This is a genomic window from Streptomyces sp. NPDC004667 (assembly GCF_040609475.1).
In the GTDB taxonomy this organism is placed as follows: domain Bacteria; phylum Actinomycetota; class Actinomycetes; order Streptomycetales; family Streptomycetaceae; genus Streptomyces.
Map to the genome: position 1 here is coordinate 229,725 of NZ_JBEXKC010000001.1, position 45,250 is coordinate 274,974.

At 73.6% G+C, this 45,250-nt stretch carries 36 protein-coding genes, 1 pseudogene and 1 riboswitch (1 of these 38 running past the window's edge); of the genes and pseudogenes, 12 read left to right on the forward strand and 25 right to left on the reverse strand.

Going from position 1 to position 45,250, the window contains the following annotated elements:
- On the reverse strand, nucleotides 1-364 hold the start of the coding sequence (locus tag ABZW32_RS00915) for a hypothetical protein (protein WP_356209426.1). Its footprint begins 473 nt before the window's first position; 364 of the gene's 837 nt are visible here — the first part of the coding sequence; the start codon lies at nucleotides 362-364; the stop codon falls past the left edge of the window.
- Nucleotides 365-895: 531 nt separating this feature from the next.
- Here ABZW32_RS00915 and sepH point away from each other — a divergent pair.
- On the forward strand, nucleotides 896-1,981 hold the full coding sequence (gene sepH / locus ABZW32_RS00920; RefSeq protein ID WP_356209429.1) for a septation protein SepH: 1,086 nt from the start codon (nucleotides 896-898) through the stop codon (nucleotides 1,979-1,981).
- A gap of 45 nt (nucleotides 1,982-2,026) precedes the next feature.
- Here sepH and ABZW32_RS00925 read toward each other — a convergent pair whose 3' ends face one another.
- Entirely contained in the window at nucleotides 2,027-2,860 is an 834-nt protein-coding gene (locus ABZW32_RS00925) for a sulfurtransferase (RefSeq protein ID WP_356209431.1), read from the reverse strand.
- 175 nt (nucleotides 2,861-3,035) lie between these two features.
- Between ABZW32_RS00925 and ABZW32_RS00930 the strand changes: the two genes are divergently transcribed.
- Nucleotides 3,036-3,833: a VOC family protein gene (locus ABZW32_RS00930; RefSeq protein WP_356209433.1), complete on the forward strand. Its 798-nt coding sequence runs from the start codon at nucleotides 3,036-3,038 to the stop codon at nucleotides 3,831-3,833.
- A gap of 9 nt (nucleotides 3,834-3,842) precedes the next feature.
- Here ABZW32_RS00930 and ABZW32_RS00935 read toward each other — a convergent pair whose 3' ends face one another.
- A complete protein-coding gene (locus ABZW32_RS00935; RefSeq protein ID WP_356209435.1) occupies nucleotides 3,843-4,628 on the reverse strand; it encodes an SGNH/GDSL hydrolase family protein in 786 nt (261 codons plus the stop codon).
- Entirely contained in the window at nucleotides 4,615-5,184 is a 570-nt protein-coding gene (locus ABZW32_RS00940) for a PadR family transcriptional regulator (RefSeq protein WP_356209437.1), read from the reverse strand. Before ABZW32_RS00940 ends, ABZW32_RS00935 begins: the two co-directional genes overlap by 14 nt.
- 114 nt (nucleotides 5,185-5,298) lie before the next feature.
- On the opposite strand from ABZW32_RS00940, the gene ABZW32_RS00945 reads away from it, so the two are divergent.
- From ABZW32_RS00945 to ABZW32_RS00955, 3 genes are all read left to right on the forward strand, one after another.
- Nucleotides 5,299-5,739, forward strand: a complete 441-nt coding sequence (locus ABZW32_RS00945) for a nuclear transport factor 2 family protein (protein ID WP_356209439.1) — start codon at nucleotides 5,299-5,301, stop codon at nucleotides 5,737-5,739.
- A gap of 120 nt (nucleotides 5,740-5,859) precedes the next feature.
- Nucleotides 5,860-6,276, forward strand: coding sequence for a hypothetical protein (locus ABZW32_RS00950; protein ID WP_356209442.1), 417 nt, complete (start codon nucleotides 5,860-5,862; stop codon nucleotides 6,274-6,276).
- Nucleotides 6,273-6,626, forward strand: a complete 354-nt coding sequence (locus ABZW32_RS00955; RefSeq protein WP_356209444.1) for a transcriptional regulator — start codon at nucleotides 6,273-6,275, stop codon at nucleotides 6,624-6,626. Before ABZW32_RS00950 ends, ABZW32_RS00955 begins: the two co-directional genes overlap by 4 nt.
- Nucleotides 6,627-6,673: 47 nt before the next feature.
- On the opposite strand, the pseudogene ABZW32_RS00960 reads toward ABZW32_RS00955, so the two are convergent.
- The 5 genes and pseudogenes from ABZW32_RS00960 to ABZW32_RS00980 form a co-directional block, all read right to left on the reverse strand.
- A pseudogene (locus tag ABZW32_RS00960) lies at nucleotides 6,674-7,275 on the reverse strand (helix-turn-helix transcriptional regulator).
- An 82-nt stretch (nucleotides 7,276-7,357) separates the two neighbouring features.
- On the reverse strand, nucleotides 7,358-8,008 hold the full coding sequence (locus tag ABZW32_RS00965; RefSeq protein WP_356209446.1) for a thymidine kinase: 651 nt from the start codon (nucleotides 8,006-8,008) through the stop codon (nucleotides 7,358-7,360).
- A 58-nt stretch (nucleotides 8,009-8,066) separates the two neighbouring features.
- Entirely contained in the window at nucleotides 8,067-9,272 is a 1,206-nt protein-coding gene (locus tag ABZW32_RS00970) for a nucleotide pyrophosphatase/phosphodiesterase family protein (RefSeq protein WP_356209448.1), read from the reverse strand.
- Nucleotides 9,272-9,871: a DUF5998 family protein gene (locus ABZW32_RS00975; RefSeq protein WP_030235262.1), complete on the reverse strand. Its 600-nt coding sequence runs from the start codon at nucleotides 9,869-9,871 to the stop codon at nucleotides 9,272-9,274. The genes ABZW32_RS00970 and ABZW32_RS00975 overlap by 1 nt, the downstream gene beginning before the upstream one ends.
- 47 nt (nucleotides 9,872-9,918) lie before the next feature.
- Nucleotides 9,919-12,759, reverse strand: coding sequence for a GNAT family N-acetyltransferase (locus ABZW32_RS00980; RefSeq protein WP_356209451.1), 2,841 nt, complete (start codon nucleotides 12,757-12,759; stop codon nucleotides 9,919-9,921).
- 209 nt (nucleotides 12,760-12,968) lie between these two features.
- Between ABZW32_RS00980 and ABZW32_RS00985 the strand changes: the two genes are divergently transcribed.
- A complete protein-coding gene (locus ABZW32_RS00985) occupies nucleotides 12,969-13,250 on the forward strand; it encodes an HPr family phosphocarrier protein (RefSeq protein WP_356209454.1) in 282 nt (93 codons plus the stop codon).
- Nucleotides 13,251-13,537: 287 nt separating this feature from the next.
- Here the strand turns inward: ABZW32_RS00985 and ABZW32_RS00990 are convergent, their stop codons facing one another.
- The 4 genes from ABZW32_RS00990 to ABZW32_RS01005 all read right to left on the reverse strand — a co-directional run bounded on the left by ABZW32_RS00990 (nucleotide 13,538) and on the right by ABZW32_RS01005 (nucleotide 18,332).
- Entirely contained in the window at nucleotides 13,538-14,203 is a 666-nt protein-coding gene (locus ABZW32_RS00990) for a GntR family transcriptional regulator (RefSeq protein WP_356209457.1), read from the reverse strand.
- 197 nt (nucleotides 14,204-14,400) lie between these two features.
- Nucleotides 14,401-15,201, reverse strand: a complete 801-nt coding sequence (locus ABZW32_RS00995; RefSeq protein ID WP_356209460.1) for a M23 family metallopeptidase — start codon at nucleotides 15,199-15,201, stop codon at nucleotides 14,401-14,403.
- Between the two features lie 12 nt (nucleotides 15,202-15,213).
- Nucleotides 15,214-15,372: riboswitch (cyclic di-AMP (ydaO/yuaA leader) on the reverse strand.
- A 228-nt stretch (nucleotides 15,373-15,600) separates the two neighbouring features.
- A complete protein-coding gene (locus ABZW32_RS01000) occupies nucleotides 15,601-16,992 on the reverse strand; it encodes a pitrilysin family protein (protein ID WP_356209463.1) in 1,392 nt (463 codons plus the stop codon).
- Nucleotides 16,989-18,332, reverse strand: coding sequence for a pitrilysin family protein (locus ABZW32_RS01005; RefSeq protein ID WP_356209465.1), 1,344 nt, complete (start codon nucleotides 18,330-18,332; stop codon nucleotides 16,989-16,991). The genes ABZW32_RS01000 and ABZW32_RS01005 overlap by 4 nt, the downstream gene beginning before the upstream one ends.
- 240 nt (nucleotides 18,333-18,572) lie before the next feature.
- On the opposite strand from ABZW32_RS01005, the gene ABZW32_RS01010 reads away from it, so the two are divergent.
- Nucleotides 18,573-21,029: a DNA topoisomerase IV subunit A gene (locus tag ABZW32_RS01010; RefSeq protein WP_356209468.1), complete on the forward strand. Its 2,457-nt coding sequence runs from the start codon at nucleotides 18,573-18,575 to the stop codon at nucleotides 21,027-21,029.
- A 102-nt stretch (nucleotides 21,030-21,131) separates the two neighbouring features.
- Entirely contained in the window at nucleotides 21,132-23,300 is a 2,169-nt protein-coding gene (locus tag ABZW32_RS01015; protein ID WP_356209471.1) for a restriction endonuclease, read from the forward strand.
- Nucleotides 23,301-23,319: 19 nt separating this feature from the next.
- On the opposite strand, the gene ABZW32_RS01020 is transcribed toward ABZW32_RS01015, so the two are convergent.
- From ABZW32_RS01020 to ABZW32_RS01030, 3 genes are all read right to left on the reverse strand, one after another.
- Entirely contained in the window at nucleotides 23,320-24,090 is a 771-nt protein-coding gene (locus tag ABZW32_RS01020) for a hypothetical protein (protein ID WP_356209474.1), read from the reverse strand.
- Nucleotides 24,091-24,162: 72 nt separating this feature from the next.
- Nucleotides 24,163-25,320: a GTP-binding protein gene (locus ABZW32_RS01025; protein WP_356209476.1), complete on the reverse strand. Its 1,158-nt coding sequence runs from the start codon at nucleotides 25,318-25,320 to the stop codon at nucleotides 24,163-24,165.
- 14 nt (nucleotides 25,321-25,334) lie between these two features.
- Nucleotides 25,335-26,501, reverse strand: a complete 1,167-nt coding sequence (locus ABZW32_RS01030) for a citrate synthase (protein ID WP_356209479.1) — start codon at nucleotides 26,499-26,501, stop codon at nucleotides 25,335-25,337.
- 55 nt (nucleotides 26,502-26,556) lie between these two features.
- Between ABZW32_RS01030 and ABZW32_RS01035 the strand changes: the two genes are divergently transcribed.
- The 3 genes from ABZW32_RS01035 to ABZW32_RS01045 all read left to right on the forward strand — a co-directional run bounded on the left by ABZW32_RS01035 (nucleotide 26,557) and on the right by ABZW32_RS01045 (nucleotide 30,375).
- Complete coding sequence (locus tag ABZW32_RS01035) at nucleotides 26,557-27,807, forward strand: citrate synthase (RefSeq protein ID WP_356209482.1); 1,251 nt, start codon at nucleotides 26,557-26,559, stop codon at nucleotides 27,805-27,807.
- 235 nt (nucleotides 27,808-28,042) lie between these two features.
- Nucleotides 28,043-29,659, forward strand: a complete 1,617-nt coding sequence (locus tag ABZW32_RS01040) for a sensor histidine kinase (protein ID WP_356209485.1) — start codon at nucleotides 28,043-28,045, stop codon at nucleotides 29,657-29,659.
- Nucleotides 29,656-30,375 (forward strand): response regulator, encoded by a 720-nt coding sequence (locus ABZW32_RS01045; RefSeq protein ID WP_356209488.1) that lies wholly within the window; start codon nucleotides 29,656-29,658, stop codon nucleotides 30,373-30,375. The genes ABZW32_RS01040 and ABZW32_RS01045 overlap by 4 nt, the downstream gene beginning before the upstream one ends.
- Nucleotides 30,376-30,379: 4 nt before the next feature.
- Here the strand turns inward: ABZW32_RS01045 and ABZW32_RS01050 are convergent, their stop codons facing one another.
- The 3 genes from ABZW32_RS01050 to ABZW32_RS01060 form a co-directional block, all read right to left on the reverse strand.
- Nucleotides 30,380-31,972: a cation acetate symporter gene (locus ABZW32_RS01050; RefSeq protein WP_356209491.1), complete on the reverse strand. Its 1,593-nt coding sequence runs from the start codon at nucleotides 31,970-31,972 to the stop codon at nucleotides 30,380-30,382.
- Nucleotides 31,969-32,454, reverse strand: a complete 486-nt coding sequence (locus tag ABZW32_RS01055; RefSeq protein ID WP_356209494.1) for a DUF485 domain-containing protein — start codon at nucleotides 32,452-32,454, stop codon at nucleotides 31,969-31,971. The genes ABZW32_RS01050 and ABZW32_RS01055 overlap by 4 nt, the downstream gene beginning before the upstream one ends.
- A 142-nt stretch (nucleotides 32,455-32,596) precedes the next feature.
- The gene (locus tag ABZW32_RS01060; RefSeq protein WP_356209497.1) at nucleotides 32,597-34,717 is read right to left on the reverse strand and encodes a DNA topoisomerase IV subunit B; all 2,121 of its coding nucleotides are present in this window, start codon (nucleotides 34,715-34,717) and stop codon (nucleotides 32,597-32,599) included.
- 448 nt (nucleotides 34,718-35,165) lie between these two features.
- Here ABZW32_RS01060 and ABZW32_RS01065 point away from each other — a divergent pair, with 448 nt between their 5' ends.
- The gene (locus tag ABZW32_RS01065) at nucleotides 35,166-35,402 is read left to right on the forward strand and encodes a hypothetical protein (RefSeq protein WP_267032258.1); all 237 of its coding nucleotides are present in this window, start codon (nucleotides 35,166-35,168) and stop codon (nucleotides 35,400-35,402) included.
- A gap of 198 nt (nucleotides 35,403-35,600) precedes the next feature.
- Here the strand turns inward: ABZW32_RS01065 and ABZW32_RS01070 are convergent, their stop codons facing one another.
- From ABZW32_RS01070 to ABZW32_RS01095, 6 genes are all read right to left on the reverse strand, one after another.
- Nucleotides 35,601-36,455: a serine protease gene (locus tag ABZW32_RS01070; RefSeq protein WP_356209500.1), complete on the reverse strand. Its 855-nt coding sequence runs from the start codon at nucleotides 36,453-36,455 to the stop codon at nucleotides 35,601-35,603.
- 229 nt (nucleotides 36,456-36,684) lie between these two features.
- Nucleotides 36,685-38,256 carry an RNA polymerase sigma factor gene (locus ABZW32_RS01075; protein WP_356209503.1) on the reverse strand — a complete coding sequence of 524 codons (1,572 nt, stop codon included), beginning with the start codon at nucleotides 38,254-38,256 and terminating at the stop codon, nucleotides 36,685-36,687.
- Between the two features lie 360 nt (nucleotides 38,257-38,616).
- Nucleotides 38,617-39,558, reverse strand: coding sequence for a FadR/GntR family transcriptional regulator (locus tag ABZW32_RS01080; protein WP_356209506.1), 942 nt, complete (start codon nucleotides 39,556-39,558; stop codon nucleotides 38,617-38,619).
- A gap of 147 nt (nucleotides 39,559-39,705) precedes the next feature.
- Nucleotides 39,706-41,856, reverse strand: coding sequence for an ATP-binding cassette domain-containing protein (locus ABZW32_RS01085; protein ID WP_356209509.1), 2,151 nt, complete (start codon nucleotides 41,854-41,856; stop codon nucleotides 39,706-39,708).
- Nucleotides 41,857-42,014: 158 nt separating this feature from the next.
- Entirely contained in the window at nucleotides 42,015-42,761 is a 747-nt protein-coding gene (locus tag ABZW32_RS01090; protein ID WP_356209512.1) for an NUDIX domain-containing protein, read from the reverse strand.
- A 111-nt stretch (nucleotides 42,762-42,872) separates the two neighbouring features.
- On the reverse strand, nucleotides 42,873-45,098 hold the full coding sequence (locus ABZW32_RS01095; RefSeq protein WP_356209515.1) for a glycogen debranching N-terminal domain-containing protein: 2,226 nt from the start codon (nucleotides 45,096-45,098) through the stop codon (nucleotides 42,873-42,875).
- Nucleotides 45,099-45,250 lie beyond the last annotated feature (152 nt).

Genomic DNA, 45,250 nt, shown 5'->3' on the forward strand with positions numbered 1-45,250 from the left:
TCCAGCCCCGTACGCGGGTGCCGTGCACGGTCGCCTCGCCGAACTCCTCCGTGAACGCGCCGGGGCCGGGCGCCCCCTCGGGTGCGGCCGGCCGCACCCGGTCGGCCCCGGCGCGGGCGCTCACCCGAAGTTGGTCGCCGGTGCGCCGGAAGACGTGCTGGATGACCGGGCCGCCCGCGGTGGCGACCACGCTCACCACGCCGGCTCCCAGGATGGTCCCGTAGACGCCCAGTTTCGAGGCGAGCAGGGCCGCCGCGACCGTCGCCAGGGAGGAGCCGGCGATCTGGGTGACGCTCAGATCGAGCTTCCGGCCTCCGGACCCCTCCGGTTCGCTTTCCCCTGCCGCCTTCTGACCCATCGCCATCCGGGTGTGTCCTGCCTCTCGCGCTTCTCCTCTTCCAGCAGTTACTGACACCCGGGCGAAAGGGATAGTTCCGCTTCTGGGGATTCTGTGAAGCAAGACACCCCAAAACGGACCCGCTTGCAGGTGGGCCCCCTCGCGGACCCGATTTCGGGCAGCCCAACTCCCGCCACCCCGGACAACTTCGGCGGCGCGGCGGTCCACCCAGGTGGCCCGAATGGAGTACTGTGGCGAGCCCTGGGGCCGTCCTTCCTTACGGATGTCCGGACTCGGGAGAGGGGGCCGACTGATGGAGAAACGGCACTCAAGACCGGTGATGCCGCGGTATCGCACGGGCTCCTGCTGCGCACAGTAACCACTCGGTCACTGTGCGTGCCCAACAGGTAACCGTGCCATAACGTCGATCAAGGGCGCATGCCCGACACGCCGGTTTAACTCGGCAAGGTTGTGGCAGGCTGCACCCGGGCAGGCCACACTCGACTAGCGGAAGCAGCGACGCACGTGACGTCGGCAGGCACCACCCGGGAGGTCCCCATGCCCGAACTGCGTGTCGTGGCCGTCTCCAATGACGGCACACGACTGGTGCTCAAGGCTGCGGACAGCACGGAGTACACGCTTCCGATCGACGAGCGGCTGCGGGCTGCCGTGCGCAATGACCGCGCGCGCCTGAACCAGATCGAGATCGAGGTGGAGAGCCACCTCCGCCCCCGCGACATCCAGGCCCGCATACGGGCCGGTGCCTCCGCGGAGGAGGTCGCGCAGCTCGCCGGCATCCCGGTCGACCGGGTCCGCCGCTTCGAGGGTCCCGTCCTGGCCGAGCGCGCCTTCATGGCGGAGCGGGCCCGCAAGACCCCCGTGCGCCGCCCCGGCGAGAACACCGGACCGCAGCTCGGCGAGGCCGTGCAGGAGCGGCTCACCCTGCGGGGGGCCGACAAGGACTCCGTCCAGTGGGACTCCTGGCGCCGCGACGACGGCACCTGGGAGGTGCTGCTGGTCTACCGGGTGGCCACCGAACCGCACTCCGCGAGCTGGACGTACGACCCGCCGCGCCGGCTGGTCGTGGCCGTGGACGACGAGGCGCGCTCCCTGATCGGCGAGGCGGACGACCTGCCCTCGACCCCGGAGCCGACCTTCCCCTTCGTGCCGAGGATCGCCCGGCTGCCGCGGGACCGGCCGCTGGACCGCACCCTGGACCGGCCCCTGGACCGCGCCCTCGACCGGCCCTTGGACCGCACCCTCGACCGGCAGCTCGAACGGGTCGAGGGGCGCGCCGCCCCCGTGCCCGTCCCGGAGCCCGAGGAGGAGCGGGACACGCTGACCAGCCTGCTGGAAGCGGTCCCGAGCTTCCGGGGTGACCTGGTGGTCCCGGACCGCACCGACCGGGCCGAGGTCCCCGCCGAGGAGGCCGAGAGCGAGGAGCCCCCGGCCGCCGCGTCGGCCGGGGCCGGCACGGCGTACGCCGACGTGCTCATGCCCCGTACGGTGGCGGGCCACCGCGACCGGCTGACCGGGACGACGGACCGGCAGGCCGAGGCCGACGGGGTCCGCCCCGGGCGCCGGGCGGCGGTGCCCAGCTGGGACGAGATCGTCTTCGGCACCCGGCGCAAGAAGCAGGAGTAGCCGCCGGGTCGGCGCCCCCTCCGGGGCACCGACCGGGCCTGCCCGTCAGGGGTTCGGGCCCGTGGCCACCGGCCGCGCCGGGTCGGAGGACCAGTGCGACCAGCTGCCCGCGTAGAGGCCCGACTCGATTCCCGCCACCTGCAGGGCCAGCACCTCGTGCGCTCCGGACACCCCGGAGCCGCAGTACACGCCCACCTCCGCGCCCCCGGTGGCGCCCAGCGCGGCGAACCGCGCGCGCAGCGCCTCGGCCGGCAGGAACAGGCCGTCCGGGCCGACGTTCTCCGTGGTCGGGGCCGACACGGCGCCCGGGATGTGGCCGCCGACCGGATCGATGGGCTCCACCTCGCCGCGGTACCGCTCCCCGGCGCGGGCGTCGAGCAGCAGTCCCGTGCGGGCGAGCGAGGCCGCCGCGTCGGCGTCCAGCAGCCCCAGAGCCCCCGGGTTTGGCTTGAAATCGCCCTCCACGGGAGTGGGCGTGTCGGCGGTCACCTCACCGGCCTCGGCCGTCCAGGCGGCCAGGCCCCCGTCCAGGACGCGCACGTCGGGGTGACCCGTCCAGCCCAGCAGCCACCAGGCACGTGCGGCGGCCCAGCCCTGCCCGCCGTCGTACACGACGACCGGCACGTCCGAGCGGACCCCGGCCCGGCGCATCACGGCGCCGAAGGCCTCCGGGTCCGGCAGCGGGTGACGGCCGCCCGACCCGGGCGGACCTGCCAGTTCGTGGTCGAGGTCGACGTACACCGCGCCGGGCAGGTGCCCGGCCTCGTACGCGGGGCGCTGGTCGGGGCCGCCCAGCTGCCAGCGGATGTCCAGGAGCACCGGCGGCCGGGAACCGGCCATCTCACTCATCAGTTCGGAGGCCGAGAGAATCGCAGTCATGGGGTCATCCTCCTCCCCCGCCCGGCCCCGCGTAACAAGCCGGACATCGACGGGCAGCAGGGATTCGGTCACTCTGCTCCGGGCCGTCGCCACCCGGCCCGGTCGGGGCGCGCCGGGTCTCGCGGAGTGGAAGCATCAGCGGGGAACAGGGACACGACGGCAGGAGACGGCTGACATGACGGCGGCAGCGGGGGTTTCGCAGCGCCCGCCCGGCACACCGTGCTGGGTGAGCCTGATGGTGCACGGACTCGGGAACACCGAGGACTTCTACGCGGACCTCTTCGGCTGGGAGTACGAGCCGGGCCCGAACCAGCTGGGCCCGTACGTACGGGCCCTCCTCGACGGACAGGAGGTGGCGGGCGTCGGGGAGATGCCGCCGGACCGGCATCTTCCGGTGGCGTGGACCACGTACTTCGCCACCGATGACGCGGACGCCACCGCCGAGGCGATCCGCTCCTGCGGCGGAACGGTCGCGGTCGGGCCGTTGGACGCCGGGGCGGCGGGCCGGATGGCGATCTGTTCCGACCCGCTGGGCGCGATCTTCGGCATCTGGCAGGCCGGGGCCCATCCGGGCACGCGTCGGCCGGGGGTGCCCGGCGCCCCGGTGTGGAACGAGCTGGTCACCCAGGACTCCTCGACGGTCGGCAAGTTCTACCAGCACGTCTTCGGCCACGAGGCGGAGGAACACCCCTCCTCGTCCGCCGACTTCGACCACCTGACCCTGCTCCTGGGCGGCCGTCCGGTCGCCGCGGTGCACGGGGTCGGCCGGTCGCTGCCGCACGACCGGGGGCCGCACTGGATGACGTACTTCGAGGTGGCCGACACCGACGCGACCGCCGCCCGGGTGACCGAGCTGGGCGGACGGATCGTCGCGCCGCCCCGCGACGGCGTCCGCGGCCGGGTGGCCACGGTCGCGGACCCGGAGGGCGCGGTCTTCGCCCTCGTCCACACGGATGCCCCGGCGGCCCGGTAGGCCCCGGGGTCAGGGCGCCGGGGCGTCGAGCGCGCGGAGGTCGGGGCGTTTGGCGGTGCGGCCGTCGCCGGAGGACGCGCCGCGCAGGCGGCGGCCGAGCCAGGGGCCGAGGAAACCGGCCATCCAGCCGACTTCGGCCGCCGCGCTCCGCACGACACCGCGGGCCGGGCGGGGCGGCAACGGCTGCCTCCAGGCGTCGCCGTAACCGGGCACGGCGAGGGCCTCGGCGAGGGCGGCGGCGATCCGGGCGTGGCCGAGGGGGCTGGCGTGGAGCCGGTCCGTGCTCCACATCCGGGGGTCGCCGGCGGCGTCGGCCCGACCGGTTTCGGCCACGGCGACCCCGTGCCGGGCGGCGGCGGCGCGGATGTGGGTGTTGATCGCGACCACGCGCGGAGCCAGCGGCCGGGCCATCGGCGCGATCCGCGCCACGTCGGGGAAGGTCACCGTGGCCACGCGGGCTCCGGCGGCCGTGAACGCGGCGAACATCTCCTCCAGGTGCCCGGCCGTCGCCGCCGCGTCGAACCGGGGCCTGAGCAGGTCGTTCACCCCGGCGACGACGGTCACCACGTCGGGGCGCAGGGCGAGGGCGGGCCCCAGCTGTTCGGCGTGGACCTGGGCGGCGAGCCGGCCGCGCACGCCCAGGTTGGCGTAGAGCAGGCCGGGGTGGGCGGTCGCGAGGTGACCGGCGAGCCGGTCGGCGAAGCCCCGCAGCCCGGTCGTGTCGTCCCCGTCCCCGAGCCCTTCGGTCTGGCTGTCGCCGAGGGCGACGTAGCGTACGGGTTCACCGTTCGGCACGGGCTCGCTGCCTCTCCTTGAGTACGGCCGCGATCCTCAGGCACCAGTCCCGGTGGCCCTGTTCGAAGGCCAGGCCGCGCAGGCAGGTCAGGTACGCGCCGATGCGCTCGCCCCGGAGCAGGTACTCCGCTTCGTCCGCAGTGCCGCGCATGGTGCGCAGCATCGCGCCGAGCAGCTCGATCTTGGCCGTCGCCGCGGCGGCCCGCTCTTCGAGCTGTTCGATCACCGGTCCGGTGCCGATGCGGTCGGCGCTCTGCACCTTGACCAGCAGGTCGTCGCGGATGAAGGAGGGCTTCGGCGGCGCGTCGGCGAACCGCTCCAGCTCGGCGCGGCCCGCGTCGGTGACCCGGAACAGCCGCTTGTTGGGCCGGCTCTCCTGGACCACCTGCCGGCCCTCCACCAGTCCGTCCTGCTCCAGCTTGGCCAGTTCGGCGTAGAGCTGCTGGGGCAGGGCGTGCCAGAAGTTCGCGACGCCCACGTCGAAGGCCTTCGCCAGCTGGTACCCGCTGTACTCGCCGTCGAGCAGCGCCGCCAGCACCGCGTGTTTCAGGGCCATCCCGCCGCCCCCTTCCCTTTGATCGTCCGTCCCGGCATCATACTCAAAAAACTGACTAGTCACATTCTTGAGTAGCTGCCGCATTCCCGAGTGTTCCGAGCACCTGGAGGGGTCATGGAGACCGCCGAACGCTTCCGCACCGCCGTGGAGAAGCGCGATCTCAGCGCGCTGGACGATCTGTTCACCGAGGACGTCCGGCTGTACAGCCCGGTGAAGTTCACCCCCTTCGAGGGCAGGCCGATGGTGCTGGGCCTGTTCGGCGTGCTGCTGCGCGTCTTCGGGGACCTCCGCTACCTGGGCCGGCTGGACGGCGCGGCCGAGACCAGCGCCGACGGCGAGGAGGCGCCGTCGGTGGTCCTGCCCTTCCGCGCCGTGGTGGACGGGAAGCAGATCCACGGCATCGACCTGCTGCAGTTCGACGGGGCGGGCCGGATCAAGGAGTTCACGGTGATGGTCCGTCCCCAGTCGGCCGTCCACGCCCTGGGGCGGGCGGTGCTCGCGGGACTGGTGGCCGACGGCCTGGCTCCCGACCCGGCTGCCACCGAAGGCGCCTGACGGACCGCCACGCCCGGAAGGCACTTCCCTGACGGCCCGGCATCCACTTGCTAATGTGGCAAGTAGATGCCGGGCCGGCATGTTCCAGGGAGGTCCGGAGACGAACGGAAGGACTCCGCCATGGGGGAACAGGCCGACGCCATCGCGTCGTTGCGGGGCATCGCGCGGATCGAGGGCCGCACGCGCGGGAAGAGCGGCTGGTACGCCACCTACCTGTGGGCCTTCGCCGGGTGGCAACTCCTCCTCGTTCCCGTGGTGTTGCTGTGGCACGGGCGGACGGGCACCCTCGTGGGCACGGTGGGCAACGCCGCGGTCGTCGTGGGTCTGTCCCTGTTCGCCACGCGGCAGCCCGTGGTCCCGCGCGGCCACGGCGGCCGCCACCTCAGGGTGGTCGGCGCCTGGGCGGTCGCCTACGTCACGAGCCTGCTGCTCGGTTACACCGTCTTCCGTGACGTCACCGCCTTCGCGGTCGTGGCCGCCCTGACGTGCGCGCTGCCCGCGGCCGCCGCGGCCCGGCGGGAGGCTCGCTCCGTATGACGCACGGGACCCCGGCGGACGCGGAGCGGGCTCCGCACCCGCGCCACGCGCTCGCCCCGCTGCTGGCCTCGGCCGTACGGCTGTCGGTCGTCGCCGCTCTCGCCCCGGTGCAGAAGGCCGAGTTCGGCTGGGTACGGGACCTGGTGGAGATCACCGACTCCGCGCTGTCGAAGCAGGTCTCGCGACTGGAGGAGGCGGGCTGGGTGACGGTGGAGAAGGGGCGGGTCGGCCGGCGCCCGCGCACCTGGCTGGCCCTGACCGAGGAGGGGCTGGCCCGCTACCGGCGCCACCTCGCCGCCCTCACGGCCATCGCGGGCACGGACCCCGGCCACGGCGCCACCCGGACCTGACCGCATCCACGCCGGGCGGCCGCCGGGCAGGACTGACCCGAGCGCCCTCAGGGGGTCGCTGCTGCCGTCCGACCGGCCGGCAGGGCCGGCCGCTCGGCGGTCGCCGAACCGGGCACGGCGGTGTAGGCGACGAGCAGCTGGTCCGGGTCGCCGGGAAGCGCCAGCGTCTCGTAGCCGAACTCCAGCTCCCCGCCGACGGCGTGCACCATCCGCCTCACTCCGCAGGTCTTCTCCTTGACCTGGTGGTCGGCCCACAGCCGCCGGAAGTCCCCGCTCCTCACGGAGAGTTCGCCCACCAGCGCCGACAGCGCCGGGTCGTGCGGGTGCCGGCCGCGTCCAGCCGCAGATGGGCCACCATCTCGGCGGCGACCGCGGCCCTCGCCGGGCGGATCAGGTCCCGAAGATGCGCCTGCTCGGTGTCGTCCAGCCGCAGCACCCGGCCGACCGCCTCCAGGACCGCGTCCGACACGTTCTGCCCGCGGCCCTGCTCCAGCCGCACGTAGTAGTCCACGCTCACCCCGGCGAGCTGCGCGACCTCCTCACGGCGCAGACCCGGCACCCGGCGCCGGCCGTGCGAGGTCAGGCCCACCTCTTCGGGCCGGATGCGGGCGCGCCGCGATTGCAGGAAGCCGCTGAGGTCGTTGTCCATGCCCGCGAGCCCAGGCCGTGCCGTGAGGCCCAGCCCGGTACCGGCGGACACCTTCCTGCCGCCGCGCACCGGGAGGGCGCGCTCAGGCGGGGTTGACCGGGAGGACGTCCGGGGAGAGGGCGCCCGCGCGGGCCGAGGCGGACGTCATGCGCTTGCGGTGGTGACGGCGGCACAGGACCTCGTAGCCGATCTCCTCCGCCGGGCGGTTCACGTCGCCGACCACCACCTGGGCACCCTCGACGACCATCTCCCCGCCCACCGTACGGGCGTTGTGGGTGGCACGCGCCCCGCACCAGCACAGGGCCTCGACCTGGAGCTGCTCCAGGCGGTCCGCCAGTTCGATCAGGCGCTGGGAGCCCGGGAACAGCTTCGTGCGGAAGTCCGTCGTGATGCCGAAGGCGAACACGTCCAGGCCGAGGTCGTCCACGATCCGGGCGAGCTGGTCGATCTGGTCGGGCGCCAGGAACTGCGCCTCGTCCACGATCACGTAGTCCGCCCTGCCGCCCTTGGACAGCTGGGCGACCAGATACGCGTACAGGTCCATGCCCTCCGGCGCCTCGACCGCCTCCGTCACCAGGCCCAGCCGGGAGGACAGCTTGCCCTCCCCCGCCCGGTCGTCCCGGGTGAAGATCACGCCCACCAGACCCCGCGCGTCGCGGTTGTGGGCGATCTGGAGCGCCAGAGTGCTCTTTCCGCAGTCCATCGTTCCGGAGAAGAACACCAGCTCGGGCATGGGAAGTACAGGACCTTTCGGGTCTGGGAGGGGGAGCGGAGGGGAGGGGAGGGACGGCTCAGGTGCGGACTTCGAGCAGCGGGACCAGCTGTTCGGCCGCGGTCATGGAGCCGTGCATGCCGGCGAGGGCCGACTCGTTGGGTTCCTTGCGGGACGCGGTGATCGCCACGTCGGCCTGGGCCGCGGCGATCACGTCGCCGATCCGTCCGAGCACCCGCTCGTCGCACTCCCCCGGCGCCCCGAACCAGCCCCGGTCCAGGGCCTCTTCGCGGCTCGCGACCCAGAAGCGGTCGCCGAGCACCTCGCGCCACACGGTCAGGACGTCGGCCTCGGCGCCCGGTACCGCGTAGACGTGCCGGGCCCGGCCCTCACCGCCGAGCAGGGCCACGCCCGCGCCCAGCTCCCAGTCCTCGTCGAAGTCGATCCGGGAGTCCTCGTCGAAGGGGACGTCGACCATGCCGTGGTCGGCGGTCACGTACAGGGCGGTGCGCGGCGGCAGCTGCTCCGCGAGCCGCTGCACGAGCCGGTCGACGTACATGAGCTGGCCGCGCCAGGCGTCCGAGTCCACGCCGTGGCGGTGGCCGGCCCCGTCGAGCTCGCTGTAGTACGTGTACACGAGCGAGCGTTCCCCGGCGGCGAGCTGGATCGCCGCGAGGTCCATCCGCTCCTCGCCGGTCATCCGGCCGTGGAAGGTGCCGCCGCTGAGGGCGATCTGGGTGAGCGGGGTGCTCTTGAAGTTCGGCGCGGACACCTGGGCGGTGTGCACCCCGGCCGCGTCGGCGAGCTGGAACACCGTCGGGTACGGCTGCCAGGGCTTGGGCTGCGTCCACGGCTGCCAGCGGAGCTGGTTCATCAGCTCGCCGGAGGCCGGGTTGCGCACGGCGTAGCCGGGCAGGCCGTGCCGGGCGGGGGGCAGGCCGGTGCCGACGGAGGCCAGCGAGGTGGCGGTGGTCGCCGGGAAGCCTGCGGTGATCGGACGGCCGGTGCCGCCGCGCGAGCTCGCGAGGAGGGAGGTGAGGTACGGGGCCTCGTCCGGGTGGGCCTTGATCTGCTCCCAGCCCATGCCGTCGACCAGGAACACGCAGTTCCGGTCGGCCGGGGCCAGCTCGGTGATCCCCGCGGCGAGGCCCGGCACGCCCTGGCCGGCCGCCAGGGTCGGCAGCAGGTCGGCGAGCGAGCCGGTCCCGTAGTGCGGGACCGGGGCGCCGGCGAGGTCGAGGATTTCCGGGTCGTCCTGCCAGTTCGGCGGCGCGGAGTACGACATCAGCGGGCGGGGGTGGCGGTCGCCGCCGTGGCTTCCGAGAGCGCCTGCGCGAAGACGAGCGTCTGGCGGACCGTCTCCGGTCCGTCGCCCGCCTCGCTGACCCGCAGGCTGAGGTCGTCGGCCGTGGAGTTGCCGGTGTAGCCGTGGTCGGAGTCGCAGTTCGGGTCGCCGCAGGCGGCGGGCTCCAGGTCGATGCGCGAGACCGCGCCCCAGCCGATGGTCAGCACGACCTCGCGCGGCAGCTGGCCCGGGGTGTAGGACTCCGGGTTCGCCACGACGCGGCTGAGGACCACGGAGGAGATGCTGGACAGCTTGACCGACTCGGTGGAGGTCGTCGCGTACGGGGACGGGGACCCGGCGTCGGCGGCCTGCTCGTCGGTGTGGCTGACGATGAAGCGGTTGCCGGTCAGGACCAGCACGGTGACGTGCCGGCGCACCTCGTTGGAGTCGAAGGTGGTCTCCTGGTGGACCAGGTACGACGAGATCGGCTCGCCGCCGACGGCGGCCTCCACCGCCTCGGCCACGAGGGCCGGGTAGTAGCCGCTGCGCTCGATCGCCGCGCGGAGCAGCCCCTGGGTCGTCGTACCGGATTTCGCCATGAGGTCCATCCTAAGGCCCGTACGGCGTCCCCCTACCTGCCCGGCGCTCAGTAGCTGGGCAGCGTGCGCGGGCCGAGGTCGGTCCGGGCGGGCGGGTGGGCCACGCGGACGGTGGCGCTGAGCACGGAGAGGCCTTCCGTGGCGACGACGACCGGCTCCAGGGCGACCGCGGTCACCTCGGGGTGGTCGTCGACGAGCCGGGACAGGCGCAGCAGCAGTTCCTCCAGGGCGGGGGTGTCCACGGGGTCGCTTCCGCGCCAGCCGAAGAGGAGGGGCGCGGTGCGGATGGAGCGGATCAGGGCGGCCACGTCGCGGTCGGTGGCGGGGACGAGGCCGTGCGCGGTGTCGCCGAGGAGCTCGGAGGCGACCCCGGCGAGCCCGAAGGACAGGACGGTGCCCGCCGCGGGGTCGACGACGGCGCGGACGACGGTGTCCACCCCGCGCGGGGCCATGGCCTGGACCACGGGGAGCAGCTCGCCGGGCTTGCCGAGGGCCTCGGTGAGCTCCTCGTAGGAGCGGTGCAGCTCGGCCTCGGTGGTCAGGTCGAGACGTACGCCGCCCAGGTCCGCGCGGTGGCGCAGGTGCGGGGCGGTGGTCTTGAGGGCGACCGGGTAGCCGAGGATCCGGGCCGCGCGGACGGCGGCGTCGGGGCTCGGGGCGGGCAGGACGGGTCTGACGGGGATCCCGTAGCGGCCGAGCAGGTCGCGGGCGTCGGCCTCGTCCAGGGTCAGGACGGTTCCCTCGGGGACGCCGTCCAGCAGGGTGGCGAGGCGGGCGGCGGCGCCGCTCTCGTCGATGTCCTCGTACTCGGGGACCTGTCCGGCCTCGGCGTTGGCCCGGCGCCACTCGGCGTACCGGACGGCCTCGGCGACGGCCTTCACGGCCCGCTCCGCCGCGGGGTAGGCCGGGATCCGGCGGGGGGCTTCCGCGGGGGCGGCGGAGGGCGCGGGCGCCTGCCCGCGCGCCGGGGCGGGGGCGGCCGGGGCGGGGGCGGTCGTCGGGTCCGGCTCGACGGGGCCCGGCGGCGCGGGCGGGGCGGGGGGCGCGGCCCGGACGGCGGACAGGGCCGCGACCAGCTCGACCAGTTCCACGTGCACCACCGCCACGGGCTTGCCGGGCACCTCGGCCGCGGCCTGCCGCAGCGCCTCCGCGAGATCGTCGGCGAGCTCGCGCTCGCTCACCCACGGGATGGCGTTGACGACGACGCTGTCGCAGTCGTCCGAGGCCAGGGCGGCGGACAGGGCGGCGCGGAAGTCGGCCGGGGAGGCGGCGGTGGTCAGGTCGAGCGGGGGCAGCGGGCGCAGCCCCTCGGTCAGGCAGGCGTCGTAGGTGAGCACGCCGAGGGACTCGGAGTTGCCGAGGATGGCCACGCGGGGGCCCGCCGGAAGGGGCTGTCCGGCCAGCAGCAGGCCGACGTCCACGAGCTCGGTGACGGTGTCGACGCGGATGACACCGGCCTGCCGGAGCAGGTCGGAGACGGTGGTGTCGGGGAGCCGGGTGCCGGGGACGAGGTGTCCGGCGGGGGTGTGCCTGCCGCCGCGGGCGACGACCACAGGCTTGACGGCGGCCGTGCGGCGGGCGAGGCGGGTGAACTTGCGCGGGTTCCCGAGGGTCTCCAGGTACATGAGGGCCACGTCGGTGGCCTCGTCGTCGTACCAGTACTGGAGGATGTCGTTGCCGGAGACGTCCGCCCGGTTCCCGGCGGAGACGAAGGACGAAAGGCCCTCGCCGCGCCGCAGCAGTCCGGACAGCAGGGCGATCCCGATGGCTCCGGACTGGGTGAACAGGCCGATCCGTCCGCGGGCGGTGGCGGGGGCCGGGGCCAGGGAGGCGTTGAGTTCCACGGCGGGGGCGGTGTTGATCACCCCGAAGGCGTTGGGTCCGATCAGGCGCATCCCGTAGGAGCGGACCTGGCGCACGAGTTCCCGCTGGCGGGCCAGTCCGCCCGGGCCGCTCTCGCCGTATCCGGCCGACAGCACCACCAGTCCCTGTACGCCGTGCTCCCCGCAGGCGGCCACCGCGTCCGGGACCCGCTCCGCGGGGACGGCGATCACGGCGAGGTCGACGGGGGCGTTGATGTCGGAGACGGTGCGGTAGGCCCGTACGCCGTCCAGCAGGTCCCCCTCCATGCCGGGGGCGCGGGCCTCGTTGACGGCGTAGAGGTGTCCGTGGAAGCCGCCGTCGCGCAGGTTGCGCAGGACGGCGGAGCCCACGCCGGATCCGGAGCGGCTGACGCCGAGCACCGCGACGGAGCCGGGGGCCAGCAGGCGCTGGACGGACCGGGCCTCGGCGCGCTGCTCGCGGGCCCGCTGGACGGCGAGGGACTCGGCGGTGGGTTCGAGGTCGAGGGTGAGGTGGACGGAGCCGTCCTCGAAGCTGCGCTTCTGCTGGTAGCCGACGTCCGTGAAGACCTTGATCATCTTGGTGTTGGCGGGCAGCACCTCGGCGGCGAACCGGCGGATGCCGCGTTCGCGGGCCACCGCGCCGATGTGCTCCAGCAGGACGGAGGCCACCCCGCGGCCCTGGTGGGCGTCCTGTACGAGGAAGGCCACCTCGGCCTCGTCGGCGGGCGCCGAGGCGGGACGGCCGTCGGGGCCGATGCGGTCGTAGCGGACGGTGCCGATGAACTCCCCGCCGATGGTCGCGGCGAGGCCCACGCGGTCGACGTAGTCGTGGTGCGTGAAGCGGTGCACGTCGCGGTCGGAGAGGCGGGGGTGGGGGGCGAAGAACCGGTAGTACTTCGACTCGTCCGAGATCTGGTCGTAGAAGCTGACCAGCCGGCCCGCGTCCTCGGTGGTGATGGGGCGGATCCGGGCGGTGCCGCCGTCGCGCAGCACGACGTCCGCTTCCCAGTGGGCCGGGTACGAGGGGTCCGACGCGGTGGTCATGGAGCCACCCTAAGGGGCGGTGCGCCCCGGTGGAGGGCGTGCCCGGCAGGTGGGACCGCGTGCGCGCGGCGGATCCGGCACACCGGGGCGAACCAGTGCAAGCTGGGGAGGGTCGAACGGCGGTGGATCCGGGTCGGAAGTCGGTCCGAGCAGTCCGGGTGTCGTGAGAGACTGGTCTAGACAACCGTAAGAACCTGAAGGGCATCACCATGGCAGAGCGCCGCGTCAACGTCGGCTGGGCCGAGGGCCTGCACGCTCGTCCCGCCTCGATCTTCGTCCGCGCGACGACCGCTTCCGGCGTCCCGGTGACCATCGCGAAGGCGGGCGGCGACCCCGTCAACGCCGCTTCCATGCTGGCCGTCCTGGGCCTGGGCGCCCAGGGCGGCGAGGAGATCGTGCTCGCTTCCGAGGCCGACGGCGCGGACGTCGCGCTGGACCGCCTCGCGAAGCTGGTCGCCGAGGGCCTCGAGGAGCTCCCGGAGACCGTCTGACCCTTCGGGTCCGGTGCCGGTGAAGCCGCGGTCCCCCCACCCCGGGGACCGCGGCTTCGCTGTTTTCCCGTCCCGGCCGGCCGCACGCACCCGATCGCCCGCACCCGATCTCCCGAATTCCGGCCGCATGAATTCGGCCGCGGCAATTCGGCAGGGCGCGGCGTCGACAGGGCCCGGCGGAGTAATTTCCGGACAGCTCGACGGCCCGGCAGAATTGCACACGACAGGAAAAGCGGGCACGCCGCATTTCACCGGCGCGGGCTTCCCTTTTGTATACGGGGCGCTTGTTAATGCCGGCCGCTCGCCGTGTGTACGGCAGGTTGCGAAGTCCTCACCCGCGGCCGGTGCGCCCCGGCCGCCCGTTCCGCGTGCAGCGCGGTGAGGGCCGCGGCCCGCTCCGCGTCCCCGCGCGCCACCGCGTCGACGATCGCGCCGTGCTCCGCCCAGGAGTCCACGGGCCGCGCCGGGGGCTCCACCACGTACATCCAGGCGATCTTGCGCCGGGTCTGGGTCAGCAGGGCGATCAGCCCGGGGCTGCCGGAGGCCTGGGCCAGGGTTTCGTGGAACCAGCCCCCCAGGGCCCGCAGGTCCTCCCCCGGCGCCTTGCGGGCCCGCTCCCGGCCCAGCCTGACCAGCCCGCGCAGGACCTTCAGGTGGGCCTCGGTGCGCCGGCGGGCCGCCCGTGAGGCCGCCAGCGGCTCCAGCAGCACCCGCAGCTCCAGGAGGTCGGCGGCCTCCTGGACGGTCGGCTCGGCCACGCAGGCGCCGGCGTGGCGCCGGGTGGTGACGAAGCCCTCGGACTCCAGGGTGCGCAGCGCCTCGCGGACGGGGACCCGGGAGACGCCGTAGCGGCGGGCGAGCACCTCCTCGGTCAGCCGGCCCCCCGGCCCGAAGAAACCGGAGACGATGTCGTCGCGGATCGCTGTGCATACCGCGTGCGCAGGAATACGCAAGGCCGGACCTCCGCTGGATTCACCGCCGGCATCGTCGCCGGAATCTTGACCGTGCTGCGACTCTATTGCAGCACACGATAATTTCCGATGACGGCCCGATATCCGAAACATTTCACTGCGGCGGGGGACGCGAAGAAGGCCCCGGCTCGGAGAGCCGGGGCCTTCTTCGTACTGCGGAGGTGCGCGGTGCGTGCGGGTCAGACGCCGACGCCGTGCTGGCGCAGGTACGCCAGCGGGTTGATGTCCGTGCCGTACGTGGCGCCGGTGCGGGCCTCGAAGTGCAGGTGCGGGCCGCTGGAGTTGCCGGTGGAGCCCGACAGGCCGATCTGCTGGCCGGCGGTGACGCTCTCGCCGACGGAGACGTTCAGCGAGAGCAGGTGCCCGTACTGGGTGTACGTACCGTCGTTGTGCTTGATGACGATGTTGTTGCCGTACGCGCCGCCCCAGCCCGCCTCGACGATGGTGCCCGCGCCGACGGCGTGGACCGAGGTGCCCTCGTCCGCGTGGAAGTCGATGCCGGTGTGGCTGCCGGAGGACCACATGCCGCCACCCGCGCCGTACTGGGTGCTGACGTAGGAGCCGTCGACGGGAGCCACGAAGGTGTTGAGGCGCTTGCGGGCCTCCTCGCGGGCGGCGCGCTCGGCGGCCTCGCGCTCGGACTTCTCCTTGGCCTCGGCGGTCCGCTTGGCCTCGGCGGCGCGCTGCTTGGCGTCGGCCTCGGCCTGCGCCTGGGCCGCGACGGCCTCGGCGGCGACCTGCTGGGACTCGGCCTGGACCTCGATGTCGTCCTGGAGGCCGTCGGCGACGACGACCGCGTTCTGGCCGGTGTCCTCGGCGGAGGGCGCGCTGTTGTCCGCGGCGAAGGCCGGGGCCGCGACGGCGGCGACCACACCCGTGGTGGCGAGGGCGGCTATGCCGGCGTAGCCGGCGGTCTTGCGGCTCAGACGGCTGGAACCACGGTGCTTGCCGGGAGCGGCGGTACGACTGCCAAACGCCATGAAGGGGCTGGTCCTTTCCTTCCCTCTCGCCTACCGGGTTAGCTGACGGGTTCGGAGCAGGAAGGTCTCCTACGGGCCCCTCTTGCGAGGTGGTCCGATTCACCCCAGGGACACATGTGGGTCCCCGGCTCCCCAGGCTCGCGCCTGACGGGGACTCGGCGATCGCTGCCCGGTGCCGCGAGTGCGGCGCGCACAACTGACGGACAGCAAGGGCGACGCTAGGCGGATCATCAGTCGATCGCCAAACAGACGAGCGCTTTTGTTGCGTACGCCACACCGCATAACCGCAACCACGACTGCAAAGCAGACAAAAGGGGTCCCAGCGGTGACACCGCCGGGACCCCTCGTCGTACTCCGGTGCCAGAGGGCCGCCGGCCCCGAACACCGACGCCACGAACGTCAGTTGGTGACGACGGTGACCTCACCGATGCCGAGCGCCCGCACGGGCTCCTCGATCTGCGCGGCGTCACCCACCAGGACCGTGACGAGCCGGTCCACCGGGAACGCGCTCACGACCGCCGAAGTGGCCTCCGCCGTACCGGTTTCGGCCAGCCGGGCGTACAGCCGCGCCTGGTAGTCGTCCGGCAGCTCCTGCTCCACCTGGTCGGCGAGGGTGCCCGCGACCGACGCCGCCGTCTCGAACTTCAGCGGGGCCACGCCCACCAGGTTCTGCACGGCCACGTCGCGTTCGGCGTCGGTCAGGCCCTCGGCGGCGAGCGTGCGCAGCACCTTCCAGAGGTCCTCCAGCGCCGGACCGGTGTTGGGGGTGTCCACCGACCCGCTGATGGCGAGCATCGAGGCGCCCTTGCCGTCCGCGGTGGAGCGCAGCACCTGCCCGAAGGCCCGCACCCCGTAGGTGTAGCCCTTCTCCTCGCGCAGCACCTTGTCCAGGCGGGAGGTGAGGGTGCCGCCGAGGCAGTACGTGCCGAGCACCTGGGGCGCCCAGACGATGTCGTGCCGGTCGGGACCGGTCCGGCCGATCAGCAGCTGCGTCTGGACCGCTCCGGGCCGGTCCACGATGACCACGCGGCCGGTGTCGTCGGCCGTCACGGGCGGAACCGGCAGCGGCTCGGCGGAGTTCCCCGTCCAGGTGCCCAGGGTGTCGGCGAGCACGGCGTCCAGGTCGATGCCGGTCAGGTCGCCGACGACCACCGCGGTGGCGGTGGCGGGGCGCACGTGGGCCTCGTAGAAGGCGCGTACGGCCGCGGAGTCGATCCGCGCGACGGTCTCCTCGGTGCCCTGGCGGGGGCGGGACATGCGCAGGGTGGCCGGAAAGAGCTCCTTGGAGAGCTGCTTGGCGGCACGGCGCTGCGGGTTGGCCAGCTCGTGCGGGATCTCGTCGAGCCGGTTGCGCACCAGGCGGTCGACCTCGCTGTCGGCGAAGGCCGGGGCGCGCAGCGCCTCGGCGAGCAGGCCGAGGGCCTTGTGCAGGCGGGAGGCGGGCACCTCCAGCGAGACCCGCAGGCCGGGGTGGTCGGCGTGCGCGTCGAGCGTGGCGCCGCAGCGCTCCAGCTCGGCGGCGAACTCCTCCGCGGAGTGCTTGTCGGTGCCCTCCGACAGGGCGCGGGCCATGATGGTGGCCACCCCGTCGAGGCCCTCGGGCTCGGCGTCCAGCGGGGCGGCGAGGTTGACCTCGACCGCGACGACCTGCTGGCCCGGGCGGTGGCAGCGCAGCAGGGTCAGGCCGTTGCCGAGGGTGCCGCGCACGGGGGCCGGGAAGGCCCAGGGCTTGGCCTCGCCGGCCTGCGGGCGCGGGTGGAAGGTCATCGTGACGGCTGCGGTGTCGCTCACTGCTCCGCCCCCTCGTTCTCGTTCTCGTCGGACTCGTCGGAACCGGGCAGCGGCTCGTAGACCAGCACCGCGCGGTTGTCGGGGCGCAGCCGGGCGGCGGCCACGGCCTGCACCTCCTCGGCGGTGATGTCCAGGACCCGCTGGACGGCGGTCAGCGCCAGCTGGGGGTCGCCGAACAGCACCGCGAAGCGGCACAGTTCGTCGGCCCGGCCGGCCACCGTGCTCAGCCGGTCCAGCCACTCCCGCTCCAGCTGCGCCTGGGCGCGCTCCATCTCCTCGGCCGTGGGGCCCTCCTCGGCGAACCGGGCGAGCTCCTCGTCGACGGCCGCCTCGATGGCGGGCACCTCGACGCCGCTGGAGGTCTTGACGTCCAGCCAGCCCAGCGAGGGCGCGCCGGCCAGGCGCAGCAGGCCGAAACCGGCCGCGACGGCGCTCTGGTCGCGGCGGACCAGGCGGTTGTGCAGGCGGGAGGACTCGCCGCCGCCCAGTACGGTCAGCGCCACGTCGGCGGCGTCGCACTCGCGGGTGCCGTCGTGCGGCAGCCGGTAGGCGGCCATCAGCGCGCGGGCCGGGACCTCCTCGACGATCTCCTCACGGAGCTGCGCGCCCATGACCTCGGGGAGCGATCCGTCGCGCGGCGGCTGCTTGCCGTCGTGCGCCGGGATGGTGCCGAAGTACTTCTCGACCCACGCGAGCGTGGTCTCGGGGTCGATGTCGCCCACGACCGACAGGACGGCGTTGTTGGGCGCGTAGTACGTACGGAAGAAGTTGCGCGCGTCCTCCAGGGACGCGGCGTCCAGGTCGGCCATCGAGCCGATCGGGGTGTGGTGGTACGGGTGGCCCTCGGGGTAGGCGAGGGCGGTCAGCTTCTCGAAGGCGGTGCCGTACGGCACGTTGTCGTAGCGCTGGCGGCGTTCGTTCTTGACGACGTCGCGCTGGTTCTCCATGGACTCCTCGTCCAGGGCGGCCAGCAGCGAACCCATGCGGTCCGCCTCCAGCCACAGGGCGAGCTCCAGCTGGTGGGCCGGCATCGTCTCGAAGTAGTTGGTGCGCTCGAAGCTGGTGGTGCCGTTCAGGGAGCCGCCGGCGCCCTGGACCAGCTCGAAGTGCCCGTTGCCCGGCACGCTCGCCGAGCCCTGGAACATCAGGTGCTCGAAGAGGTGAGCCAGACCGGTCCGGCCCTTGACTTCGTGGCGCGAGCCGACGTCGTACCAGAGGCAGACGGCGGCGACCGGGGTGAGGTGGTCCTCGGACAGCACCACGCGCAGGCCGTTGGCCAGCCGGTGCTCGGTCGCTGTCAGGCCGCCGGAGCCGGCCTGAGCTGTGGCCGTGTGACCCATGGGCATGTGGTCCCTTCGATCGCGATGCAGAGATTTCTGTCAGACCTGCCACTGTATGCAAGCGCGTCGGCCACCGGAGAAGTTCCCGGGTCCCGCCCCCGGACTCCGTCCGGGGTGTCCCCGGGGTCGGAGTCGGCGTTGTCGGTGCCTCGGGCCACAATGGTCCGCGTCGACACCCGCCCGGACGGACCCGTCCGGGCACCCGTACACCCCGAACCATGGTTAAGGAGCCGCGCAGCGATGGCCCGCCGCAGCACGAAGACCCCGCCGCCGGAGGACTTCGAGGAGAAGATCCTCGACATCGACGTCGTCGATGAGATGCAGGGCTCCTTCCTTGAGTACGCGTACTCCGTGATCTACTCCCGGGCCCTGCCCGACGCCCGGGACGGCATGAAGCCGGTGCACCGGCGCATCGTCTACCAGATGAACGAGATGGGCCTGCGCCCCGACCGCGGGTACGTCAAGTGCGCCCGTGTCGTCGGCGAGGTCATGGGCAAGCTGCACCCGCACGGTGACGCCTCGATCTACGACGCCCTCGTGCGCATGGCCCAGCCCTTCTCGATGCGGCTGCCGCTGGTCGACGGCCACGGCAACTTCGGCTCGCTCGGCAACGACGACCCGCCGGCCGCGATGCGTTACACCGAGTGCAAGATGGCCGACGCAACGTCGCTGATGACGGAGTCGATCGACGAGGACACCGTCGACTTCACCGCCAACTACGACGGCCAGGAGCGCGAGCCCGTCGCCCTCCCCGCCGCCTACCCGAACCTGCTGGTCAACGGCGCCTCCGGGATCGCCGTCGGCATGGCCACGAACATGGCCCCGCACAACCTGGGCGAGGTCATCGCGGCCGCCCGCCACCTGATCCGCTACCCGGAGGCCGACCTGGAGGCGCTGATGCGCTTCGTTCCGGGTCCCGACCTGCCCACGGGCGGACGGATCGTGGGCCTCTCGGGCATCAAGGACGCCTACGAGAACGGTCGCGGCACGTTCAAGATCCGCGCCACCGTCGCCGTGGAGGACGTGACCCCGCGCCGCAAGGGCCTGGTCGTCACCGAACTGCCCTTTACGGTCGGCCCCGAGAAGGTCATCGCGAAGATCAAGGACCTGGTCGGCTCGAAGAAGCTCCAGGGCATCGCCGACGTCAAGGACCTCACCGACCGCTCGCACGGCCTGCGCCTGGTCATCGAGATCAAGAACGGCTTCCACCCGGAGGCCGTGCTGGAGCAGCTGTACAAGCTGACGCCGATGGAGGAGTCCTTCGGCATCAACAACGTCGCGCTGGTCGACGGCCAGCCGCTGACGCTGGGCCTCAAGGAACTGCTGGAGGTCTACCTCGACCACCGCTTCGAGGTCGTGCGGCGCCGCAGCGAGTTCCGCCGCGGCAAGCGGCGCGACCGCCTGCACCTGGTCGAGGGCCTGCTGGTGGCCCTGGTCGACATCGACGAGGTCATCCGGATCATCCGGGACAGCGACAACTCCGCGCAGGCCAAGGAGCGCCTGATGGAGCGCTTCTCCCTGAGCGAGATCCAGACCCAGTACATCCTCGACACCCCGCTGCGCCGCCTCACCCGCTTCGACCGGATCGAGCTGGAGTCCGAGCGCGACCGGCTGACGGGCGAGATCGACGAGCTGACCGGGATCCTCGACTCGGACAGCGAGCTGCGCAAGCTGGTCTCCGGCGAACTCGCCGCCGTCGCGAAGAAGTTCGGCACCGAGCGCCGCACCGTGCTGCTGGAGTCGGCGGGCACGGCGGTCGCCGCGGTCCCGCTGGAGGTCGCCGACGACCCCTGCCGGGTGCTGCTGTCGTCCACCGGTCTGCTGGCCCGTACGGCCAACGCCGACCCGCTGCCCGAGGAGGAGGGCGGCTCCCGCGCCAAGCACGACCTGATCGTCTCGCAGGTGGCCGCCACCGCGCGGGCCGACGTGGGCGTGGTGACCTCCTACGGGCGCCTGCTGCGGCTGTCGGTGATCGACCTGCCGCAGCTCCCGGACACCCACGCCGCGCCGAACCTGGCGGGCGGCGCCCCGGTCGCGGAGTTCGTCTCCGGGCTGGAGGCCGACGAGACGGTGATCTGCCTGACCTCGCTGGACGAGTCCTCGCAGGGTCTGGCCCTGGGCACCGAGCAGGGCGTGGTCAAGCGGGTCGTGCCGGACTACCCGGCCAACAAGGACGAGCTGGAGGTCATCACCCTCAAGGACGGCGACCGGATCGTCGGCGCGGTCGAACTGCGCACCGGCGAGGAGGACCTGGTCTTCATCACCGACGACGCCCAGCTGCTGCGCTACCCGGCGGGCCAGGTGCGCCCGCAGGGCCGCCCGGCGGGCGGTATGGCGGGCATCAAGCTCTCCGAGAACGCCAAGGTGATCCACTTCTCGGCGGTGGACCCGGCGCGGGACGCCGTGGTGTTCAGCGTGGCGGGCTCGCACGGCACCCTGGACGACTCGGTGCGCTCCGGCAAGCTCACCCCGTTCGACCAGTACCCGCGCAAGGGGCGCGCCACCGGTGGTGTGCGCTGCCAGCGGTTCCTGAAGGGCGAGGACCTGCTGGTGCTGGCCTGGGCGGGCAACGCCCCGGTCCGCGCCGCCTCGGCGAACGGCACTCCGGCCGCGCTGCCGACGGTCGACCCGCGCCGCGACGGCTCGGGCGCCCCGCTGCCGGCCGACGTCCAGGCACTGGCGGGCGCGGCGCTGTAGCGGCAGGTGCGGGGCGGGCGGTCCGTGCGGATACCGGACCGCCCGCCCCGCGACCCGACTACTGTTTTCCCCGTACACGCGGGTGGGGGGAGATCAGAGCTGATGAGTCGTCGGTCGAGCGGGTTGATCGGGGTCTGGGCGGAGGCCCAGCGGCAGCAGCAGCGGACGCAGTTGATCCAGCAGCGCGAGGCCGAGCGCCGGCAGCGGGCCTACGAGCGGGACGTCGCCCGGGACCGGCGGGAGCAGCAGGCCGCCTACAAACAGCACCGCGAGGCCGAGGCCCGGCGGCGCACCGAGCAGCTCGAAGCCGAGGTCGCCGCCCTGCAGGGGCTGCTGGCCACCGGCTGCCGGGCACCGGCGTTCCGGATGACCTCCCTGGTCCGCGACGAGCGGCTCGAAGCCTTCAACCCCGGCACCCTCGCCCACCCGGTGCCGATGCCCCAGCTGCACCAGTTCCAGCAGCAGAGCAGCGGCTGGACGCTCGGCTCGGGGCGTCGCGCCCAGGCCGAGCGGGAGGCCCACGACCGGTACACGCAGGCGTGGCAGGCCGCGCACGCCGCGGAGCAGGAGCGGCTGCGGCAGCTGGCCGCGTACCGGCAGCAGTACGACCGGTGGGCGGCGGAGCAGCTCGCCGGGATCCGCCGCCACAACGGCGGTCTCACCGAACTGGCCGACGCGCTGCGCGCGGGAGATCCCGAGGCGGCGGTGGAGTACTTCTCGGCGGCGCTGTACGCCTCCACGGCCTGGCCCGAGGAGCTGCCCCGCCAGGTCTCGGCGGCGTACGACCCGGCGGCGCGGCAGCTCGTGCTGGACTGGGAGCTGCCCCGGTACGAGGCCGTGCCGGAGACGAAGTCCGTGCGGTACGTGGCGGGCACGGACCAGGACAAGGAGACCGCCCGGCCGGCGACCCAGCGCCGGGCGCTCTACCGGGACCTGCTGGCCCAGTGCGTGCTGCTGGTGCTGCGCGAGGTGTACGCGGCGGACGAGTTCGGTGCCCTGGAGTCGGTGGTCGTCAACGGGTTCGTGGACGACCACGATCCCGTGACCGGCCGGGAGGCACAGCTCGTCCTGACGACCGTGCAGGCCCAGCACGCCGCCTTCTCCGGGTTGCGGCTGGAGCAGGTGAGCGCCGTGGACTGTCTGACGGACGGCCTGCGCGGGCAGTTGTCGGCGCGGCCGGACCAGCTGACGGCCGTTCGGGCGGGCCGCAGGCCGGGCGAGGTCGGCGGCGCCGGCGGGGTCGTCAGCCACGGTGGGCACGCGGACGGCGGGGAGGAGCCCGACCTCTTCGTGATGGACCCGATCGCCTTCGAGGACCTGGTGGCGGAGCTGTTCCGGGCGATGGGCATGGAGGCGGTCACCACGCAGCGGTCCGGCGACGGGGGTGTGGACGTCGAGGCGCTGGACCCGGCCCCGATCCGGGGCGGGCGGATCGTGGTGCAGGTCAAGCGCTACCGGAACACGGTGCCGCCGACGGCCGTGCGTGATCTGTACGGCACGGTCCAGGACAAGGGGGCGAACAAGGGGGTGCTGGTCACCACCGCGTCCTTCGGGCCCGGGTCGTACACCTTTGCCAACGACAAGCCGCTGGAGTTGGTTCCCGGGGCCGAACTGGTCGAGCTGCTGCACCGGTACGGGCTGCGGGGGCGGCTGGGCGGGAGCACCCGGGAGGCCTCCGTACCGGCCCCGCGGGGGAACCGACGGGAGGCGGGGGCTGCTGCGCGGAGCTCGGATCCGTCCGCCGACACCGTCCCGGCCCTGCCCCTGGAACCGCCACCCGTGGCGGCCGACCGCAACGTACTGGGGATGTACTGGTCGGGCCGGGTCGCGCTCGACGTGTGCGCGCTGGTCTGCGAGGGCGACCGGGTGCTGAGCGAGGACCACTTCGTGTTCTTCAACAACCCGCGGACCCCGGACGGTTCGGTGCGGTCCCGGCCGCACACGGCGCCCGACAAGGCCGCCGTCGAGGTCGGCTTCGACGCCCTGCCCCAGCGTGCCGACCGCCTGGTCCTGGTCGCCGCGATCGACCCGGAGGCCGATCCCGACGCGGACCTGGCGGGCTTCACCGACGCCCGGATCCGGCTGCTGGACGCGGCCGGAGGGGAGATCGACCAGCTGGAGGTCTCGGACGGCAGGGCGGGCGAGACGGCCCTGGTCCTCGGCTCCTTCCGGCGCCGCCCGAACGGCGACTGGAAGTTCGTGATCGGCGGCAAGGGCTACCGCGGCGGTCTGGAGGACCTGCTGCGCGACTACGGGGTCGAAGTGGCGTGACGCGGGCCTGGGGCCGGGGTCAGGCTCCGGGTCGACCGCCCCGGTACGCGTGGTCCTCGGGAACCGCGTCCCGGGGCTCCGGTCCCCCGGCCCGCCGGGCGTGGCGGGCCGCGGTACGGGCGCCCAGGGGGAGGGCCGCCGCCAGGGAGGCCGCGGCCACGGTGCCGGCCCCGGCGGCCGGCCAGCCCACGGCGGCGCCCGTCGGCGGCGGCCCGAACCGCGGCTGGGCCACGCCCTCCGGGTCCAGGGTCACCTCGGACGCGGCGCCCACCGGGTGTTCCCGGGCCCACTCGGCCCCGCGGAAGAAGCTCGGCGACGCGGCGAGGGTGAGGGTCCGGCCGTCCTCCAGCCGGACGTCCGCCAGGTAGACCTCCCCCGTGTCGGGGTTCCCGCGGGTCCAGGCGGCGGTGACCACGGCCGGGTACGCCACCCCCCGGTCGCGCAGGATCTCGTCGGCGGCCCGCGCCGACCAGCCGTACGCCAGCGTGACCGTCCCGACGTAGAGCACCCCGGCGGCGACCCCGGCCGTCCGGACCCCCCGTGGGCTCAGCCCCGGGGAGGCCGCAAGGAGGCCGAAGCCGACGATCACGGCCAGCGCGAGGTACATCCAGGCCAGTCCCTGGACGCGCGACAGGCCGGAGTCGGCCCTGGTGTGCAGGTCCCACAGCATGAACAGCCGTGCCAGCCCGGTGAAGACGCCGGTGAGGGCCACCGCCCACACGGCCGTCCAGATCCCGGTCCATGTCCCCGCCCGGCCCGCGAGCCGCCGGTGTTCCCCGTCCGCGCCCATCCGCCCAGCGTCCCAGCAACATCCGGCGGGCGTAAGGGCGCGGACCGGACCGGACCGGCCGTCGGGTCGGGCTCACTCGCCGGGTCCGGAGTTCCCTTCCGTTCCGGCGTCCGTGTCTGCCGCGTCCGCGTACGCCGCGTCCGCGTACGCCGCGTCCCCGGCCCGGTCCACGTAGCGCAGCACGCCCCACATGCTCTCCGGCGGCGTGTTCCGCGGGTCCGCCTCCTCGCAGTCGGCCAGCTCGCGCAGCAGCCCGGGGCCGTCGAGGGCGGAGCCGATCAGGACCAGCTGCGTCCGGCGCGGCTCCCCCCGCCCCCAGGGGCCGGGGGCGAAGCACAGGAAGCGGCCGACCGAGTGGACCTCGTAGCGCTCCTGGTGGCCGGGGACGCCGAACCAGACGAAGCCCTTGATCCGGTAGAGGCCGGCCGGGCGGCGGTCGAGGAAGTCGATGAGCCGGCGCGGGGAGAGCGCCCCGTGCGAGGTGAACTCGACCGCCTCGTAGGCCGCGTGCAGGTGCCCGTGGTGGTCCTGCCCGTCGGTGTGCTCGTGTTCCGCGGCCTCCGCGAGCAGGTCCTCGAAGGAGAGCTGCCCCCGGGTCCGCGACCAGGGCCGGCGGTCGAAGAGCAGCTCCGGGTCGATCCGCCCGTGCTCGGCACCGACCACGGGGATGCCCGGGGCGCAGAGCGCGGCGAGTTCCCCCTCGACGCGGGCCCGTTCGGCTGCGTCCACGCGGTCGGTCTTGTTCAGCACGACGAGGTCGGCGACGGCCAGGTGGCGGTCGGTCTCGGGGTGCGCGGCCCGGGTCGCGTCGAACTCGGCCGCGTCGACGACCTGCACCAGGCCGCCGTAGCGGACGGCCGGATTCTCGTTGGCCACGAGCATCCGGACCATCTCCTGAGGCTCGGCGAGCCCACTGGCCTCGATGACGATCACGTCGATCCGGTGGACGGGTGCGGCGAGCTTCTCCAGGTACGCGTCCAGTTCGCTGCCGTCGACCGCGCAGCACAGGCAGCCGCCGCCGAGCGAGACCATCGAGTCGCCGACCTGTCCGGCCACGGACATCGCGTCGATCTCGATCGACCCGAAGTCGTTGACGACGACCCCGATCCGGGTCCCCGCGCGGTGGGCGAGCAGATGGTTGAGCACGGTGGTCTTGCCGGAACCGAGGAATCCGGAGAGGACGACGACCGGAACGGTCCGGGCGGGGGGAGCGGGCTGCCTGCTGTTCACCCGGACGATCGTAGTCAGCCCAGCGGGGGGACCGGCCGGGGCGGGGTCGGGCCGGCGTAGCGCGCGGCCGGCCGGATGATCTTCGGGTCGGCGGCCTGTTCGAGGATGTTCGCGCTCCAGCCGACCACCCGGGCCGCGCAGAAGGTGGGGGTGAACATCTCGCGCGGCAGCCCGCACAGCTCCATGACCACGCCCGCGTAGAACTCCACGTTGGTGTGCAGCTCGCGGCCCGGCTTGAGTTCGGCGAGGATCTCCTCCACCTGCCGCTCGACCTCCACGGCGAAGTCCACGAGCGGCCCGCCGAAGTCCCGGGCGATCCCCCGAAGCATCCGGGAGCGCGGGTCCTCGGTGCGGTAGACGGGGTGCCCGAAGCCCATGATCCGGTCCCCGGCGAGCACCCGTTCCCGGATCCACGGCCCGATCCGCTCCACCGTGCCGATGGCGTCGAGGGTGTCCAGGGCCCGGCTGGGCGCGCCCCCGTGCAGCGGTCCGGAGAGCGCGCCGATCGCACCGGTCAGGCAGGCCGCGACGTCCGCGCCGGTGGAGGCGATCACGCGGGCGGTGAAGGTGGAGGCGTTGAAGCCGTGGTCGACCGTGGAGACGAGGTACCGCTCGACGGCGCGGGCCCGGACCGGGTCGGGCTCCTCGCCGGTGAGCATCCAGAGGTGGTTGGCGGCGTACGGGAGGTCGTCGCGCGGCTCCACCGGCTCCAGGCCGCGGCCCAGCCGGTACAGGGCGGTGAGCAGCGTCGGCACGGCGGCGCAGGCGGCGAGCGCGTCGGCGGCGCGGGCCTCGGGGGTGAGGTCGTAGACCGGGCGGAAGCCGGCGGTGGCGCCGAGCAGTGAGAGGGCGGTGCGCAGCCCGGCGAGCGGCCCGGAGGCGGCGGTGGCGCGGGCGAGGGCCGGCAGGGCGTCCCGGACGTCGGCGGGCAGGTGGCGCAGCGGCGCGATCTCGGCGGCGAAGGCGTCCCGCGCGGCACGGTCGGCGGGCAGCGCGCCGCGGAACATCAGGTGCCAGACGTCCTCGAAGGTGCGGTTCTCGGCGAGCTCGACGGCCGAGTACTGGCGGTAGTGGTAGAAGCCTTCCAGGCCCCGGACGTCACCGAGCTGCGTCTCGGTGACCACGACTCCCGCGAGACCGCGGGGTACTTCGACGGTGGTGTTCATGAATCGACCATCCATCCTTGACTCGATCCTTGTCAATGTTGATTAAATCAATGTATGTAGGCTGTGTGTCATGTCTGATCGCGCAGCCGACGACCTTCCCGCCGCCGAGGGGACGCGGCGGCTCACGACCCAGGAGGCCGCCCGCCTCCTGGGGGTGAAGCCGGCCACCGTGTACGCCTACGTCAGCCGCGGCCAGCTCAGCAGCCGCCGCGATCCGGTCGGCCGGGGCAGCAGCTTCGACGCGCGCGAGGTGGAGGCGCTGGCCCGGCGGAGCCGCCGTGAGGCGGCGGGCCCGCCCGGGGAGCTCTCCGTCCGCACCTCGCTCACCCTCATCGAGGCCGACCGGTACTTCTTCCGGGGCGTGGACGCCGTCGAGCTGGCCTCGCGGTACGCCTACGAGGAGGTCGCCGAGTGGCTGTGGACGGGGAGCCTGCCGCACGGGGCCCGGTTCGCCGCTCCCCCGGAGGCGCTCGCCGCGGCCCGGCGTGCGGTGGCCGCCCTCCCGGTGCACAGCGGCCCCCTGGACCGGCTCCGGGTCGCCGTCACGGCGGCGGCGGTGGCGGACCCGCTGCGCTTCGACCTGTCCGGGGAGGCCGTGCTCGGTTCGGCGCGCAGCCTGGTGCCGACGCTGGTCGGCGCCCTGCCGGAGGCCGCCCCGGCCCGCGTCGGGGACGGGCGGCTCGCCTGGGAGCTGTGGTCCCGGCTGACGGCCGTGGACCCCGACCCGGCGGCCCTGGACGTGCTGGACCTGGCGCTGGCGCTGCTGGTCGACCACGACCTGGCCGCCTCCACCCTCGCGGTGCGGGTGGCCGCCTCGGCGCGGGCCCATCCGTACGCGGTGGTCTCGGCCGGGCTGGGCGCGCTGGAGGGCCCCCTGCACGGGGCGGCCGGTCGGCTCGCGCACCGGATGCTGACGGAGGTCCTGGAACGGGGCGGCGCCGCGCCGGTGGTGGCGGACCACCTGCGCGCCGGGCGGCGGGTACCCGGCCTCGGCCACCGCCTGTACCGGGGGGAGGATCCACGGGCGCGGGCCCTGTTCGACCGGCTGGAGGGGCTCCCCCAGGCCGGTCCGGCGCTGGGCGCGGCCCGGGACGTGGCCACCGTGATGGCCCGGCACGGACTGCACCCGAACGTGGACCTGGCCCTCGCGGTGCTGACGGTGTCCTGCGCCATGCCCGCCGAGGCGGGGGAAACGGTGTTCGCGGTGGCCCGGACGGCGGGCTGGATCGCACACGCGCTGGAGGAGTACCAGGAGCGGCCCCTGCGCATGCGGCCGAGCGGCCACTACGACGGCCCCCGGCCGCCCAGGCCACTGCCGTGACGGTTCCTCCCACTCCCGGTCGGCGTCCGGCTGCTTGACCAGCGTGGCGAGCGCACCGGCCCGCAACACCGGATCACCCGGTCCCCCGGCAAGGGCGAGCGCCGACAACACCCGCTTCGGCCGCAGCGCACCGTGGGAGCGGGCCCGCGCCCGACGGCCCCCGCACCCGCCGCCACCCACACAGGGAGAACCCAGGCATTCCGCTTACGCCGTCGCCGACCTACGGTTACTGGTCATGCGGTTCCTCCCCGCGAGTGCCCGACGCCTCGGGCTGCCCCGACGGGCCGTCTCGCAGATCCTGCTCACCCAGCTGGCCATCGCCGCCGGGGTCCTCGTGCTGGCCACCGGGCTCTTCCTGGCCCCGCTCAGCGCCCAGCTGGACGACCAGGCCATGCGCCGCGCGCTGGCCATCGCCCAGAGCGCGGCGGCGGACCCGTCCCTGGCCTCCGACCTCCTGAGGTCGGGGCCGTCCCCGGACACCCCCGTACAGGCGGCGGCGGAGCGGATCCGCAGCGCCACCGGAGCCGAGTACGTGGTCGTCATGGACCTGAAGGGCATCCGCCGCTCCCACCCCAGCCCCGACCGCATCGGGCTGCCCGTCTCCACCGACCCCGGCGACGCCCTGGCGGGACACGACGTCATGGAGATCGACGAGGGCACCCTCGGCCGCTCGGCCCGCGGCAAGGTCCCCCTGGTCGCCGCCGACGGCGAGATCGTCGGCGCCGTCTCCGTCGGCATCCCCTACGACAGCGTGCGCGACCGGCTCCTCGGCGCCATCCCCGGACTGCTCGCCTACGCCGGCGGAGCGCTGGCCGCCGGTGCGCTCGCCGCCTACCTGCTGTCCCGCCGGATCCAGCGGCAGACCCGCGACCTCGCGTTCTCCGACATCGCCGGTCTCCTCGCGGAACGCGAGGCCATGCTGCACTCCATCCGCGAGGGCGTGATCGCCCTCGACGGCGACGACCGCGTACGGCTCGTCAACGACGAGGCCGCCCGGCTGCTGGGGCTCTCCCCGGACACCGCCCGCACCCTCGCCGGGCGCCCGCTCGACGAGCTCCTCGGCCCGGGCCGCACCAGCGACGTCCTCGCCGGCCGCGTCACCGGACGCGACCTGCTCACCGTCCAGGGCCCGCGGGTCCTGGTCGCCAACCGGATGCCGACCGCCGACGGCGGCGCGGTCGCCACCCTGCGCGACCGTACCGAGGTGGAGCACCTGAGCCGCGAGCTGGACTCCACGAAGGGCCTGATCGATGCCCTGCGCGCCCAGGACCACGAGCACGCCAACCGCCTCCACACCCTCCTCGGCCTGCTCGAACTGGAACTGCACGAGGAAGCCGTCGCCTTCGTGAACGAGGTCGCGGGAGTGCACCGCAGCACCGCCGAACAGGTCACCGAGAAGGTCCACGACCCCCTGCTGGCCGCACTGCTGGTCGGCAAGGCCACCGTCGCCGCGGAACGGGGCGTCCCGCTGCGGCTGGCTCCGACCGCTTTCCTCCCCGACCGCCTGGTGGACCCGGGAGGCCTCGTCACGATCCTCGGCAATCTGGTGGACAACGCCCTGGACGCGACGGCGGGCTCCGCCGCGCCCATGGTGGAGGTCGACCTCCGCGCCGAGGGCCGCACCGCCGTGCTGCGGGTGCGCGACAGCGGCCCGGGCGTCCCTGCCGGGCGCCACGAGGAGATCTTCACCGAGGGCTGGTCGACCAAGCAGCCCGAGGCCCACCGCGAACGCGGCCTCGGACTCGCCCTCGTACGCCGCCTGGCGGAGCGGCAGGGCGGCAGCGCGCGGGCCGGGGAAGCCTCGGACGGAGGGGCGGAGTTCTCCGTCGTGCTCCCGGAGGCCCTGCGGTGAACGGGACCCCGAGCGGTGAGCTGGCCGTACTGGTCGTCGACGACGACGTGCGCGTCGCCCGGATCAACGAGGCGTACGTGGACAGGGTTCCCGGGTTCCGCGTGGCCGGCCGGGCCCACTCGGCGGCCGAGGCCCTGGAGTTCCTCACCACCCGGCCCGTGGACCTGGTCCTCCTGGACCACTACCTGCCGGACGAGAACGGCCTCGACCTGGTGCGCCGCATGCGCCAGCTGGGCCACCACACCGACGTGATCATGGTCACGGCCGCCCGGGACCTGGCCACCGTCCAGGCGGCCATGCGGCTCGGCGCCCTCCAGTACCTGGTCAAACCGTTCGCCTTCACCGGACTGCGCGCCAGGCTGGAGGCCTACGCCGCCCTGCGCCGCTCCCTCTCCGGCGGCGGCGAGGCCGAGCAGGCCGAGGTGGACCGGATCTTCGGCGCCCTGGCCGCGGCGGGCACTCCGAACGAGCTCCCCAAGGGCCACTCCCCCACCACCGCCGAGCTGGTGCGCCAGGTCCTGCGCACCGCCGAAGGCCCCCTGTCCACCCAGCAGGTCGCCGACCGCGCCGGCATCAGCCGCCAGACCGCCCAGCGCTACCTGAAGCTCCTGGACCGCGCCGGCCGCGTCTCCCTGGCCCTGCGCTACGGCGAGACCGGCCGCCCGGAGCACCGCTACGCGTGGCTCCCCACGGCGGACCCCTCGGCGGGCCCCTGAGGACTCACACGGCGCCGGCCCCGGTCAGGGAGCGCACCTCCGTCTCCGCGTGCCTGCGCTCGTCCGGCTCCTCACCCGAGGTGACCGTCCCCAGCCAGCCCGCGAGGAAGCCGAGCGGGATGGAGACGATCCCCGGGTTCTGCAGCGGGAAGTACTGGAAGTCCACACCGGGGAACAGCGATTCGGGACTCCCCGAGACCACCGGCGACAGGACGACCAGCAGCACCGCCGGGACCAGCCCCCCGTACACCGACCAGACCGCCCCCCGCGTCGTGAACCCCCGCCAGAACAGCGAGTACAGCAGCACCGGCAGGTTCGCCGAGGCCGCCACCGCGAAGGCCAGCCCCACCAGGAAGGCGACGTTCAGGTCCTGGGCGACCAGCCCCAGGCCGATCGCCACCGCCCCGATCCCCACGGCCGCGGCGCGCGCCACGGCGACCTCGCTGCGCTGCCGGGCGTGCCGCCGCTTGAGGGAGGCGTAGAGGTCGTGCGCGACGGAGGCGGACGAGGCGAGGGTGATCCCGGCGACCACGGCGAGGATGGTCGCGAAGGCGATGGCGGCCACGAACGCGAAGAGCACCGCGCCCCCGGTGGACTCCGCGCCCCCGCCGAGGAAGGCCGCGAGCAGCGGTACGGCGGTGTTCCCGGAGGCGTTGGAGGCCCGCACCCGGTCCGGGCCGAGCAGGGCCGCGGCCCCGAAGCCCAGCACGATGGTCATCAGGTAGAAGCCGCCGATCAGCCCGATCGCCCAGACCACCGACCGGCGGGCCGCCCGCGCCGTCGGCACGGTGTAGAAGCGGGACAGGATGTGCGGCAGCCCCGCCGTGCCCAGGACCAGGGCGAGCCCGAGGCTCATGAAGTCGACGCGGGCGGTCCAGTCGCCCCCGTACCGGAGGCCGGGGCCCAGGAAGCGCGCGCCGTACCCGCTGCGATCGGCGGCGCTGGTGAGCAGCTGGCCGAAGTTCCCGTGGAAGCGCAGCAGGACCAGCACGGTCAGGGTGATCGCCCCGCCCATCAGGAGTACGGCCTTCACGATCTGGATCCAGGTGGTGGCCCTCATCCCGCCGAAGGACACGTAGACCACCATCAGGGCGCCCACGCCGATCACGGTGAGCGTCCTCGCCGCGGCGCCCGAGCCGCCGAGCAGCAGCCCCACCAGGCTGCCCGCCCCGACCATCTGCGCGACCAGGTAGAGCACCGAGACCACGACGGAGGAGATCCCCGCGGCGATCCGTACGGGCCGCCGGCTCATCCGGGCGGCGACCACGTCGGCGAGGGTGAAGCGGCCGCAGTTGCGCACCAGCTCGGCGACCAGGAAGAGGACCAGCAGCCAGGCCACGAGGAAGCCGACGGAGTACAGCAGGCCGTCGTACCCGAACAGGGCGATCAGGCCGGAGATCCCCAGGAAGGAGGCGGCGGACATGTAGTCGCCGGCGATGGCGAAACCGTTCTCCATGGGAGAGAAGAGTCGCCCGCCCGCGTAGAACTCCTCGGCCGAGCCGTGCCGGTTGCGGCTGACCCAGGTGGTGATGCCGAGCGTGACGGCGATGAAGACGCTGAACAGGATCAGCGCGAGGGTCTGGTGCTCGCTGTTCACCGGCCCTCCCCCCGGGCGCCGGTCCGCTCCTGGTCGCGTTCCTGCTCGAAGACCGTCCAGCGCAGGTCGAGTGCGGCCCGGTCCCGCCTGAGGCGGGCGTGGCGGGCGTAGGCCCAGGTCAGCAGGAAGGTGCTCAGGAACTGCCCGAGCCCCGCGAGCAGGGCCACGTTCACCGGGCCGAAGACGGGCCGGGCCATCAGCCCGGGCGCCGTGGTGGCGGCGACCACGTAGGCGACGTACCAGAGGAAGAACCCGGCGGTCGCGGGGACGACGAACCTGCGGTAGCGGCTGCGGACCTCCTGGAAGGCGGCGCTCCGCTGCACTTCGAGGTAGATGTCGGATGCGCCGGACGCGGTCCGGCCCGCGGTGTCCGGACGGGACGGGGACGTCTCCCCGCCCTCGCCCCAGCCCACGGCCGGCGCGTCGTACCAGGGGTCGTCCAGCCGGATCGTTCCGGCATCACGACCGTCGTGCTTGTCCACCGAACTCTCCTTGTCCGCCGCCGCATTGGCCGCGTGTCCACAAGGATGTGCTCGATGGTCGTTTTCAGGACTGATGTCCGGCGCTCTTCACTCCTTCAGGTGATGGAGGGAAGAGCGCCGGTGTGCCGGAACCGCGTCCGGGTCAGGCGTCGATGCGCGAGCGGTCCAGGGTGGCCGCCGAGCTGGTGATGAACTCCTTGCGCGGGGCCACCTCGTTGCCCATGAGCAGGTCGAAGACCTGCTCGGCGGAGTCCAGGTCGCCGATGTTGATCCGGCGCAGGGTGCGGAAGCGGGGATCCATGGTGGTCTCCGCGAGCTGGTCCGCGTCCATCTCGCCGAGGCCCTTGTAGCGCTGGATGGCGTCCTTGTACCGGATGTTCTTGCGCTGGTACTCCAGCAGGGTCTGGCGCAGCTCGTTGTCCGAGTACGTGTACACGTACTTGTCCTGGCCCCGCTTGGGCTGGACCAGCTCGATGCGGTGCAGCGGCGGGACGGCCGCGAAGACCCGGCCCGCCTCGACCATGGGCCGCATGTACCGCTGGAAGAGCGTCAGCAGCAGGCACCGGATGTGCGCGCCGTCCACATCGGCGTCGACGAGCAGGACGATCTTGCCGTAACGGGCGGCGTCGAGGTCGAAGGTACGGCCCGAGCCGGCCCCTATGACCTGGATGATCGCTCCGCACTCGGCGTTCTTGAGCATGTCCGAGACCGAGGACTTCTGGACGTTGAGGATCTTGCCGCGGATCGGCAGCAGGGCCTGGAACTCGGAGTTCCGGGCGAGCTTGGCCGTACCGAGGGCCGAGTCCCCCTCGACGATGAAGAGCTCGCTGCGGTCCACGTCGTCGCTGCGGCAGTCGGCCAGCTTGGCCGGCAGCGAGGAGGACTCCAGCGCGGTCTTGCGGCGCTGCGCCTCCTTGTGCTGGCGGGCCGCGATACGGGTCCGCGCGGCCGCGACGATCTTCTCCATCACGGCGCGGGCCTGCTGCTTGTCGTCGCGCTTGGTGGAGGTCAGGAAGGCCTTGAGCTCCTTGGCGACGACGGCGGCGACGATGCGCGTCGCGGCGGAGGTGCCGAGGACCTCCTTGGTCTGGCCCTCGAACTGCGGCTCGGCGAGGCGCACGGTGACGACGGCCGTCAGGCCCTCCATCGCGTCGTCCTTGACCACGTCGTCCTCGGCGACGCGCAGCAGCTTCGCCGAGCGCAGGACCTCGTTGACGGTCTTGGCGACCGAGCGCTCGAAGCCGGAGACGTGGGTACCGCCCTTGGGGGTGGCGATGATGTTCACGAAGGACTTGAGGTTGGTCTCGTACCCCGTGCCCCAGCGCAGGGCGATGTCCACGCCCAGCTCGCGGGTGACCTCGGTCGGGGTCATGTGGCCGCGGTCGTCGAGGACCGGGACGGTCTCCTTGAACGTGCCCGTGCCGGTCAGGCGCAGCACGTCGCAGACGGCCTTGTCCTGGGCGAGGTACTCGCAGAACTCGCTGATGCCCCCGTCGAAGCGGAACGTCTCCTCGGTCTTGCCGGCGCCGTCTATGGCCCGCTCGTCGCGGACCACGATGGTCAGGCCGGGCACGAGGAAGGCCGTCTGGCGGGCGCGCTGGTACAGCGTCTCCAGGCCGAGGCGGGCGTCCTTGAGGAAGATCTGCCGGTCCGCCCAGTAGCGGACCCGGGTGCCGGTGCGGCCCTTGGGGATGCGCTTGACCTTGCGCAGGCCGCCGGCCGGATCGAAGGGGCTGTCGGGGCCCTGCTCGGTGAAGAACCCGGGGACGCCGCGGCGGAAGCTGACGGCGTGGGTGGAGCTGCCCCGGTCGACCTCGACGTCGAGGCGGGCCGAGAGGGCGTTGACCACGGAGGCGCCGACGCCGTGCAGACCGCCGGAGGCGGCGTACGAGCCGCCGCCGAACTTTCCGCCCGCGTGCAGCTTGGTCATGACGACCTCGACCCCGGACAGGCCGGTCTTGGGCTCGACGTCCACCGGGATGCCTCGGCCGTTGTCGCGGACCTCGACCGAGGCGTCCTCGTGGAGGATCACCTCGATGTGGTCGCAGTAGCCGCCCAGGGCCTCGTCGACGGAATTGTCGATGATCTCCCAGAGGCAGTGCATCAGGCCTCGGCTGTCGGTGGAGCCGATATACATGCCGGGGCGCTTGCGAACGGCCTCAAGGCCTTCGAGGACGAGCAGGTGCCGCGCGGTGTAGTTGGAACCGTCCCGGTCTGCTCCGGACAGCAGCGCGCTGGAAGGCACGGACGTGTCGGCGGTCACGCAGTTCGCTCCTCGCTGAATTTCTTTTCTGGCCCGGTCGGGCGCAGGGGTGGCTCGGCTGCCGGTCAGAGGGTACCGAGGCCTGGTAGAGCCGATGCAACGCCACCCTCGTCGCTTCCTCAGCCTAGTGCAGATCCGCACGGGTGTTCGATCCCCCGTGAGGGTGAAGCAAACATCACGTTCCCTTCCAGGCATGAACCATTTAGGGTTCGGGCACGTCCTCATGCACAACCGGCACTCACGCCGGGGAGGACGGGAACTGCTACACAGCGAACGACTGACAACGCGAAACCGTAAAGCAACGCAATACGGCTCCTTCGCCGCCAACCGGCAGCAGCCGGCCAGCTTCGGAAGGAAGTTTCGAGGAAAAGCCGCGAGCGGGAACGTTTTCGGCCTGGTTGGATGTTGACCCTGGTACGACAGCTCGTCGAGCTAGAGAAGAGGCGACGTGACTACTGTTCTGACACCCGCGACCCCGCTGACGGCCGCTGACCGATGCGACCGTTGCGGCGCCCAGGCATATCTGCGCGTCGTCCTCCTGAGCGGTGGTGAACTGCTCTTCTGCGCCCACCACGGGCGTAAGTTCGAGCCGGAACTCAAGAAGATCGCCGCGGAAATACAGGATGAGACCGAGCGGCTCACGTCCGCTCCGGCCGCTAGCGCTGCCGACACCGAGGACCGCTGACACAAGGCCTAACCTCGCATCCGACGAGCCAGGACCGGCCAGGCCGGTCGACGGGCGGCATCTCTGAGACCCAGGGACGCCGCCCGTCCTCATATCCGAGGCACTTCCCGGGCGTACGGGTCGGCCCGTACGCCCCCACACCCCCCTGCGGGGCCGTACGGGCCCCCTGGAGCCCCTCCGGACACCCGGTGCGGCCTCCTACGCCCCGCCGGGCCGCGCGGCCCTCTCGGTGCCGCTCACGAATCCGACCAACGGGGCGATCCGGGTGTACACGCCCGGACTGTCGGCGCGCCCGCAGCCGCGCCCCCACGACACCAGCCCGATCAGCCTCCCCCGGGCCACCAGCGGACCCCCGCTGTCCCCCTGGCAGGCGTCCTTGCCGCCGTCCCGGTCCCCGGCGCACACCATGGAGTCGGCCCGGTACTGACCGTCCGAGTCCCCGGGGTACGCCCGCCGGCAGACGTCGTCGGCCAGCACGGTGACCTGGGCCGCCCGCAGCCCGTACGCGTAGTCCCCGAAGCCGCTCGTGTCGCCCCAGCCGTACACGGCCGCGTCGGTGCCCGCGGCGTACGCGGGATGGCCGTCCTCGGCCATGGGGAGCACGTACTGCGCCGGAACGGCCTCGGCCAGTTCCAGTACGGCCAGGTCCCCGGCGTTGCTCCCGGGGTCGTAGGCCGGGTTCACCCGGGCGGCGCGCACCGCGATCTCGCGGCCCTCGTCGGCGCGCAGCTCCGTACGTCCGGTGATCACGCGGAAGTCGGTGACGGATTCGACCGTCCCGCCCAGCACCTGCCGGCCCAGGCAGTGGGCCGCGGTCACCACCGTGGTCGGGGCGACGACGACGCCCCCGCAGAACTGCCCGTCCCGGGTACCCCCGAACCGGTCACGGCTGGCGAGGGCCACGACCCACGGGCTGTCGGCCACGTTCACCGGCTTCCCGCCTATGACCACGCTGTCCGCGGCCACCCCCGGGGCCTGGGCCAGCGGCAGCACGGCCGCTCCCGCCACCAGGGTCAGCGCGCCCGCCAGAGCACGGGCAAAGGGACGACGCATGAGGCCTCCTGACTCTGAGTGTGCATGACTACACCCAGAGTGGGTCGCCCGGTGGCCGGGCGCACCCGCGCGGCCACCGTCACGGGCCCCCGCGCCCCCGGCCGGTGGAGATCCGGTACGGGCCCGGTCCGGATCCGCTCCGGATCCGCTCGGCAGTCCGGTCGGGCCGGCCCGGGGCGCACGCGTACCGGGCCCGGACCGGCCGCCCCGGGCCCTTCGGCAGTTCCGGTCAGTCCAGGTAGTCGCGCAGGACCTGGGACCGGGACGGGTGGCGCAGCTTCGACATGGTCTTGGACTCGATCTGGCGGATGCGCTCGCGGGTGACCCCGTAGACCTTGCCGATCTCGTCGAGGGTCTTGGGCTGGCCGTCGGTGAGGCCGAACCGCATCGAGACCACGCCGGCCTCGCGCTCGCTCAGGGTGTCGAGGACCGAGTGCAGCTGCTCCTGCAGGAGCGTGAAGCTGACGGCGTCGGCCGGGACGACCGCCTCGGAGTCCTCGATGAGGTCACCGAACTCGCTGTCGCCGTCCTCGCCGAGCGGGGTGTGCAGGGAGATCGGCTCGCGGCCGTACTTCTGGACCTCGATGACCTTCTCCGGGGTCATGTCGAGTTCCTTGGCCAGCTCCTCCGGGGTGGGCTCGCGGCCGAGGTCCTGGAGCATCTGGCGCTGCACGCGGGCGAGCTTGTTGATCACTTCGACCATGTGCACGGGGATGCGGATGGTGCGGGCCTGGTCGGCCATGGCGCGGGTGATCGCCTGCCGGATCCACCAGGTCGCGTACGTGGAGAACTTGTAGCCCTTGGTGTAGTCGAACTTCTCCACGGCGCGGATCAGACCCAGGTTGCCCTCCTGGATCAGGTCCAGGAAGAGCATGCCGCGGCCCGTGTAGCGCTTGGCCAGGGAGACCACGAGGCGGAGGTTGGCCTCCAGCAGGTGGTTCTTGGCGCGGCGGCCGTCCTCGGCGATGATCTCCAGCTCGCGCTTGAGCTTGGGCGCCAGCTTGTCGGAGTTGGCCAGCTTGTCCTCGGCGAACAGGCCCGCCTCGATGCGCTTGGCGAGCTCGACCTCCTGCTCGGCGTTGAGCAGCGGGACCTTGCCGATCTGCTTGAGGTAGTCCTTGACGGGGTCGGCGGTGGCGCCGGCCACGACGACCTGCTGGGCGGGGGCGTCGTCCTCGTCGTCCGAGATGACGAAGCCCTTGTTCTCCCCGCCCTCCTCTTCCTCCTCGGCCTCGGCCTTCGGGGCGTCGGGGCCCTCGTCCGCGGTCTCCTCGCCGTCCTCGTCCGCGTCCTTCTTGGCGGCGGTCTTCTTCGCCGCCGTCTTCTTCGCCGCGGTCTTCTTCGCGGGAGCGGCCTTCTTCGCGGCCGTCTTCCGGGCGGGGGTCTTCTTCGCGACGGGTTCGGCCACGGGCTCTTCGGCCAAGGCGTCGGTGGTGTCCGGCTCCGCCGTTCCGGTGTCCGCGACGATGCCGGCCGCGGCCGGAGGGGCCGCCGTCTTCGCCGCGACGGTCTTGGTCGCCGTCCGCTTGGCGGGGCTCTTCGGCGCGACGCTCTTGCGGGGGGTGCGCTTGGGCGACTCCGCGGCACTGACCATCAGTGTCACACCCTCTTCCTCAAGGATCTGGTTGAGGCTGCGCAGAACATTCTTCCACTGGGTCGCAGGAATCTGGTCAGCCTCGAAGGCCCGACGCACGTCATCGCCGGCGATCTGCCCCTCGGCCTTGCCCCGCTCGATGAGCGCCATCACAGACTCGGAATCGGCGATCTCCGGCGGGAGCGTACGGGATGTGCTGGCCGACACGAACAACCTCTCGGAACGATGGGAACGGCTTCCGACCCCGGCCTGGTGCTGGACCGGAGCCGACGACCACCGACTGGGGATGGGCCGGGGGCGCGGGCAGGGGCCGGGGAGCTGCACAGCACCCCCAAGGGCTGCTGTCTTCCCTCCGTCGGCCATCACCTCTTACGTCATCGCGTGACGTCGCGGAGCGTTACGCCCAATCTTCGTGGCCCGAATCACATCCGGTTCCCGTGCGTGCCCGTCCCGTGGCCGTACGCACGCCCGCGGAGGCCCCGGGAAGGCCCCCGGACGCCGGAGTCGCCGGGCCCGAAACGGGCCCGGCGACCGGTGTGCACCCCCGCGCCCCCGCGCGTCGGCGCCTCAGTGCTCGCGCGGGGCGGGGACCACGCGCTCGACCTCCGGATGCACCGTCAGGAGCTGACGCATGGCGTTCTCTGCACCCGTCGCGTCACCGGCCGCGAGCGCCTCGACCATCCGCGCGTGGTGCGCGACGCAGGTCTCGCTGGGACGGTCGCAGGCGGTGACGGGACTGCCGGAGACCTGGAGGGCGGCGGAGACGATGCCCGACAGGTGCTCCAGCATGCGGTTGCCGGCGACCTGGATCAGCAGTGCGTGGAACTCGTTGTCGGCGCGCGCGAAGGTGATCGCATCGCCCTGCCCGAGGGCGTGCCCCATGATCTCGACCATGTCGGCGAGGCGCTGCTGGACGTCCGCGCGGCCGTGGCCGGCCGCGAGGCGGGCGGCCAGCGGCTCGATCGTCCAGCGGAGCTCGTTGAGCTCGCGGCGCTGGTCGTCGCGCTGGGGCCCGAAGGCGCGCCACTCGATGATGTCGGGGTCGAGCAGGTTCCAGTCGGCGACGGGCCGGACCCGGGTGCCCACGTTGGGACGGGCGCTGACGAGGCCCTTGGCCTCCAGGACGCGCAGGGATTCACGGACGACCGTGCGGGAGACCTCGAAGCGCTGGCCGATCTCCTCGGGGACCAGGGGCCGGTCCGCGCCGAGGTCGCCCGAAACGATCATCTGGCCGAGCTGCTGGACGAGTTGGCCGTGCAGACCGCGCCCGCGGCTGCCTGCCGCCCGGCGGCCGACGCGGCTCAGCTCGACGTCGCCCCCGTCCCAGTGGGGCGGTCCGACCCGGTCGGACCCGGAGGCCTCCGGGTAGGGGTAGCGGTCGAGTTCGCCCGAGCCGGCGAGGCCGGTGTCGGCATGGCGGGCGGCGGTCATCATGGCGTGCGCAAGGGTACTCACGAATCCTTTGTCGGCCTCGCCTCCATCGCCCTTGAGGTCTTTGGTGAAAAGCACACGAAAGGGTGATCGGTGCCACCTACGCAATTGACGACTTATCGTAAAGAACCGGGCCTTTTGCGGGGAGTTGCGGTCCGCTTCGGGTGATCCGGCCCGATCTGGACTTCTACGGTCCCGGCGAAGTCGCCTCACGCACCGGAACGATCACCAACGGACCCTCCCGCGCAGTCCTGTGAACGCATAGGCGCACAACAGGACCATCAGCGACAACACCAGTGCGGTGCCCACGGGTTGGACCATCACCCGAAGGGCCCCCAGCACGATCCGGTCCGCCTCCGGCGGCCACGGCGACCAGGCCAGGCCGCGCAGGCGGGAGGCGATGCCGGTCACCGGGTACGCGGACGGCCCGTCGAGGACCTCGCGCACCAGCGGTACGACGGCCACCGGCACGGCGAGCACCGCCGCGAAGCCCACGGACGCGGCGCGGAACACCCCGGCGGCGAGGACCCCGGCCCAGCCGCAGCCGACGAGGAGTCCTGCCCAACTCGCCGCGGGGGAGAGCCATTCCGCCGGCGGGCTCAGCGGCCCGGAGCCGCCGAAGACGATCCGGAGCGCCGCGGCGTCGGCGGCGACCGTGAGGGTGCCGAGGGCCAGGGCGAGGGCGGCGCAGACGGCGAGTTTGGCGGTGAGCAGCCCCAGCCGCCGGGGCACGGTGCCCCGGTCGGCCGCGAGGGCGGGGTAGCGGTACTCCTCACCGAAGGCCAGGGAGCCGAGCAGCCCGGCCCCGAGCGCGGCGGGCGGCAGCGGGAAGAGCTCCGGCCAGGCGGCGAGCAGTCGGCTCCGGGGGGTGTGGCCCGCGCGCGCCAGCACCAGGGAGGTGAGCACGGAGACGGTGACGACGAGGGCGGCGGTCAGCAGTGGGGTGGCCGTGCCGAACACCCGGCGGAGCTCGTAGCGCAGCGGCCACAGCGGGCCGCCCACCCGTCGCACCCGCCGCAGCCCGGAGGAGCCCCGCCCGGAACGGGCACGACGCGACCCGCCGCCCCCTCCCGGGCCGGGGTACCCGGACACATCGGGGCCCCCGGCCGGAGCGGCATCGACGACCGCGAAGGGGCGCCGGTCCGGGACCGGACCCCCGTCGGGGCCCTGCCCTGCGGACCGGGCCGGTTCCGGGGGCGGGCCCTGGTCCGGTGCCGCCTCGCCGCCAGGGGGCGCGACGCGAACGGAGGTCACGCCGGGTTCGGCCCCGGGGTCGGCGCACCCCGGCCCGGTGAGGAGCGCGGCGCGGGAATCCGGGCGGAGGTCCCCGTGGACCGATTCCTCCGCGCCGGCCACGAGGCCCGCCACGGAGCCCGGCACCTGCCGGGCCTGCGCCTCCGCCCGAACCTCCGCCCGGACCTCTGCCCGGACCTCTGCCCGGACGTCCACCCGGGCCGCGCTCCCGCCGCGGGTCCGGGCCTGCGGTACCGGCGGGACGGGCGCACCCGCGTCCCCGGTCTCGTCCGCGAGTTGATGGACGAGCACTCCGTGCCGGAACGCCGCCTCGCCGATCTCGGCGCAGTTGCTGCCGTACACCGACAGGCGGCTGCCGCTCTCCTCGACGATCTCCACCACCTTGTGGGCGGAGCGGGCCTCACGCCCCAGTACGTCGGCGAGCCGGGCGGCGTGCGGGGTCCGCACGGCGACCCGCGGTCGCAGCCGGGTGCGGGCGAAGTCCGCGGCGTCCTGGTCCGCGACGAGGCGGCCCGAGGCGATGGACACGACCCGGTCGGCGTACCGGGCGGCCTCCTTCGCGTCGTCGGTGGTGAAGAGCACGGCCCCGCCGAGGGAGGCGTGACCGCGCAGCAGCCCGTGGAGCCAGGCCCGCTCGCGGGAGTGCAGCCCGGCGGCGGGTTCGTCGAGGAGGAGGGTGCAGGGATCGGCGAGCAGCGCCGCGGCGAGGGCGACGCGACGCTCCATGCCGGCCGAGAGCGAGCCGAGCCGCTGGTCGCGCAGTCCGCCGATGCCGACGACCTCCATCAGGGTGTCCGCCCGGGAGGCGGGGACCCCGACGGCGGCACTGAGCATCCGCAGTTGGTTGCGGACCGTCCTGGACGGGTGCCCGGGAACGTCTCCGAGGAGTACGCCGACCTCGCGGCCCGGATGCGGGATCCGGTGCAGCGGGCGGCCTCGGAAGTAGGTGACGCCCCGGCCCGGTTCGAGTTCGAGCATCAGCCGCAGCGCGGTGGTCTTGCCCGAACCCGGCTCGCCGAGCAGGGCGGTCACGCATCCCGGGCGGGCCTCGAAGGTGAGGTCGTTCACGACGGGCGGGAGTTCTCGACGGGGTGTGCTGGTGAGTCCGATGGCCTGGAGCATCGCTTCTCTCGCGGGGGGTGAGACCGCTCTGCGGCAGGGTGAGTACCGCAAGCAAGATAACGCGATATGTCCGATTTTCTATGCAACCGGTCCGTGCCGGTGCCGCGATCGCGGCACGGAACCGCCCCGGCGCACGGCGGGGGCCTCCCCGGGGAGGATCAGACTTCCGGGCGCAGCATCGGCGGGTTGAGCAGGGTCGCCCCGCCCGCCCTGAACAGCTGGGCCGGGCGGCCGCCCTGGCGTGTCGTCGTCCCTCCGGCCGGCACCAGGAAGCCGGGGGTGCCGGTGACCTTGCGGTGGAAGTTACGGGGGTCCAGCGCCACCCCCCACACCGCCTCGTACACCCGGCGCAGCTCTCCGACCGTGAACTCCGGCGGGCAGAAGGCGGTGGCCAGGGAGGAGTACTCGATCTTCGAGCGGGCCCGCTCGACACCGTCGGCGAGGATCCTCGCGTGGTCGAAGGCCAGCCCGGCGGAGGCCTGGTCGGCGCCCTCCAGCAGTTCGTCGACGGGCGCCCAGCGGGCGCCGTTGGCGTCCCCGCCGGCCCGGGGCGCGGGCAGGTCGGGGGCGAGGACCAGGTGGGCCACGCTGACGACCCGCATCCGGGGGTCGCGCTGCGGATCCCCGTAGGTTGCGAGCTGTTCGAGATGGGCGCCGTTGTCCACGCCGGGCGCGGCCGGGTCGTGCGCGCACAGCCCGGTCTCCTCGGCGAGTTCCCTGGCGGCGGCCGCCCCCAGGTCCTCGTCCCCGCGGACGAAACCGCCGGGCAGCGCCCAGCGGCCCTGGAACGGCTGCTCACCCCTTCGGACGACCAACGCGCAGAGCGCGTGGCGCCGCACGGTGAGCACGACCAGGTCGACGGTGACGGCGAAGGGCGGAAAGGCCGACGGGTCGTAGGGCGACATGCCGCGATCATAGTCGTCTGCCTGACGATAAACAGAGCTTTGGTGATCCCGGAGACGGTGATCTGGAACCCAGACCGGATCCTCGCGACCAGCCCGGACGGCCGCGCGCGGCTAGCCCCGCAGTTGGAGCCCATCGGCCGCCTCCTCCACCATGCCGACACCGAGGCGGCTGATCCGGACGGCGAACGGTTCCTCCGACACCCTCAGGCCGGACAGGCGCAGTGCACCGAGGGGAGCGCCCGCACGTGGAGTGACGGCGACGGTCGCCGCCGGGGCGTCCGGGCGGATGCCCGCGAGCGTGGTGAGGGCGTGGATCCCCGCCGCGGCGGCCACCGCCGCGGGCCTGCAGGCCGCGGGATGCGGGAGCGGGGCGCTGCCGGCGGTCCGCTGCTCGGCCGCGTACATCTCGGGCAGGCGGTACCCGAAGGACTCCGCCGCGTCGAGCAGTCCCCGCAGCAGCCCCGCGGCCTCCTTGTCGAAGCCGGCCTGGGCGAGCCCGGCCACGGCGAGGGCGCTCTCGTGGGCCCGCACCGCTCCGGACCGGTGCCCGAAGGGGTTGTGTCCCGGTTCACGCGCGGCCATGCTGCGCAGCCCCCATCCGGAATCCATGGCCGGGGCTCCGAGCAGTCGGGCGAGGTGTTCGGTCCGGACGGGGTCCAGCAGGCCGGGTGCGAACTCCCCGCCACCCAGCAGGCCCGTGTCCAGCAGGTGCGCGGCGGCCCCCGTCAGCCGGGGCAGCGGACGGCCGTCCGGGTGCAGTGCCGCGGCGGGACGGCCTCCGTCCGGGCCGTCGATCCAGAACCTGGCCCGGAACCGTTCCCGCAGGGCGGCGGCCCACTCCCGCCATTCCGCGGCTCCGGGCCGCCCGCAGTCGGCGAGCAGATCGGCGCCGAGCAGCGCGGCGCGGTGCGCGTGGGCCTGGGTCTCGCAGCGCCGCGGCCCGGGATCGGGGTCGGCCAGGAAGCCGTCCTCGCCGAGCGCGCCGCGCAGCCAGCCCAGGCAGCGCTCCGCCGCGGGCAGCAGCCGGGCCACTTCCTCCTCGGACAGCCCCCATCTGCGCGCCTCGGCGAGCACCGCCGGAAAGCCGAGGGTGGCCTCGGTGCCGGTGCACCCCGGCGGGAGCTGCGGTCCCGCGGCGCGCAGCGGTCCCGGGATCTTCCCCGCTTCCGGGCCGCGGCCCCCGGTCTGGCTCCGGGCCAGGGTCCGCAGGGTGGCGGCGGCCAGCCCGGTGCCGAGCGGGAGCGCCATCCGCGCGGCCCACAGCGACTCGGCCGGGGCCAGCCCAAGCCGCCAGGGCACTCCGGCCGCCGCGAAGGCGTCCGCGGGTGCCTCGGGATCCCTCAGGAGCAGTGCGCGCAGGTCGTCGAGGCTGGTCCGGAACCAGGCGTCGGCCCTCGGGTCGTCCCCCTCGGCGCGAGCGGCGGAGAACGGGTTCGCGACCTGTCCGGCGGGGGCCCGGGTAGAGCGGTCGCGCGTGGTGCGCAGTTCGATGCTGCGGGACTCCCCCGGCCCCAGGTCGAGCTGCCAGCGCAGCAGTCCGGCCGATGCGAGGGCGTCGTCGGGGGCCGGTTCGGCGGTGGTGACGGCGAGGGCGTCGCCGGTGCTCCAGCGCAGTCCGCCGGCGTGCACCCCGGCGGCGAGTTCCGGTCCGGCCCGGCCGGCCGCCACGGCGGCGAGCTCGGCCAGGTCGGTGCCGAGGGAGACCTCCACCGGGAGGCGCAGCGGGCGGGCGGCGAAGTTGCGCAGGGTGATGCGCTCGGTGCCGTCCGCGTGGCGGACGCGCTCGACTCCGACGTCGGGGTCGGGGCCCGCCTCGATGCCGGTGCGGACGGTCGCGGTGAAGGAGGCCCGGTCGGCGGCGAGGCTGCGTGCTTGGACGGCGACCGGGTCCCGTCCGCCGACGCGCAGGACGCAGCGTGACAGCAGGCGCCGCCCCGCACGGTAGATGCCGTCGATGCCCCGCCCGGTCAGCTGGCCGTGCTCGGGAGAGATGACCAGGCAGGGCGCGGCGACGCAGATGACGGCGCCGTGCACCGGCGGCAACTCGGGCCGGCGCGCGGGCCCCGCAGCGGACTGCCGGGGCGGGGGCGGTCCTGCGGGCCGTGTCTCCGGCTCTGGGCCGTGCGGCCCGTCGGCCTGGCGGTCCGTGGACGCCTCGGGGACCCGCTCCACCACCGCCTCCGGCACCGGGGGGCCGTAGCGCGGTCCGCCCGGCCCCGTCCCGTGACCCCTGGAGGGGGAATCGGGTCCGTCCTCTGTGGCCACTGTGGTGCGATTGCCCGGGGCGGTGGGCGAAGGGGGCCCGGGCGAGTCGGTTTCAGGTACGGGGGGAGCCATGTGCCGCCTTGTCTGCGCTCCGGCCGGTTCCGCTGGGCGGCGGCGCGGCCGGGCGCCCACCTCCCCCCAGCTGAACGCCCTCACCCCCGCCCGGGTCACGGGCCCCGGTGGCGGCTGCCCGCACGGGGTGCCGCGCCGGCGGCGCAGCGCCG

Bases quoted from the DNA above. Each gene is read 5' to 3' on its own strand.
- sepH (WP_356209429.1), top strand. From the start codon at position 896: ATGCCCGAACTGCGTGTCGTGGCCGTCTCCAATGACGGCACACGACTG.
- ABZW32_RS00925 (WP_356209431.1), bottom strand. From the start codon at position 2,860: ATGACTGCGATTCTCTCGGCCTCCGAACTGATGAGTGAGATGGCCGGT.
- ABZW32_RS00930 (WP_356209433.1), top strand. From the start codon at position 3,036: ATGACGGCGGCAGCGGGGGTTTCGCAGCGCCCGCCCGGCACACCGTGC.
- ABZW32_RS00940 (WP_356209437.1), bottom strand. From the start codon at position 5,184: ATGGCCCTGAAACACGCGGTGCTGGCGGCGCTGCTCGACGGCGAGTAC.
- ABZW32_RS00945 (WP_356209439.1), top strand. From the start codon at position 5,299: ATGGAGACCGCCGAACGCTTCCGCACCGCCGTGGAGAAGCGCGATCTC.
- ABZW32_RS00950 (WP_356209442.1), top strand. From the start codon at position 5,860: ATGGGGGAACAGGCCGACGCCATCGCGTCGTTGCGGGGCATCGCGCGG.
- ABZW32_RS00955 (WP_356209444.1), top strand. From the start codon at position 6,273: ATGACGCACGGGACCCCGGCGGACGCGGAGCGGGCTCCGCACCCGCGC.
- ABZW32_RS00965 (WP_356209446.1), bottom strand. From the start codon at position 8,008: ATGCCCGAGCTGGTGTTCTTCTCCGGAACGATGGACTGCGGAAAGAGC.
- ABZW32_RS00970 (WP_356209448.1), bottom strand. From the start codon at position 9,272: ATGTCGTACTCCGCGCCGCCGAACTGGCAGGACGACCCGGAAATCCTC.
- ABZW32_RS00975 (WP_030235262.1), bottom strand. From the start codon at position 9,871: ATGGCGAAATCCGGTACGACGACCCAGGGGCTGCTCCGCGCGGCGATC.
- ABZW32_RS00980 (WP_356209451.1), bottom strand. From the start codon at position 12,759: ATGACCACCGCGTCGGACCCCTCGTACCCGGCCCACTGGGAAGCGGAC.
- ABZW32_RS00985 (WP_356209454.1), top strand. From the start codon at position 12,969: ATGGCAGAGCGCCGCGTCAACGTCGGCTGGGCCGAGGGCCTGCACGCT.
- ABZW32_RS00995 (WP_356209460.1), bottom strand. From the start codon at position 15,201: ATGGCGTTTGGCAGTCGTACCGCCGCTCCCGGCAAGCACCGTGGTTCC.
- ABZW32_RS01005 (WP_356209465.1), bottom strand. From the start codon at position 18,332: ATGGGTCACACGGCCACAGCTCAGGCCGGCTCCGGCGGCCTGACAGCG.
- ABZW32_RS01010 (WP_356209468.1), top strand. From the start codon at position 18,573: ATGGCCCGCCGCAGCACGAAGACCCCGCCGCCGGAGGACTTCGAGGAG.
- ABZW32_RS01015 (WP_356209471.1), top strand. From the start codon at position 21,132: ATGAGTCGTCGGTCGAGCGGGTTGATCGGGGTCTGGGCGGAGGCCCAG.
- ABZW32_RS01020 (WP_356209474.1), bottom strand. From the start codon at position 24,090: ATGGGCGCGGACGGGGAACACCGGCGGCTCGCGGGCCGGGCGGGGACA.
- ABZW32_RS01030 (WP_356209479.1), bottom strand. From the start codon at position 26,501: ATGGATGGTCGATTCATGAACACCACCGTCGAAGTACCCCGCGGTCTC.
- ABZW32_RS01035 (WP_356209482.1), top strand. From the start codon at position 26,557: ATGTCTGATCGCGCAGCCGACGACCTTCCCGCCGCCGAGGGGACGCGG.
- ABZW32_RS01040 (WP_356209485.1), top strand. From the start codon at position 28,043: ATGCGGTTCCTCCCCGCGAGTGCCCGACGCCTCGGGCTGCCCCGACGG.
- ABZW32_RS01070 (WP_356209500.1), bottom strand. From the start codon at position 36,455: ATGCGTCGTCCCTTTGCCCGTGCTCTGGCGGGCGCGCTGACCCTGGTG.
- ABZW32_RS01085 (WP_356209509.1), bottom strand. From the start codon at position 41,856: ATGCTCCAGGCCATCGGACTCACCAGCACACCCCGTCGAGAACTCCCG.
- ABZW32_RS01090 (WP_356209512.1), bottom strand. From the start codon at position 42,761: ATGTCGCCCTACGACCCGTCGGCCTTTCCGCCCTTCGCCGTCACCGTC.
- ABZW32_RS01095 (WP_356209515.1), bottom strand. From the start codon at position 45,098: ATGGCTCCCCCCGTACCTGAAACCGACTCGCCCGGGCCCCCTTCGCCC.